Source organism: Anaerolineales bacterium, from assembly GCA_025808555.1.
Lineage (GTDB): Bacteria > Chloroflexota > Anaerolineae > Anaerolineales > UBA11579 > JAMCZK01.
This window is the reverse complement of record CP075526.1, coordinates 1983014-2040684: the sequence shown is the minus strand read 5'-3', so window position 1 is coordinate 2040684 and position 57671 is coordinate 1983014. Positions and strand designations below refer to the sequence as shown.

At 61.0% G+C, this 57671-nt stretch carries 55 protein-coding genes and 1 other RNA gene (2 of these 56 running past the window's edge); 26 read left to right on the top strand and 30 right to left on the bottom strand.

Annotated features, from left to right (window positions below; translation table 11 throughout):
- The 4 genes from KIT08_10185 to KIT08_10170 all read left to right on the top strand — a co-directional run.
- A protein-coding gene (locus KIT08_10185; protein UYN89453.1) for a carboxypeptidase M32 crosses the window boundary here: on the top strand, positions 1-1067 show its 3' portion. 439 nt of this gene lie to the left of the window's left edge; the window shows 1067 of its 1506 coding nt (coding positions 440-1506); its start codon lies beyond the left edge, outside the window; its stop codon occupies positions 1065-1067.
- Positions 1068-1228: 161 nt separating this feature from the next.
- Positions 1229-2482, top strand: coding sequence for an MFS transporter (locus KIT08_10180; GenBank protein UYN89452.1), 1254 nt, complete (start codon positions 1229-1231; stop codon positions 2480-2482).
- 51 nt (positions 2483-2533) lie between these two features.
- On the top strand, positions 2534-3145 hold the full coding sequence (locus KIT08_10175) for a hypothetical protein (GenBank protein UYN89451.1): 612 nt from the start codon (positions 2534-2536) through the stop codon (positions 3143-3145).
- Between the two features lie 87 nt (positions 3146-3232).
- Positions 3233-3823: a hypothetical protein gene (locus tag KIT08_10170; protein ID UYN89450.1), complete on the top strand. Its 591-nt coding sequence runs from the start codon at positions 3233-3235 to the stop codon at positions 3821-3823.
- A 32-nt stretch (positions 3824-3855) separates the two neighbouring features.
- Here KIT08_10170 and KIT08_10165 read toward each other — a convergent pair whose 3' ends face one another.
- Both KIT08_10165 and KIT08_10160 read right to left on the bottom strand, forming a co-directional pair.
- A complete protein-coding gene (locus KIT08_10165) occupies positions 3856-4248 on the bottom strand; it encodes a DUF1801 domain-containing protein (GenBank protein ID UYN89449.1) in 393 nt (130 codons plus the stop codon).
- Positions 4245-4808, bottom strand: a complete 564-nt coding sequence (locus tag KIT08_10160) for a DinB family protein (protein UYN89448.1) — start codon at positions 4806-4808, stop codon at positions 4245-4247. The genes KIT08_10165 and KIT08_10160 overlap by 4 nt, the downstream gene beginning before the upstream one ends.
- 95 nt (positions 4809-4903) lie before the next feature.
- Between KIT08_10160 and KIT08_10155 the strand changes: the two genes are divergently transcribed.
- A complete protein-coding gene (locus KIT08_10155; GenBank protein ID UYN89447.1) occupies positions 4904-5998 on the top strand; it encodes an inositol-3-phosphate synthase in 1095 nt (364 codons plus the stop codon).
- A 51-nt stretch (positions 5999-6049) separates the two neighbouring features.
- On the opposite strand, the gene crcB is transcribed toward KIT08_10155, so the two are convergent.
- The gene (gene crcB / locus KIT08_10150; protein UYN89446.1) at positions 6050-6427 is read right to left on the bottom strand and encodes a fluoride efflux transporter CrcB; all 378 of its coding nucleotides are present in this window, start codon (positions 6425-6427) and stop codon (positions 6050-6052) included.
- 146 nt (positions 6428-6573) lie between these two features.
- Here crcB and KIT08_10145 point away from each other — a divergent pair, with 146 nt between their 5' ends.
- From KIT08_10145 to KIT08_10125, 5 genes are all read left to right on the top strand, one after another.
- Positions 6574-7557, top strand: a complete 984-nt coding sequence (locus KIT08_10145) for an NAD-dependent epimerase/dehydratase family protein (GenBank protein UYN89445.1) — start codon at positions 6574-6576, stop codon at positions 7555-7557.
- A gap of 4 nt (positions 7558-7561) precedes the next feature.
- The gene (locus KIT08_10140; GenBank protein ID UYN89444.1) at positions 7562-8212 is read left to right on the top strand and encodes a glycerol-3-phosphate acyltransferase; all 651 of its coding nucleotides are present in this window, start codon (positions 7562-7564) and stop codon (positions 8210-8212) included.
- Between the two features lie 44 nt (positions 8213-8256).
- Positions 8257-10158: an endonuclease/exonuclease/phosphatase family protein gene (locus KIT08_10135; protein UYN89443.1), complete on the top strand. Its 1902-nt coding sequence runs from the start codon at positions 8257-8259 to the stop codon at positions 10156-10158.
- 84 nt (positions 10159-10242) lie between these two features.
- Complete coding sequence (locus KIT08_10130) at positions 10243-11181, top strand: aldo/keto reductase (protein UYN89442.1); 939 nt, start codon at positions 10243-10245, stop codon at positions 11179-11181.
- Positions 11172-11612: a hypothetical protein gene (locus tag KIT08_10125; GenBank protein UYN89441.1), complete on the top strand. Its 441-nt coding sequence runs from the start codon at positions 11172-11174 to the stop codon at positions 11610-11612. Before KIT08_10130 ends, KIT08_10125 begins: the two co-directional genes overlap by 10 nt.
- Here the strand turns inward: KIT08_10125 and KIT08_10120 are convergent.
- The gene (locus tag KIT08_10120; protein ID UYN89440.1) at positions 11609-13321 is read right to left on the bottom strand and encodes a universal stress protein; all 1713 of its coding nucleotides are present in this window, start codon (positions 13319-13321) and stop codon (positions 11609-11611) included. The two genes, KIT08_10125 and KIT08_10120, sit on opposite strands and share 4 nt — an antisense overlap.
- Entirely contained in the window at positions 13318-13944 is a 627-nt protein-coding gene (locus tag KIT08_10115) for a metallophosphoesterase (protein UYN89439.1), read from the bottom strand. Before KIT08_10115 ends, KIT08_10120 begins: the two co-directional genes overlap by 4 nt.
- A 479-nt stretch (positions 13945-14423) precedes the next feature.
- Here KIT08_10115 and KIT08_10110 point away from each other — a divergent pair, with 479 nt between their 5' ends.
- The 8 genes from KIT08_10110 (at position 14424) to KIT08_10075 (ending at position 21198) form a co-directional block, all read left to right on the top strand.
- Positions 14424-14729: a winged helix-turn-helix transcriptional regulator gene (locus KIT08_10110; protein UYN89438.1), complete on the top strand. Its 306-nt coding sequence runs from the start codon at positions 14424-14426 to the stop codon at positions 14727-14729.
- A gap of 214 nt (positions 14730-14943) precedes the next feature.
- On the top strand, positions 14944-15828 hold the full coding sequence (locus KIT08_10105) for a VOC family protein (protein UYN89437.1): 885 nt from the start codon (positions 14944-14946) through the stop codon (positions 15826-15828).
- Positions 15829-15874: 46 nt separating this feature from the next.
- Positions 15875-16258: a transfer-messenger RNA gene (gene ssrA / locus KIT08_10100) on the top strand.
- Positions 16259-16347: 89 nt separating this feature from the next.
- Complete coding sequence (locus KIT08_10095; protein ID UYN89436.1) at positions 16348-17232, top strand: hypothetical protein; 885 nt, start codon at positions 16348-16350, stop codon at positions 17230-17232.
- Positions 17233-17709: 477 nt separating this feature from the next.
- Positions 17710-18705 carry an ATP-binding cassette domain-containing protein gene (locus KIT08_10090; GenBank protein ID UYN89435.1) on the top strand — a complete coding sequence of 332 codons (996 nt, stop codon included), beginning with the start codon at positions 17710-17712 and terminating at the stop codon, positions 18703-18705.
- A gap of 40 nt (positions 18706-18745) precedes the next feature.
- The gene (locus KIT08_10085; GenBank protein ID UYN89434.1) at positions 18746-19549 is read left to right on the top strand and encodes an ABC-2 family transporter protein; all 804 of its coding nucleotides are present in this window, start codon (positions 18746-18748) and stop codon (positions 19547-19549) included.
- A 3-nt stretch (positions 19550-19552) separates the two neighbouring features.
- Positions 19553-20407, top strand: a complete 855-nt coding sequence (locus tag KIT08_10080; protein UYN89433.1) for an ABC-2 family transporter protein — start codon at positions 19553-19555, stop codon at positions 20405-20407.
- 2 nt (positions 20408-20409) lie between these two features.
- Positions 20410-21198 carry an ABC-2 family transporter protein gene (locus KIT08_10075; protein UYN89432.1) on the top strand — a complete coding sequence of 263 codons (789 nt, stop codon included), beginning with the start codon at positions 20410-20412 and terminating at the stop codon, positions 21196-21198.
- A gap of 34 nt (positions 21199-21232) precedes the next feature.
- Here the strand turns inward: KIT08_10075 and KIT08_10070 are convergent, their stop codons facing one another.
- From KIT08_10070 to KIT08_10025, 10 genes are all read right to left on the bottom strand, one after another.
- A complete protein-coding gene (locus tag KIT08_10070) occupies positions 21233-22426 on the bottom strand; it encodes a class I SAM-dependent methyltransferase (protein UYN89431.1) in 1194 nt (397 codons plus the stop codon).
- Positions 22427-22527: 101 nt separating this feature from the next.
- Positions 22528-23859, bottom strand: coding sequence for an MFS transporter (locus KIT08_10065; protein ID UYN89430.1), 1332 nt, complete (start codon positions 23857-23859; stop codon positions 22528-22530).
- Positions 23860-23925: 66 nt separating this feature from the next.
- Positions 23926-25137, bottom strand: coding sequence for an aminotransferase class I/II-fold pyridoxal phosphate-dependent enzyme (locus tag KIT08_10060; GenBank protein UYN89429.1), 1212 nt, complete (start codon positions 25135-25137; stop codon positions 23926-23928).
- An 83-nt stretch (positions 25138-25220) separates the two neighbouring features.
- Positions 25221-25808, bottom strand: a complete 588-nt coding sequence (locus tag KIT08_10055; protein UYN89428.1) for a hypothetical protein — start codon at positions 25806-25808, stop codon at positions 25221-25223.
- A 7-nt stretch (positions 25809-25815) separates the two neighbouring features.
- On the bottom strand, positions 25816-27834 hold the full coding sequence (ligA, locus tag KIT08_10050; GenBank protein UYN89427.1) for an NAD-dependent DNA ligase LigA: 2019 nt from the start codon (positions 27832-27834) through the stop codon (positions 25816-25818).
- 49 nt (positions 27835-27883) lie between these two features.
- Entirely contained in the window at positions 27884-28387 is a 504-nt protein-coding gene (locus tag KIT08_10045) for a transposase (protein ID UYN89426.1), read from the bottom strand.
- Between the two features lie 24 nt (positions 28388-28411).
- Positions 28412-29065: a dienelactone hydrolase family protein gene (locus tag KIT08_10040; protein UYN89425.1), complete on the bottom strand. Its 654-nt coding sequence runs from the start codon at positions 29063-29065 to the stop codon at positions 28412-28414.
- The gene (locus KIT08_10035) at positions 29066-29920 is read right to left on the bottom strand and encodes a patatin-like phospholipase family protein (protein ID UYN89424.1); all 855 of its coding nucleotides are present in this window, start codon (positions 29918-29920) and stop codon (positions 29066-29068) included.
- Entirely contained in the window at positions 29917-30801 is an 885-nt protein-coding gene (locus KIT08_10030) for a patatin-like phospholipase family protein (GenBank protein UYN89423.1), read from the bottom strand. Before KIT08_10030 ends, KIT08_10035 begins: the two co-directional genes overlap by 4 nt.
- The gene (locus KIT08_10025) at positions 30802-32559 is read right to left on the bottom strand and encodes a proline--tRNA ligase (protein UYN89422.1); all 1758 of its coding nucleotides are present in this window, start codon (positions 32557-32559) and stop codon (positions 30802-30804) included.
- A gap of 445 nt (positions 32560-33004) precedes the next feature.
- Here KIT08_10025 and KIT08_10020 point away from each other — a divergent pair, with 445 nt between their 5' ends.
- Positions 33005-33943, top strand: a complete 939-nt coding sequence (locus tag KIT08_10020; protein ID UYN89421.1) for a hypothetical protein — start codon at positions 33005-33007, stop codon at positions 33941-33943.
- A 31-nt stretch (positions 33944-33974) separates the two neighbouring features.
- Here the strand turns inward: KIT08_10020 and KIT08_10015 are convergent, their stop codons facing one another.
- Positions 33975-35960, bottom strand: a complete 1986-nt coding sequence (locus KIT08_10015; protein ID UYN89420.1) for an APC family permease — start codon at positions 35958-35960, stop codon at positions 33975-33977.
- A 166-nt stretch (positions 35961-36126) separates the two neighbouring features.
- Here KIT08_10015 and KIT08_10010 point away from each other — a divergent pair, with 166 nt between their 5' ends.
- On the top strand, positions 36127-38946 hold the full coding sequence (locus tag KIT08_10010; GenBank protein UYN89419.1) for a hypothetical protein: 2820 nt from the start codon (positions 36127-36129) through the stop codon (positions 38944-38946).
- Between the two features lie 190 nt (positions 38947-39136).
- On the opposite strand, the gene KIT08_10005 is transcribed toward KIT08_10010, so the two are convergent.
- The 11 genes from KIT08_10005 to KIT08_09955 form a co-directional block, all read right to left on the bottom strand.
- Entirely contained in the window at positions 39137-39814 is a 678-nt protein-coding gene (locus tag KIT08_10005) for an orotidine 5'-phosphate decarboxylase (GenBank protein ID UYN89418.1), read from the bottom strand.
- Positions 39815-39817: 3 nt separating this feature from the next.
- The gene (locus tag KIT08_10000) at positions 39818-40594 is read right to left on the bottom strand and encodes a slipin family protein (protein ID UYN89417.1); all 777 of its coding nucleotides are present in this window, start codon (positions 40592-40594) and stop codon (positions 39818-39820) included.
- Between the two features lie 78 nt (positions 40595-40672).
- On the bottom strand, positions 40673-41509 hold the full coding sequence (locus tag KIT08_09995; GenBank protein UYN89416.1) for a DUF2236 domain-containing protein: 837 nt from the start codon (positions 41507-41509) through the stop codon (positions 40673-40675).
- Between the two features lie 54 nt (positions 41510-41563).
- Positions 41564-41968 carry a RidA family protein gene (locus KIT08_09990; protein UYN89415.1) on the bottom strand — a complete coding sequence of 135 codons (405 nt, stop codon included), beginning with the start codon at positions 41966-41968 and terminating at the stop codon, positions 41564-41566.
- A gap of 3 nt (positions 41969-41971) precedes the next feature.
- Positions 41972-42268, bottom strand: coding sequence for an EthD family reductase (locus KIT08_09985; protein UYN89414.1), 297 nt, complete (start codon positions 42266-42268; stop codon positions 41972-41974).
- A gap of 26 nt (positions 42269-42294) precedes the next feature.
- The gene (gene paaJ, locus KIT08_09980) at positions 42295-42792 is read right to left on the bottom strand and encodes a phenylacetate-CoA oxygenase subunit PaaJ (protein UYN89413.1); all 498 of its coding nucleotides are present in this window, start codon (positions 42790-42792) and stop codon (positions 42295-42297) included.
- A complete protein-coding gene (paaC, locus tag KIT08_09975; GenBank protein UYN89412.1) occupies positions 42792-43556 on the bottom strand; it encodes a phenylacetate-CoA oxygenase subunit PaaC in 765 nt (254 codons plus the stop codon). The genes paaJ and paaC overlap by 1 nt, the downstream gene beginning before the upstream one ends.
- Positions 43556-44086: a hypothetical protein gene (locus tag KIT08_09970; protein ID UYN89411.1), complete on the bottom strand. Its 531-nt coding sequence runs from the start codon at positions 44084-44086 to the stop codon at positions 43556-43558. The genes paaC and KIT08_09970 overlap by 1 nt, the downstream gene beginning before the upstream one ends.
- 78 nt (positions 44087-44164) lie before the next feature.
- Complete coding sequence (paaA, locus tag KIT08_09965; protein ID UYN89410.1) at positions 44165-45133, bottom strand: 1,2-phenylacetyl-CoA epoxidase subunit A; 969 nt, start codon at positions 45131-45133, stop codon at positions 44165-44167.
- Positions 45134-45164: 31 nt separating this feature from the next.
- Positions 45165-46664, bottom strand: coding sequence for an aldehyde dehydrogenase family protein (locus tag KIT08_09960; GenBank protein ID UYN89409.1), 1500 nt, complete (start codon positions 46662-46664; stop codon positions 45165-45167).
- Between the two features lie 65 nt (positions 46665-46729).
- Positions 46730-47617, bottom strand: coding sequence for an enoyl-CoA hydratase/isomerase family protein (locus KIT08_09955; protein ID UYN89408.1), 888 nt, complete (start codon positions 47615-47617; stop codon positions 46730-46732).
- Positions 47618-47692: 75 nt separating this feature from the next.
- Here KIT08_09955 and KIT08_09950 point away from each other — a divergent pair, with 75 nt between their 5' ends.
- The 3 genes from KIT08_09950 to KIT08_09940 all read left to right on the top strand — a co-directional run bounded on the left by KIT08_09950 (position 47693) and on the right by KIT08_09940 (position 49960).
- Positions 47693-48145, top strand: coding sequence for a DUF3592 domain-containing protein (locus KIT08_09950; protein ID UYN89407.1), 453 nt, complete (start codon positions 47693-47695; stop codon positions 48143-48145).
- Between the two features lie 12 nt (positions 48146-48157).
- Positions 48158-48670 carry a ClbS/DfsB family four-helix bundle protein gene (locus KIT08_09945; protein ID UYN89406.1) on the top strand — a complete coding sequence of 171 codons (513 nt, stop codon included), beginning with the start codon at positions 48158-48160 and terminating at the stop codon, positions 48668-48670.
- Positions 48671-48772: 102 nt separating this feature from the next.
- Entirely contained in the window at positions 48773-49960 is a 1188-nt protein-coding gene (locus tag KIT08_09940; GenBank protein UYN89405.1) for an MFS transporter, read from the top strand.
- A 15-nt stretch (positions 49961-49975) separates the two neighbouring features.
- Here the strand turns inward: KIT08_09940 and KIT08_09935 are convergent, their stop codons facing one another.
- From KIT08_09935 to KIT08_09925, 3 genes are all read right to left on the bottom strand, one after another.
- Complete coding sequence (locus tag KIT08_09935) at positions 49976-50467, bottom strand: uracil-DNA glycosylase (GenBank protein UYN89404.1); 492 nt, start codon at positions 50465-50467, stop codon at positions 49976-49978.
- A gap of 122 nt (positions 50468-50589) precedes the next feature.
- Entirely contained in the window at positions 50590-52116 is a 1527-nt protein-coding gene (locus KIT08_09930; protein UYN89403.1) for a hypothetical protein, read from the bottom strand.
- A gap of 25 nt (positions 52117-52141) precedes the next feature.
- Complete coding sequence (locus KIT08_09925) at positions 52142-52915, bottom strand: enoyl-CoA hydratase/isomerase family protein (GenBank protein ID UYN89402.1); 774 nt, start codon at positions 52913-52915, stop codon at positions 52142-52144.
- Between the two features lie 73 nt (positions 52916-52988).
- Here KIT08_09925 and KIT08_09920 point away from each other — a divergent pair, with 73 nt between their 5' ends.
- From KIT08_09920 to KIT08_09910, 3 genes are all read left to right on the top strand, one after another.
- Positions 52989-54056, top strand: coding sequence for a pseudouridine synthase (locus tag KIT08_09920; protein ID UYN90808.1), 1068 nt, complete (start codon positions 52989-52991; stop codon positions 54054-54056).
- Between the two features lie 43 nt (positions 54057-54099).
- Complete coding sequence (locus KIT08_09915; GenBank protein ID UYN89401.1) at positions 54100-55341, top strand: MFS transporter; 1242 nt, start codon at positions 54100-54102, stop codon at positions 55339-55341.
- A gap of 98 nt (positions 55342-55439) precedes the next feature.
- On the top strand, positions 55440-57671 hold the 5' portion of the coding sequence (locus tag KIT08_09910) for a TIGR03663 family protein (GenBank protein ID UYN89400.1). Its footprint extends 1239 nt past the window's final position; the window shows 2232 of its 3471 coding nt (coding positions 1-2232); its start codon is at positions 55440-55442; its stop codon lies beyond the right edge, outside the window.

The window sequence follows — 57671 nt, the reverse complement described above, 5'->3', positions numbered from 1 at the left end:
TTCCCGGTTATGAGCACATCGCCGACCCGTTGATCGACGGGCCGGACCCGGGCATGAAGGCATCCAGCATTCGCAGCGTATTCAGCGAGCTGCGCAATGAGCTGGTGCCGCTGGTTCAAGCCATCACCTCGCAAAAAGAGGCCGACGACAGCCCACTGCGCAAGAGCTATCCCGAAAAGAAACAGCTGGACTTTGGCATTGAAGTGGCCAAGGATTTTGGTTATGACTTCAACCGCGGCCGCCAGGACATGACCCACCACCCCTTTTGCACCAGCTTCTCGATCACTGACGTGCGCATCACCACGCGCGTGCAGAAGAAGTATCTGGCCGACGCGCTATTCAGCACCCTGCACGAAGCCGGCCATGCCATGTATGAGCAGGGCGTCAACATGGCCTACGAGGCCACCCCGCTGGCGAGCGGCACGTCCTCCGGAGTGCATGAGAGCCAATCGCGCACGTGGGAGAATATCGTAGGCCGCAGCCGAGGCTTCTGGGAGCATTACTACCCCAAGCTCAAGGCGGCCTTCCCCACCCAGCTCAAAGGCGTGGGACTGGACAAGTTCTACCGCGCCATCAATAAGGTGGAGCGCTCGCTGATCCGCACCGATGCGGACGAGGTGACGTACAACCTGCACGTCATGCTGCGCTTCGACCTGGAGCTGCAGCTGCTGGAAGGCACGCTGGAGATCAAGGACCTGCCGGAAGCCTGGCATGCTCGCTACAAGAACGACCTGGGCATCCAAGCCCCCAGCGATGTGGACGGCGTGCTGCAGGATGTGCACTGGTACGGCGGCCTGATCGGCGGCGCGTTCCAGGGCTATACCCTGGGCAACATCATGAGTGCGCTGTTCTACGACGCGGCACTCAAAGCGCACCCCGGCATCCCGGGCGAGGTCAGCAAAGGCGAGTTCGCCACGCTGCACACCTGGCTGCGCGAGAACATCTACCAGTTTGGCTCCAAGTATGAGCCGGATGAGCTGATCCAGCGCGTCACTGGTAGGCCACTACGCATTGCTCCTTACATAAAGTACCTGCGCACCAAATACGGCGAGCTGTACAAGCTCTAAGTCTTTTGCGCTCTCTCCTCCGCAAAGGGCGGCCAGCAGAAACTGCTGGCCGCCCTTTCATGTGTGTAGCCTCCTTCGCGATGGGCTACACTTGCCTGAACAACGTAACCCCTTCGGCCTGTGCAAATGCACAGGCCGCCTTTTGTCTGTGAAAGTGACCTATGACCGATCAGAAAGTGCAAGCACAGGGCCTGGGCGCAAAGTTCATGCGCCTGTGGCAAGCCTCCTTCGCCTCAAATTTGGCGGATGGTGTGTGGCTGGCGGCCGGCCCGCTGCTGGCCGCCTCGATCACGCGTGACCCGCTGTTGATCGCTGGCCTGGCAACGGCGCAACGCCTGCCCTGGCTGCTGTTCTCGCTACCCAGTGGCGCGCTTGTTGACCGCCTGGACCGCAAGCGCATCATCTCGATCGGCAATGCCATCCGCGGCGCGCTGATCCTGGCGCTGGGCTTGTGCGCCTATTACGGCTTGCTAAATATCTATGGCATGTATGTGTTCTTCTTCCTGCTGGGGACGGTGGAGCCGTTCGTGGACAATGCATCGTTCGCCATCCTACCGCGCGTGGTGAGCCAGCCACAGCTGGAGAAGGCCAATGGCCGCCTGTTCGCCACCACAACCGTTGCCAATGATCTGGTTGGCCCGCCGGCGGGCAGCTTTATCTTCACGTTGTTTCCGCCGCTGGCTTTTTTGATCAGCGGCGTGGCGTACATGGGCTCGGCGACGTTGATGGGCGGATTGCCCGGTGAATATCATGCCCGCCGCCAGCCGGGTGCGGCAAGCCGCTTGCTGGCTGAGATCTGGGAAGGCTTTCGCTGGTTCTTGAACAACCGCGTCTTGCGCGCCCTGGCTTTCCTGGTCACACTGCAGAATTTAGTCTTCACTGCGGGTTATTCGTTGTTGGTGCTCTATGCGCAAGACCGCCTGGGGCTGAGCGCCACTGGTTATGGCTTGCTGCTCTCCGTTGGCGCCATCGGCGGGCTGGTAGGCGCCATCACAGCAGACCGGATAGGCGTGCGGCTGGGCACCGGCCGCGTCATCATCCTTGGCATTACCCTCACAGGCATTGCCTTCCTGGTGCTCGGGTTCACCTTCAGCACACCAGTCGCAGCCGCCATGCTGGCGATCAACTCCTTCTCAGTGACAATGAGCGTGACGCTGATCCTGGCGCTGCGCCAAACACTGATCCCCGATGATCTGCTGGGTCGTGTTACCAGCGTATATCGCTTCCTTGTCATTGGTGCAGCCCCCTTGGGCAGCCTGGCGGGCGGCGTGCTGGCGCGCCGCTATGAGCTTGGCACACCCTATTGGGTGGGCGGCGTGCTTATTCTGGTGGCAACTTTGTTGATGTATCGCCTAGTCAATAACAAAGCTGTGGAGCGCGCAAGAGCCGATCTAACCGCTTCGCAAGCTTCCTAAGGGCAAGATGAGTAGCGGTTTTGCCGGCAGCAGGCTGGATAAAATTTAACAATGATGAAACGACACATACTTCTCCCCCTGCTTGTGCTATCGCTGGCGCTGGCAGCCTGCGGCATCTCAGAAGCTGACATCCAGCTAACGGTAGTAGCAGCCGAGACCAATGCCGTTTCAACCGCCTACATACAACTGACTGAATATGCTCTGGCCAACCCCTCGGCCACTCCCACGCTGATGGCCACGGCTACATTGATGCCCACCGCAACCCTGCAGCTTACCCCCACAGTGGGCACTGGCACGGGTGGCACAGGAACTGGCGGCGGAGTCCCTTCAGGCTGTGAGGCGATGACCTTTGTCTCTGATGTGACGATCCCTGACGGCGAAGAAGTTGCCGCCGGCACGTCCTTCACCAAGACCTGGTCAGTGCGCAACTCCGGCACGTGTGAGTGGACAACCGGTTTCCAGCTTATCTTTAGCAGCGGCGAACAGATGGGCGGCCCCAGCAGCAATGCGCTGCTCGCTGCCGTGCCGGTGGGTGGCACCGCCAACATCTCGGTTGAGTTGGTAGCCCCGGCCACTGCCGGAGAGCATGTTGGCTACTGGGCTATCGCCAATGCGGCAGGTACGGCCTTTGGATATTTGTACGTTGAGATCAACGTCCCCTAAACTTTTGCGACTCTATACACCAGGAACAGGCACGAAATCCGTGCCTGTTCCTGGTGTTCTTGTTCCAGCCATGAATAGAATAAACTCATGAAGCGAACTTTGTTACTGACTCTCCTACCAATGCTGCTGGTGGCGTGCGGCCCCAGCCAGGCTGAGCTCGATGCCACGCTGGCAGCAGCTCAAGTGCACGCCGTCTCCACCTTCGCGGCCCAACTGACCGTGGCGGCGGAGCAGAACCCAAGCCCCACGCCAACCGAGACGCCTGAGCCAACCGCCACCACTGAGCCTACGGCTGAAGTACAGGTGACCATGACCCTGTCTGCAACCGGGGCGGCCACCATGGATCCTTGCAACATCATGGTCTTCAGAGAAGATGTGACTGTGCCTGACGGCGAGATCATTGCTGGCGGCGCAACTTTTACCAAGACCTGGAACGTGGAGAATGCCGGCACCTGCAACTGGAGCCCGGCATACCAACTGCTGTTCAGCCATGGCGACCGCATGGATGGCGCCCGCACATCCCAAATTCAAAGGACGATCCTGGCAGGCGACAGCGGGAACATCTCCATCCTCCTGCGTGCACCAACGGCGTCAGGCGAATACACCGGCTGGTGGACGCTGGCCACGCCGCTGGGCGAAGGATTTGGCCACCTCTCGGTGGTCATCATCGTGCCCTGAAACCAAAAAGGCTGCGCAGTGCGCAGCCTTTTTTACTCTTCGCTGTCTGGCCGGGGCGTGATCTCGATCGCCTCGCGCAACAAGGAGAGCACGCCAGGCAGGGTTACGTCTTCAACACTGTAGATCTTCACATGGCGGGCACGCTTGCCGGTGCCCTCCAGCAGGGCTTCCGGGTCTTCCAGATCCACGCCGCGCGGGAAACCGAAGTTGATGTAGTCTTTTTGCAAAATGATCACGCATACCAGGTGGGTGTAGGTCTCGGCGTAGCCGTAACCCAGCAAATGAGCCGATTCGTCGATCTGTTCGATCACATCCGGCGCCAGGTCCAGCACCTGGGCGCGCAGCTCCAAAGCAATTGTCTGCAAGGGCTCTGGAAATTTGGCGAGGAACTTCTCCAGGTTGGGAGGCAGCGCCTGGCCGTTCACAGCACCTCCACTTCGGGCTGGCCGAGCAAACGGCGCACATCGTTGACGTGGTGCAGATTGTGATAGAGGGTGAAGAACAGCAATTCACGCAGCGTGAGCTTGCCGAGGACGGGGTGCGGCACCTTGGCCTTATCCAGGTCTTCATCGTGCCAGTTGGCCAGGGCAGCTTCCAGCTTGCCGGCTGCCTGCTGCCAGCGCTGCAGCAGATCCTGCTTGGCCGCGGCCTCATCCTGCAGCACGCCGTCCAACTCCGCCACATAGGCAGCCGGCGACACGACGCCGCCATCCAGCACGGCCTTATAGCTTGTCACAAGTTCGGCGTAACTGCGGCTGCTCTCCGCCGAGCCCCAGATGAGCCCGGAGAGCCGAGCGGGCACACGGAAGGCCAGCGTGGCTGCCCGCACCGTCTTGCACAAGTGTGCCAGATTCTCGGCAGGCGACCACACCTGTGGCGGATGCGCGTAGAACTGCGCGCCGGCAATGGCGGCAAAATCCTCCGCCACAAAGCGGTGATTGTGCGCGAGAGCTTCCTGGATCTCAGCCAGTGAGTATGCTTGCATGCCCAGAATCATAACCGCACTTTTTACGCGGTTGGCCTATACATCAAAGCGGAGACGCAAGGTATATAATCATTTAACCGTTGCAAAGGAGAAACATGGCAAAAAATTCTTCGAAAGTACGCGTAGCGATCATTGGCGTTGGCAATTGTGCCAACTCCCTTGTGCAAGGCGTGCAGTACTACCAAAATGCGGCCGACACGGATGAAGTGCCCGGCTTGATGCACGTAAACCTCGGCGGCTATCACATTCGAGACATTGAGTTCTCGGCCGCCTTTGACGTAGTGGCCACCAAAGTTGGCAAAGACCTGAGCGAGGCCATCTGGGCTTACCCCAACAACACCATCAAGTTTGCCGATGTGCCCCACCTGGGTGTGGAAGTGCAGCGCGGCATGACCCATGATGGCCTGGGCAAATACCTGCGCGAGGTTGTGGAGAAGGCCCCCGGCGCCACCGCTGACATTGTGAAGGTGCTCAAGGATACAGGCACGGATGTGGTGGTGAGTTACCTGCCGGTGGGCTCTGAAATGGCCACCAAGTGGTACGTGGAACAGATCCTGGAAGCCGGGGTTGGCTTCGTGAACTGCATCCCCGTGTTCATCGCCAGCCAGGACTATTGGGGCCAGCGCTTTGCCGAGCGCAACATCCCCATCATTGGCGATGACATCAAGAGCCAGGTCGGCGCCACCATCACTCACCGTGCCCTGGCGCGCCTGTTCGTGGAACGCGGCGTACACCTGGACCGCACCTACCAGCTGAACTTTGGCGGCAATATGGACTTTTACAACATGCTGGAGCGCGAGCGCCTCGAGTCCAAGAAGATCTCAAAGACCGGCGCGGTCACCAGCATGCTGCCGTATGAACTGGACAGCGGTGACGTGCACGTTGGCCCCAGCGACTATGTGCCCTGGCTGACCGACCGCAAGTGGTGCCACATCCGCATGGAAGGCCGCGCCTTTGGCGATGTGCCGCTGCAAATGGAAGTCAAGCTGGAAGTGTGGGATTCGCCCAACTCGGCTGGCGTGGTCATCGACGCAGTGCGTTGCATTAAACTGGCGCAGGACCGCGGCATCGGCGGCCCGCTGATCGCACCCTCTTCCTATTTTATGAAGACCCCGCCGCAGCAGTTCACCGACGACTTGGCCCGTACCAACACCGAGACCTTCATTGCCGGTGAAGCCGTCAAGGCCTAGCCCTAAATCTCACAACCTTAAAAAAAGCGCAGCCCATAGGCTGCGCTTTTTTTAGTTAATCCGGCCGGCCACCAGGTGGCCGGCCCATACCGCCAGCAGGCCGGCCGCGTTGGTAAGCAGGAAGTAGATGGCCGCAAAAGTGAGCTGGCCATTGCCCAGCAGGCGGAACAGCTCCAGCCCGAAGCTGGACATCGTGGTGTAGCCGCCCAGCACGCCCGTAATGAGCAGCAGACTGTGCGCACCCGTCAGGCCGCGCTCGGTGAGCCACACATATGTCAAGCCGATCAGGAAACAGCCGCTTAGATTTATCAGTAACGTGCCCAGCGGGAAGTCGCCGGGCTTGAACCACTCGTGGACTTGCGTACCAATGATGTAGCGCAGGATTGCGCCAACCGCTCCGCCAAGCCCTACCAGCAAAAGATTGCTCATGACTAACACTCCTTTTGTAAAGATAGGAGTCATCAGCCTAACAGGCGGTTTATGCGCAGCAAACACTGCGCGGGCGAACTCCATCGCCCAGTACATAAGGCCGTACATCTTACTCCATGACTGAATGCGCCCTTATAATCCAGCCCATGAAGGTTCTGGTCACCGGCGCAACGGGCTTCATTGGCGGGCACATTGCCAAGGCAGCCTTGGCGCAAGGCTGGCAGGTGCGCGGCCTGCGGCGCAGGCCGCAGTCCAGCGGGCATCTGGAAGATGGCGAAGCCATCGAGTGGATGCAGGGTGACCTGAACGACGCGGCAAGCCTGCAGCAGGCCATGGCCGGCGTGGATGTACTCTTCCACGCTGCGGCCTACTACCCGCGCCGTGAGCGCCAACGCACCCGCCAGCAGCATCTGGATGCAGCCCAGGCAGAAATGGAAACGGTGTTGGCGACGGCCAAAGCGGCCGGCGTGCGGCGTATGGTCTATACCTCGGCACTATTTTGTATTGCCAATGTGCCCGCGGATGGCGGCCGCCTGGCCGACGAGCGGGATGTCTATCAGCTGGGCGACTTTCCTGAGAGCGCCTATTTTGAAACCAAGATATTGATGGAGCAGATAGCCCTGGCCGCCAACGGGCCTCAACTCGAAGTGGTGGTCACTAATCCCACAGCGGTCTTCGGCCCCGGTGACCTGAACAAGACCCTGGGCAGCCTGCTGATCCTGGCCGCCAAAGGCTACTTCGTAGCCTGGTTGCCCGCCGAGGCCAACGTGGTGGACGTGCGCGATGTGGCGGATGCGCACATCCAGGCAGCGCTCAAGGGCCGCCTGGGCGAGCGCTACATCCTCGGCGGGCATAACCTTTCGGTCAAGGATGCTTTTACCATCGTGGCCCAGGTGGCCGGGCGGCGGCCGCCGCGCTTCTCCATCCCGTTGTGGCTGGTGGACCCAGTGGTCTGGCTGGGCGACCGCATCCCCACCATCCCCCTGCCCGCCAACCACCTGCGCAGCATCCGCCGCTGGCAGCCTTATAATACGGCCAAGGCCGAGCAGGAGTTAGGCATGCAAGCCCGCCCCTTCGCTGACACGGTGAGAGACTCACTGGCCTGGTTCGTATCCCACGGCGAGCTATAACCCAATGCCCCAACTCCTTCTCGCATTATTGATCGGCTATTTGCTAGGCTCTATTCCCTTTGCGCATATCATTGCCCGCTCCGTTGGCGGTGTAAACCTTGCCCAGGTTGGCAGCCGCAACATCGGCACGCGCAACCTGACCCGCAACCTGGGCCTGGGTTGGGGCCTGCTAGGCGGCGCGCTGGATTTCGCCAAGGGGCTGGCTGCCATGGCCATCGGCCAGACGCTGGCGGGCGACGGCAGTTGGGCATGGATGCTGGCGGGCACGGCCGCCGTGGCCGGGCACAACTGGCCGGCCTGGCTGCGCTTCCGCGGCGGCAAAGGGCTGGCGACTGCCATGGGCGCAGCGGCCTGGGTGGCCGCTTGGCCCGAGCTGGCGATAATGTTCGCGCTGGGCTGGGTGGTGCAACGGCTCACCGGCAACATCACGGTGACCGCCGCGATCGGCTTCGTGGGCATGCTGGTGAGCCTGCAGATGTTCGGCCAGCCAATTGAGGTCACCTACTTTGTCATCACATTGGCGCTAGCCGTGTTCTTGGCTACCTGGCCAGATATTGCCGCCAAACTCAATAAACCCGGCGCGGTCAAGCAATACTTCCAAGAGCCGAACGCCGCCTACAAGCAAAAAGCCAAAAAGAGAAAGAACGCTAGCTAAGCTCGCCTTGAAAGGAATCTATGCTTACTACTATTCGTACTGACTTGAAATCTTATTGGGTGCGCTGGCTATTCGCCGCCATCACCGTCACCTTCGGCCTGCAAGAGCTGCGCGTGCTCTTCGTGGGCTTCGTGGGTTACCTGCGCGACTCAACCGGCATGAGCTCGCTCAGCCTGGCGCCGATCGCGGTGGGCGTGTTCGCCCTGGCCTTTCTGGCCGGCCCGCTCAACCGCCTGCTGGGCACGCGCCGCACGCTGTGGCTGACCGCCGGCGGCCTGGCCGCCCTGCGGGTGGCCGAGCAGCTTTCGCAAACCGCGCTGATGGACCTGTACCTTTCTGCGGCGGCCACGGCGCTGTTCCTGATGTGGATCCCGCTGGCGGTGGGCATTTCGCGGGCGCGCGGCGGCCATATCCCACAGCACCTCGGCTTCGGCTGGCTGTTTGGCCTGGTGCTGGATAGCAGCCTGCAGATCGCCTTCCGCACGCTGGACCTCTCCTGGCAGCCTGGCATCTTCGCGTTGGTGCTGGTGGCGGCGCTGGCCGCCCTGCAGCTGTGGACCCTGAGCAAGCTGGTGGAGGACGCCCCGCCCGCCACCGATGGCAGTTGGGGCAGCTCGGCTGCGCTGCTGGCTGTTGGGCCGTGGCTGTTCCTGCAGCTAATGGTGTTCCAGAACACAGCCATGTTCTCCTCGATGAGCGCATGGAGCACGCCCGCCGCCGGAGCGGCGTTGCTGCTGGGCAATGCCATCGGCTTCTGGCACATTGCCAAAGTTGCACCGAGGCGCACTTTGCTCAACGCACTGCTGTATGGCATCTTGGTTCTGGCGCAGCTGCTGCTGGCCTTCAACCAGCCGCTGGTTCCGCTGCTGTTCATTGTTCTGGGCCAGATCTTCAGCCTGGCGCTGGGCTTCTTCATTTTCACGGGTGCTGGCGCCGTAGCTGGCAAGCCTGGCTTGCTGCGCAGCACCTTGTTCAACGGGCTCGGGCACATTCTCTTCGTGCTGCTGACCTTTATCTATTACGCCTCGTACGATATTGACTTCGGCATCCGCTCCGGCACGTTGCTGCCTGTGGCCGCGGTGCTCATCACCCTGTTCCTTATGATTTCGCTGCGCTCCAAGGCCGCCGACAAAGCCAAGGAGTTCAAGCCGCTGTACTCCACCGCTGCGTTAGCGGCAGTGGCGCTGGTGGTGCCCCTGGCGCTGAGCCTGGCCTGGAAGAGCCCCAGCGCCCAACCGGCGGAGAGCAACACCATCCGCGTGATCAACTACAACCTTCACGATGCGGTGAACACCGACGGCGTCGTGGACCCTGAAGCGCTGGCCCGCGTGATCGAGGAAAGCGGCGCCGACCTTGTCGGCTTGCAGGAGATCTCGCGCGGTTGGCTGATCTGGGGCGGCATGGACATGCTGGAATGGCTGGCGCAGCGCCTGGATATGCAATACATCTGGGGGCCAACCGCCGACCACCAATGGGGCAATGCCATCCTGACGCGCCTGCCGATCACCAGCTACACCAACAACCCGTTGCCACCTGAGGATGTGCTGCTGCTGCGCGGCTATCTGTACGCCGAAGTTGAGGTGAACGGGCAAACCCTGACCGTAATTGACACGCACTTCAGCGAGAAAGCCGGCCAGGATGACATCCGTGCCCAGCAGGCTTCGGTGCTGGTGGACGTGGCCGCCGGCCGCCCGGCCACCATGGTGATGGGCGACCTCAACTCATTGCCTGATTCGCTGGCGCTGGACGTGATGCTGGGTGGCGGCTTCATCGACATCTCACGCGAGAGTGGGCTGACCAACACCTTCACCTATCCCTCGTTCGCCGCTGATCATCAGATCGACTACATTTTCATCTCGCCAGATCTGAGCTTCAGCAACTTTGCCATCCCGTTGACGACAGCGTCAGACCATCTGCCGCTATCGGTGACGATCACCCTGCCCTAACAAGAGTGAAAAGAGCCCCGCAATAAAGCGGGGCTCTTTTCTTCTGGCAGTGCGTGTACACTAAGCCACGAAGGGATACGTAGAATGCAGCTGATCCAGATCGGGCAGGACGGACCCAAAGTTGCGCCCATTGGCATGGGTACCTGGGCCTGGGGCGACACGCTGTTTTGGTCATACGGCAGGGATTATGGAGAAGAAGAGTTGCGCGCCGCATACGACGCCAGCCTGGAAGCCGGCGTCACCTTCTTCGACACGGCCGAGATCTACGGCACGGGCCGCTCTGAGGAGTTGCTGGGCAGCTTTGCGGCTGCCAACGCCGAAGAGCACTTCATCGCCTCCAAGTTCTTCCCGTACCCCTGGCGCGTGCTGCGCAACAGCTTGCCGCGCGCCTTGGCGGGCAGCTTGCGCCGCCTCGGCGTAAGCAAGCTGCCGCTGTATCAGATCCACTGGCCGTTCCCGCCGCGCCACTTTGCCACCTGGCTGCACGGCATGGCCGATGCGGTGGAGGCCGGCCTGATCGGGCAGATCGGCGTCTCCAACTTTGGGCCACGCCAGATGGAGAAGGCCATCAAGGTATTAGAGAGCCGCGGCCTGCGCCTGGCCAGCAACCAGATCTCCTACAGTCTGTTGGCCCGCAACGCTGAGCGCAATAGCCTGCTGCAACTGTGCAAGGACCACAAAGTCACCGTGATCGCCTACAGCCCGCTGGCGCAGGGGCTGCTGACCGGCAAGTACAGCCGTCAGCACCCGTTGCCCGATCTGGCGCGGCGCATCACCAGCCGCAGCAAGCTGGGCCGCCTGGTGCCGCTGCTGGCTGAGATGCAGCGCATAGCGACCCTGCATGGCGATAAGGCCATCTCGCAAGTGGCGCTCAATTGGTGCGTCGCCAAGGGCACGCTGGCGATCCCGGGCGCCAAGAACGCCAAACAGGCCGAGATGAACGCCGGCGCGCTGAGCTGGAGCCTGAGCGAAGAAGAAGTGGAGCGTCTGGATGCGCTGTCAGCGGAGGCCATATGGAGCTGACGCGTTGGGCTGACTTTGCCGCCAGCGCGCCTGACCTGGCTGCGTTTGGCGCCAGCCGCTTGAACGGCGTGGTGGCGTATATTGCCACAGTGTCAGCGGCAGGTGCGCCGCGCGTGCATCCCGTTACGCCGATATTGGCTGACGAACTGTATCTGTTCATGGAGCCAACCTCCCCCAAGGGCAAAGATCTGCAACGCGGCAGCGCATATAGCCTTCATTGCAGCGTGGAAAACTCCAACGGCGGCGAAGGCGAATTCTACGTTCGTGGGCATGGCCGTCTGGTGACCGACCCCGCCGAGCGCGCCCGTGCGGTGGCAGCGGCCAGTTATATGCCTGCGGAGCGCTACGTTCTGTTCGCGCTCTCGGTGGAGTTTGCCTTCATGAACGTCTACACGGAGGACGAGCCGATCCGCCAGCGTTGGCAGGCCTAATTGCACACCCAGATGGCGCCGCGGTATTCGCGCAGCACAACATCCAGGTTGCTGCCGCGCATCACTTCCATGAATTCGCTCTGGGCATAGCCCCCCATTAGCACTAAATCGCAGCCGCGCTCGGCGGCCACGTCCAGGATCGCCTGCGCGGCGCGGCCGCGGCGCTGCACATATTCGGCGATGACGCCGCGTGCCAGCAGGTAGTTCTTGGCGCCGGTCTGGGCCAGCGTGGGCCGCAGGCTGTTCTCCAGCGAAGTGAGCACGGTGAGCTGGATGCCCCAGCGACGCACCAGGTAGGCGGCCAGATAGAGCGCCTGGCGGGCCTTGCGGCTGCCGTCGTAGGCCAGCAGGGCGTGCTGCATGGCAGTCTTATCCGGCACAACCAGCACCGGGCGCGGGCTGCGTTGCAGGAAAGCGCGCAGGCCGGATACAAGACGCTCCAGCGGGCGCGTGCCGGGTGGATGCTTGAGATGCAGCACCACCAGATCGCTCCAGTGGCTGCGGGCTTCCACACGTCGATGGATATTGCCCTCCTCCACCACCAGGCTGCCGCGCAGCCCGGCGGCAGCCACGCGGCGCTCAAATTCGCCGCGCAGGCGCTGCAATTGGGCGTCATCTCCGCCGGTTTCGGGCTGCACATGCACACCGCGCAGTTCGCTGCGCTCATGCTTGGCGACTTGCAGGGCCACATCCAGCGCGGTCCAGCTGGCATCTTCGCCGCTGAGCGGCACCAACAGGCGCGGGAAGAGCGTCTCGCTCTCATCCAAGTCGTCGCGCTGCAATCGCCACTGGGTGGGCAGCGGCGGGGCTGGCGTGCGCATCCAGCTGCCCAGCCAACGGCGCACGCGCGAGCTAAAGCGGCGCGGGCTGCCCTCGAGGCGGTTCCAGGCGTGGGCGGCTGCCTCGCTGATGCCGAGGTTCCAGCCCAACTCTTTCTCCAATGTGGAGCGGTGCTTCATGAGCCACAAGTACATATCCGCTTCGGTACGCTGTGGGAAGTCTCGCAGCAGGCCGAGCTGGCGGATGGCGTGCACGGCCGGCACATAGACTTCATCGGCCCAATGGGCGGCCGCTTCGGCCGCACTAATCTCGCGGCCGAGTTCCTCACCCATGTAGTAGCGGTGCACAGCGATGTGCTCGCGCAGTTCGTTGATGCGGCCGGGCAGCGTGACGCGGAAATCGACATCCGGCCGCGTGTCACCCAGCCCTGTATCCTGCAGAAAATTGTGCAGCTCGGTCTTGATGATGAGGTCTTCAATATCATCATCCGGCGATATGCTGACGCGGGTGGGAATTTCGGTGACGAAGGCTTCAATGGTCCTGGCGCCCACCTCACGTGCCACCGAAACGCGATGGTGGCCATCCATCACGAAGTAGATCTCGCCGATCTTGTAGACTTCGATGGGCGGCAGGCCCTGCCCTTCCACCGCCATGCGCACCCGCGCCCAGCGGCTGCCCTGGCTGGCCTGGCGCGGTAAGAACTGGCGGTTGAAGTCCTCGTAGCGGCCCACGCTGCCCACAATGGCATCCAGCGGAATCTCATGCAGGCCGCGTGGCAGCTGGCTGGTCCCGCCCAGCATTCTGCGCACATCATCGAAGCGCAGCAGGTCATCGGCGCGGCTGCCACCCAGGCGCGCCAGCGCCTGACGCAGCGCGGCACGGCCGCGGGCGCGTTTGAAATCGCTCATGGCTGAGGAGTAGTTGTTCATGGGGCTAACTCCAGCTCCTGGTAGCCGTAGGCGTTGATGACGCGGGTTTCCTCGAACTCCACGATGGCCGGCTCGTTACGGTCATACAGGTGGATGTGCCCATGCAGATGGTATTTCGGCTTGAAGGTGCGCAGCAGCCAGCGGAAGGCCTTGAAGCCACGGTGGGCCGTATCCTGGCGGTCGCTGACATCCCAGGCGGGCGCATGGGTGACGAGCACGTCCAAGGCGCGGCCATAGCGCAAGCGGTTGTAGAGGAAGCGCGGCAGCATGCCCAAAACCATCATCCACATCTCTCCCTGCGTATACATGAAAGGGCCACGGCGGTAGCGCAGGCTGCCTTCAAAGCCGACGAGGATGAGCCCCTTGTGATGCTCCACCTTGCGGTGCAGGTCTATGGCGCCCCAGGGCGCCTCGCGCTCCTCGGTTTGGGAGTATTCGACATTGGGCGCATGGTTGCCGCGCACGAAGAAAACCGGCTTGTGCAGGGTATCCACCAGGAATTCAAGGTAGTAGTACGGCAGGTCGCCGCAGCCAATGACCATGTCGACGGCACTGAAGCGTTGGGCGGCGCTGGGAGTGTAGACGAAGTCGAGGACCTGGTCACTGAGGGCAAGGACACGCATAGGGCACATGTTAACAGCTTAGCTGCACTTAGCGCAAAGCTCCAAAGATGTTGTTGTTTTTGGTGTAGGGGTATGGGGTGCAACCAAAAAGATATCTGGAATCTATGAGGCCGAGCTTAGGAACACTTGACAGGTAGGTCAATTGATTGGCTGGCATCCGAGTGTGGTTGTACACGGATTTGGTGGTGGATGGTGGATTGGGGATATTGGAGTGTTTGTCAAGGAATGTGCATGAGGGTACTGAAGGCGCGAGTTTGGATAACTGGCGTTGCGAGGAAGATATGGTGAGAAGGATTCCTCCCTGATGCGGGTCCGGCGGTCTGGTGCAAGTATACAAACCCGGTCGGAATGACACGGTTATGTAGGGCGCAGCATGCTTGCTAAAGCCCATCATTGCGAGCCACAGGACGCAACAGTGACAATAGCTACGAATTGACATTCACCCTTAAGGCAAGTAGACTGCATAGAGAGCAGTCAATATGAAGACCAAGAGCATGGACCCCGTGGCGTTCGCCAAAGTGCTGGCCGACCCCACTCGCCAGCAGATCATGCAGACCTGTTGCTGCGAGTGGAAGAATGTGAACGAGATCGTGAGGACGGTGAAGGTGAGCCAGCCTACGGTGTCTCACCATCTGGCCTTACTGCGTGAGGCAGAGCTGGTGCAGGTGCGCGAGGAGGGTAAGAACACCTACTACACGCTGAACCAAGAGCGGGTGGCGATGTGCTGCGGCCAGCTGATCAGCACCTTTGCGCCTGAAAGCAAAGCAGCCGAACAGCTTAAATAAACAACGTGACCAGCTGCAATGCAACTGGCCACGCTGTTTCTTAAAAGCGATCCTACCAGTTAGCAGCAGCCAGTGCCGCCGCAGCAACAACCGCTTTCCACGACGTTCAACTGCTCATCAGGTGTAAACATAACCAGCTCCTTTCATACAAGGTATAAATAGACGGCCATCTATGTAATAAAGCATAATTGGCCGCCGTCTATATGTCAAGCCTATGAACGACTTCAAAATTCACCCGGATACCCAGATCGCCCATGTAGAGCTGCAGGTGGCCGACCTGGCGCGCATGAGCGCCTTCTACGGCGGCTTGATGGGCTTCCAGATCATTGACTCAGCCGATGGGCGCACGCGCCTGAGCGCCAACGGGCAGCTGCCCGCCCTGCTGACCCTGACCGAGCGCCAGGGCGCCCGGCTTGTACCGCAAGCGCGTACGGGTCTGTACCACACGGCCTTTCGCTTCACCGGCCGCACCCCGCTGGCCACTACCCTGCTGCGGATCGTCTCAGCGGGCTGGCCGCTGCAAGGCGCCTCTGACCACCTGGTCAGCGAGGCGATTTACCTGGCTGATCCAGAAAACAACGGGATCGAGATCTACCGAGACCGCCCGCGCGACCAGTGGCCGCGCCTGGGCGACGGTTCACTGGAAATGGCCAACGCCCCGCTGGACCTGCACAAGCTGATCGAAGAAGCCGACCAGGCGGCCGCCCAAGCGGGTGCAATCGACCCCAGCACCGACATTGGCCATATGCACCTGCAAGTGTCCGACACGGCCACCACGGCGGCGTTCTACAACAACCTGCTGGGCATGGACATCATTGTCAACTGGCCCAGCGCCATCTTCCTGAGCGCGGGCGGCTACCACCACCACCTGGGCGCGAACACCTGGCACAGCCAGAACGCCTCGCGCCGCGAAGAGGACATGACCGGCCTGCGCTCATACGCCTATCGCATCTCTGATGAGGCCGGCTGGCAGGCGGTGCTGCAGCGCGTGCAGGCCGCTCAGTACGCCTACGAGGACATGGAACGCGACGGGCAGCCGGGCATTGCGCTGGCTGACCAGGACGGCAACCGGGTGGAACTGCTAGGGCCGGCGGGCTAGTTCTAAGAAAGCTCAAACACTGCCCTGCTATAATCTGGGCCTGCATGGGGATGACTGGCTTCGACGATTGAGGCTGGGTCTGAACTGCGAGCCGAGAGGCGCCGACCTCGTTAACTCAGCGCAAACCTTAAGTGCCAACCGCACTGAATACGCAGCTCTCCCGCTCGCCGCGTAATACCGGCTAGCAAAGAACTGTCCAACTCCTCGTGAGTTGCGTCTGCCCCGCCCTCTCCTCGGCTGGGTGGGAACAGGCGAGACAATGCCGGGGTGCTGTGCACGCTTCCGTATCGTGCGCTTAAGACAAAGCGGATGGCTGCGTGGACCCCCTTGTCTGTTGTGGGCCATGCAGCGACAATACAACCGACTACGCTCGTAGACGTTCAGAACTCTAATCATTCGGACGCGGGTTCGATTCCCGCCATCTCCACTCTTAAGCGAGCGCACTGGCACAATTCCAGTGTGCTCGCTCATATATAATGCCCATAGTGCCTTTTTACCCATATCTGAGGAGCAAGAGCTATGAGCACCCGAATTGTTTCAGTTGTATTCATCCTTGCGCTGCTGTTGGCGGGTTGTGCGCCCAGCGGCGATGCAGATGACGCTGCCGTGGCCACCCTGGTGGCCGCTGCTCTGCAAACCAGCCAGGCGGCAAACCCGCCCGCACTAGAGACTGCCGGGCCACAGCTGGGTACTGTAGAAGGCTCAGTGTGCTACCCCTCGTCTTTCATCCCCGAGATGACGGTGTACTTGCAGCGCGACGGAGCGGCAGAGCCGGTAGAGGTACCGATCTCCCTGAACCAGATGGCATTCTCGGCCGAGCTCGAGGCGGGCAGCTACACAGCCTATGCCTGGCTGCCTGACTTCAGCTATGGCGGCAGCTATTCACAGGCTGTCGCCTGTGGACTGAGCGTGGATTGCACTGACCATTCACTGGTGAGCTTTGACGTGGTGGCCGGCGAGCAGACCGGTGGGATTGCCGTGTGTGACTGGTACGGCCAGCCGGGCGATATACCTTACCCGCCGGGCGTGCAACCGCCCGCGCAGGAATCGAACGACCCGGGCAGCATCTCAGGCAATCTGAGCTACCCCAGCAGCTTCATCCCCGCCCAAACCATCGTGGCGTGGAGCATGGCTCAGCCGGGCAACTACTATTATGTGACCACCAGCGAAGGCACCAGCTTTTATACGATCGCTAACTTGCCGCCGGGTGATTACGAAGTGGTGGCTTACACGCAAGGCCTGGCGGCAGGGTACAGCCAGGCAGTGCCTTGCGGGTTGAGCGTAAGCTGCACTGACCACAGCCTGATCGTGGTGACGGTGACCAGCGGGCAGGAGACCGGCGGCGTGAACCCGCAGGACTGGTACGCACCCGAAGGCTCTTTTCCGGCAAACCCGGTGCCGTAAGCACCGCCTTGCACTCAAGCATAAACAGCCTGCGCAAAATGCGCAGGCTGTTTTTTGCTGACTGTGCTCTTGCAGATTAGTACGAGCCTCTTGCCCGCATGGCGAGTTTCATACTGGCTGCGCCGACATCTGACGCAGACAAAACATTGACAAGTAATTCAGATGGGCTTATGCTTAGCCAATCTTAGTGAAAGGAGGTAGCGGCAAAATGATGTTGAGCAATGCAGGTTCGTTTGATTGTCTACCTCCTGAGGCTGGGCTTTAGGCCCTCACGCGCCCTTTTGCCGTCGCACGCAGCCGCAGGAGCACGACTCTTGCGGTTTTTTGTTGTCTCGGCTTAATCGAGCTTGCGTTTTTAGGAAAATTGATATAAGATTTGATAATCTGAAAGATAACATGCGTTATTATAATAGAACAGCACTAGAACATTTTGCCTTTTCTGCAGTAAATATTGCTTTTTCGGGCTTGGAGGCTTAGGTGAGTACAAATAGTATCACGGTCAAAGATCTACGCAAAACATACAAGGTGCCCGAGCGCGAGGCTGGCCTGAAGGCAGCCGTCAAGAGCCTGGTGGCGCGCAAAACCAAAGACGTGCACGCGGTGGATGGCATCAGCTTCCAAATCGAGCCGGGCGAGATCGTGGGCTTTCTTGGCCCCAACGGCGCCGGCAAGACCACAACGCTGAAGATGCTCTCCGGCCTGCTCTACCCCACCAGCGGTGAGCTGAGCGTGGCGGGGCATGTGCCGCAGAAACGCCAGCGCGAATTTCTGGAGCAGATCACTCTGGTGATGGGCCAACGCAGTCAGCTGAACTGGGACATCCCCGCAATCGACTCGTATGACCTGTACCGCGCCATCTACGGCATTCCCATGGAGCAGTTCAAGCAGGCGCGTGACGAGATGATCGAGGTCATGCAGCTTAAGGACCTGGTCAAGAAGCCGGTGCGCAACCTCTCGCTCGGCGAGCGCATGAAGGCCGAGATGGTCGGCGCTCTGCTGCACCGGCCCGGCGTGCTATTCCTGGACGAGCCGACCATCGGCCTGGACGTGACTATGCAGCGCCGCATCCGCGCCTTCATCCAGGAGTACAACCAGCGCTACAAGGCCACGGTGCTGCTGACCAGCCACTACATGGCGGATGTGCAGGCATTGTGCAAGCGCGTCATCGTCATCCATCACGGCAAGCTGCTCTTCGACGGCGATCTGACCCAGCTGGTGGAGCGTTTCTCAGCAATGAAGACGCTGGTGCTGACGATGAGCGACATGAACGGCAAGACGCCCGACATGGCGAAGTACGGCACTGTGGTGACGCAGGAGCCGAACCGCGTGGTGTTGCGCGTGGCCAAGACGGATGCACCCCAGGTGACGGCTCGCCTGCTGGCCGACCTGCCGGTGACGGATCTGACCGTGGATGACCCGCCGATCGAAGAAGTGATCGAGAGCGTGTTTGACGCTCCCGAGACCAGCGAGTAAAAAAAACAAGATGCACCGCGTGCAAGGATTTGCACAACGCGTGAAAGCGACCCTGCAGGTGTATGCTGTTGGGGCGCGCATTGCCATGCTGGAACGGCTGCAGTACCCGCTCGCCAGCCTGATGTTCATGGTGAATGTGCTCATCGAGCCGATCATCTATCTGGTGGTGTGGAGTTCTGCCACGGCGGCGCAAGGCGGCGCCGTGGGCGGCTATACCGCCGGGCAGTTCGCCGGCTACTACATCATCTGGACCTTTGTGCGCCAGTTCAACCTGGCCGTGGGGCCAGACAGCTTCAACTGGCGCATCAAGAACGGAAGCCTGGCCGGCGAGCTGCTGCGCCCGATCCACCCGATCGACATTGACCTGGGATGGAACCTGGGCTTCAAGGTCATGCAGGTGGTGTACTGGATCCCGATCGGGGTGATCCTGTGGCTGATGTTCAAGCCCGAGGTCAACCCGCAGGGCTGGCAGCTGCTAAGCTTCCCCATCGTGCTGATACTGGCGGCGTATGTGCGCTTCTTTGTGATGTGGCTGGTGGGCCTGATCTGCTTTTGGACCGAGCGCATCGACTCGCTGATCGAGCTGTACTTCGCCGCCGAGCTGCTTTTCTCCGGCCGGCTGGTGCCGCTGGAGATCATGCCGGTGTGGGCGCAAAAGGTGGCAGGCTACCTACCCTTTCAGTGGACTTTTTACTTCCCGATCGAGCTGCTGCTGGGCCGGGTGACGATGAGTGAATTTTGGATGGGCGTCCTGGCTCAAGTGGCCTGGATCCTGGCGGCCTATGTTGGGATCCGCCTGGTCTGGGTCAGAGCCGTAAGACGCTTTACTGCAGTAGGAGCATAAGGAATGAGTGAAATAGCAACTCCGATACAACCGCAGCGGGCGCAACGCTACGGCCTGCGCAACTATCTACAGATGTACGCGGTAGCAGCGCGGCAAGCCGTAATCGAGCAACTGCAATACCCCGCCGCCAACATGATGTTCATGGTGCACATCCTCATCGAGCCGGTGATCTACCTGGTGGTGTGGAGCTCGGTAGCCAATTCGCAGGGCGGCGCCATCGGCGGCTACACCGCGGCCCAGTTTGCCGGGTACTACATCATCTGGACCCTGGTGCGCCAGTTCAACCTGGCCATCGGCCCGCAGGGGTTCCACTGGCGCATCAAGGAAGGCCGCCTGGCGGCCGAGCTACTGCGCCCGGTGCACCCGCTGCTGCCCGACCTGGGCTATTACCTGGGATACAAGATCCCGCAGACCATCTACTGGCTGCCGATGGGCATCTTGCTGTGGCTGTTGTTCAAGCCCGAGATAAACCCGGAACTGTGGCAGATCGCCGCCTTCCCCGCGGTGCTGATGCTGGCGTTCTTTGTGCGCTTCTTTTTCATGTGGCTGCTTGGCCTGGTGTGTTTCTGGACCGAGCGCGTGGATGCGTTGTTCGAGCTGTACTTTGCGGCTGAGTTGCTGTTCTCGGGCCGCCTGGTGCCGCTGGAAGTAATGCCAGCCTGGGCGCAGAATGTGGCCAACTTTCTGCCCTTCCAGTGGACCTTTTACTTTCCCATTGAGGTGTTGCTGGGGCGGGTTGACCTGCCCGAATTCTGGCCGGGCGTGCTTGCCCAGCTGGCCTGGATCGCAGGCGGCTATACACTGGTGCGCCTGATATGGAAACTGGCCGTGAAGCGCTTCACGGCGGTTGGGAGCTAAAAATGCTTAGACCTCTAAAACTCTTCGGGTTGTTTGCCCGCATCAGCATACTGAATGAGGTGCAATACCGCGCCAACTTCTTTATGCAGGTGCTGCAGTCCAGCCTGTCTTTGGGTACAGGCCTGATCGTGCTCAATGTAGTCTACAGCTACACAGATAACCTGGGCGGCTGGTCGCAACCCGAGCTGCTGGCGGTGTATGGCGTGTTCGTGCTGATGAGCGGGTTGATCGGCAGCCTGGTGCTGCCCAACATGTGGGCCTTCATGGAAGATGTGCGCGAAGGCCGCCTTGACTTCACGCTCACCAAGCCCGAGGACTCGCAGGTGCTGATCAGCGTACGCGTCGTCGCCATCTGGCGGCTGGTGGATGTGCTGCTGGGCATCATTGTGTTGGGCGTGGCCATCGGACGCATGGGCCTGGAAGCCAGCTGGTGGCTGGCGTTCGCCTTCGCCGCCACCTTGCTGATGGGCATGATCCTGCTCTACTGCGTACTGCTGTTGGCTTCGATCCTCTCGTTCTGGTTCGTGCGCGTATGGGAGCTGATGGAGATGATGCAAAGCATCTTCCAGGCCGGGCGCTGGCCGGTGGGGATCTATCCGGACTGGCTGCGCCTGGGGTTGACCTACCTCATCCCGGTGGCGTTCGCCGTCACGGTGCCAGCCGAAGCATTGACCGGTCGCCTGACGCCTGAACTGCTGGCCGGAACATTCGTATTCACGCTGGTGGCGCTGTTCATCACCCGCCGCCTATGGCTGTGGGGTTTGAAGAACTACAGCGGCGCATCAGCCTAAATTTGAAAAGACGTACAAAAAAAAAGCGCTGGGATCACCCAGCGCTTTTTTCTATTACAAGACCCTTGAGATACTCACCCTCGGGGAAGTTGAGCGCCACCGGATGATCCGCGCCTTGGCTCAGGCGGCCAATGATGCGCGCCTCAATGCCGGCATCCAGCGCCGCGCCCGCAACGATCTTCTGGAACAGGGCTGCATCCACCCCACCCGAGCACGAGAAAGTGAGCAAATGGCCGCCGGGCCGCAGCAGCTTGAGCGCCAGCAGGTTGATGTCTTTGTAGCCGCGCGCCGCCCGTTCGGCGGTGGCCCGCGTGGGGGCGAACTTGGGCGGGTCGAGCACCACCAGGTCGAACTGGCGGGCCGAATCGCGGAAGCGGCGTAGCACCTGGAAAGCATCCCCATCAATGAACTCCGCCCGGTCAGCGGGCAGCTGGTTGCGTTCCAGGTTGCGGGCCGCCAACTCGAGGGCAGCGGCGGAGTCGTCTACCAGCGTGACGTGGGCGGCCCCGCCGTGCAGCATGTGGGTGGCGAAGCCGCCAGTGTAGGAAAAACAATCCAGCACCTGGCGGCCGGCTGCCAGGCTACCGGCCAGGATACGGTTGCTGCGCTGGTCAAGATAAAAGCCGGTCTTGTGCCCGCCGCCCAGATCGACTTCAAAATCGAGATTGGCTTCGCGCACCAGCAGCGGCGCGGCGGGCAGCGTGCCGCGCAGAACGCCCACGCGGGGCGGCAGACCTTCCAGCTCGCGGACATCCGCGTCCGAGCGCTCGAAGATGACGACGGGCTGGCACAGCTCCATCAGTGCGTCAGCGATCTGCTCGCGCCAGCGCTCGGCGCCCCAGTTGAGGCACTGCAGCACGAGAGCGCCGCCATATTGGTCAACCACGATGCCGGGCAGGCCGTCCGACTCAGCGTGGACTAAACGCATGCCGTTGCTGGGCAGGTTCAGGGCACGCCGCGAACCAATGGCGGCTGCCAGCCGGCGGCGCAGGAAGGCGGCGTCAATCTCTTCATCCTGGCTCCAGGACCAAACCCGGGCGCGAATTTGCGAGAGGTGGCTATACGCAGCACGGGCCAGAAACTGGCCGTGCGCGGATACAACGTCAACTGTATCGCCAGGTTGGGGCGCGCCATCAACGCGAATGATGGCGCTGGCAAAGACCCAGGGGTGCCTGCGCTCCAGCGAGCGCTCGCGGCCAAGAGCAAGGATGAGTTTAGGGATCGGCATCAGAGCAAGTTAACCATAAGGCATAAGGAAAGCAAACTGCAAGGGATGCTCGAAGTTTCCTATAGACAACTTCGAGCATCCCTCGCAATGACGGGCGGGATCTAGGCGGCTTGTGCCTTCTCGCCTTTGGTGTAACGCTTGGCCAGCTGCTGGTAGGGCCTGGTGCGCATGGCAATCAAAGTGACAAAGAAGCCAATGATGCCGGTGATCGTGAATACCAGGGCCATACCGCGGGCCGGGCCGGTGCCGAACCAGCTGCCGATCAGCTCCACCCCCGCTCCATCGGTCATGAACGGGATGAAGTAGAACTGGGCGATGGGGCCGATGAGGAAGGAGGTCAGCGGCGCGGCGGCCAGCTCCACACTTTGGGCGAAGCCGAACACGCGGCCCTGGCGGGTTGGCGGCACGACGCGCTGGATAATGGTGTGCTCAGCCGCCTCAATAAAGGGCACCACCGTCAGGTAGATGAGCAAGCCCACCGTCATCAGCACGATGGAAGGCTGGATGGTGAAGATAGAGGAGATGAACCATATCACCAGGTTAGCGCCGAACAAGGCACGCAGCGGCTTGCCGCCCAGGCCAAAGCGGGCGATGAGTAAACCGCCGATGATGAAACCAGTGCTGACGATGCCCCACAGGAAGCCCCAGGCCTCGACCGACATCATCGAGAGGCCGTAAGCATCCATCAGTGACATGAACACGCCGCCCAGCAGGTTGTTGAAGGTGGTGAAAAGAATGAGCGCAGTCAGGCCCGGGATGGCGGCGACGAGTTTGTAGGTGCCGCGCAGGTCAACCGACTTGGGCGCGCCGCCCTCCACATGGGCGATCTTGGTCTCGGGCACCGGAATGGTCCACAGGTGCGCAATGGCCAGCAGGGTCATCACCATGGCCAGGCCAAACACCCAGGCCATGCCGGCCTGCCCCACCAGCAAGCCACTAATGACCGAGGTGGTGAGGAACGACACGCCGAACACCGTACCCACCAGCCCGTTGGCGCGCTCGCGCTCTTTGGCGGCGAACAGCAGCGTCACCAGGGTAGGCATGGCGATGGAGCGCAGGTTGCCGGCGATCATGCCGAACAGCACCAGGACAGCCAGCGTCCACAGGCGCACGCTGTCCGGCTGGGTAAATTCGCCCGGCGCGGCAGTCTGGTAGACCACAAAGCAGATGAGGAACATGACGAACGAAACGGCGCTGGAAACCTGCATCATGGTCTTCTTTTTGTTGTGATCGACCAGCGAACCAAGCCAGAAGCCAGACACAGCCACCAGCACCAGGTACAAGCCGCCCATGATGGATGTGACCAACACGGATTGCGTTTCCAGGTAGGCGTAGAAAATTATGGCGAACCATACGGTGCTGTTGGTGATCGAGGCGATCAGGTTATTGCCCAACAGTGAATAAAAGGTTTTCTGTTTTTGTGCTTTCTTCATTCTCGTTTCCCACGAATAAAAAAGCCGTTGCTTCGCAACGGCTTATGGATTAGGCGAACACTTATTCTACTTCAAAATGCCGAGCTTTTTGCCTTCTTCGGCAATGATGTCCATAGCGCGCTCGATATCCTCAGTCTTGTGGGCAGTGGTGACGGTGGCGCGCAGGCGGGCCTTGCCCTGCTCCACCGCCGGGGAAACCACCGGCAGCACGAAGATATCGCGCTCCTGTACATCGCGTGTCAGCGCATAGGCCAGGTCATCGTCCTTGCACAGCACCGGCACGATGGCGGTTTCGGTGTCCATCGTGTCAAATCCGCGGCTCTGCAAGCCTTTGATGAACTGGGTACCGTTGGCGGTCAGCTTCTCAATACGCCAGGGCTCATCCAGGATCACCTTGAAAGCCTCGTTGGCGGCGGCCGCCTGGGCCGGCGGCAAGGCCGCCGAGAAGATGTAGGCGCGGCTGGTGTGGCGCAGGAAGTTGATCATATCGGCGCGGCCGGCCACATACCCGCCCACCGAGGGGATGGTCTTGCTGAGGGTGCCCATCTTGATGTCGATGACGTCTTCCATGCCAAAGTGCTCTTCAATGCCGCGGCCGGTCTTGCCCAGCACACCGATGGAGTGGGCCTCGTCGATCATCAGCCAGGCATGGTGCTTGCGAGCCGCCTCAACCAAGCGCGGCAGGTCAATGATGTCACCATCCATGCTGAAGACGGAGTCGGCAATGATCAGCTTGGCGGCAGAGGCCGGCGCCTCTTCCAGCGCTTTCTCAAGGTCATTGATATCACGATGCTTGAAGCGAACGAACTTGGCGCCGGACATCATGCAGCCGTCTACGATGCTGGCATGGTTCAGGCGGTCGGAGAACACATAGTCGTGGCGGCCCAGCAGCGTGGACACCACGGTTAGGTTGGTGGCATAGCCGGAGGTGTAGGTGATGGCGGCTTCGGCGTTCTTGAAGCTGGAGATCGTCTCTTCGAGCTCGTTGTGGATATCCAGCGTGCCGGCCAGGGTGCGCACACCGTGCGTGCCGGTGCCGTAGCGGTCAATGGCGGCCTTGGCGGCCTCGTTGATGCGCGGGTGGCCGATGAGGCCCAGGTAACTGTACGAGGCGAACATTTGCATGACGCGGCCGCGCACCAGCACCTTGGATTCATCCATCATTTCAGTGATAGGCTGGTTGTAGTAATACAGACCCGCCTCCTGGAGGAGACGGATGCGCTCCGACATGGCGTCAATGCGCTTGCTTATTGCGTCTTCGATGCGTGGAGATGTCATTCGTGTTCCTTTGCGAAGGGTCAGTGTAGCTCACCCCTTGGGTGCTGTCAACGCAGGCAAAAACGCCCGCTCGCGGCAGGTTTTTAGCCGCGTGAGCGCTCCAACAGCGTCATGGTGAGGAGGCTCAGCAGCACCAGAGTCTCATCCTGAGGACGCAGCGCATCGCGCGGAGTGAGCTCAAACTTGCCTTCAAAGAAGGCCGGCTGCTTCACCAGGCGGGCCACCTGCTGGCCCTGGGCATTGGTCACCAGATACGCCGGATGAAAGATATAGCCGCTCAGCATGCCGATCACAGGGATCTCACCAAAGAGCGAATCCCAGATCTTGACCCAGCCGTTCTCCTCGTTAATGGTCATGACCTGGCTACCGGAGGCATCCGCCACCTCGTAATTGGCCTTCCACAGTGAGCGCATCCCCTTGCGCTTGATCGAGCCGATGGTCTTGCCGCTGGCATCGGTGAAGTTATAGCGGGCGGAGAAGTCAATTACGCGGTCAGCCTTGATATTGTAGAGCAGCTGCGACTGGCTTTGGTCGGCAAATACGTCAATATCCTCGCGCAGTTTCAGAAGTTTCTGCTTCATGTAGGCCAGCGTACTGCCGCCGGCGTCCTGCACATGGATCTGGGTAGCAATTGCCAAAATCTTGAATGACAGGGTCAATGGAAAGTTCATAGTTCTCCTATTTCTCGGCCAACTGCTTGAGTGCATCTTCATCCAGGGTGGGCACGCCTAGCTCGCGCGCTTTATCCAGCTTAGAGCCGGCATCTTCACCCACGACCAGGTAACTGGTCTTCTTGCTAACGGAGCCGGCCACCTTACCGCCACGCTCTTCAATAAAATTCTGGGCGTCCTTGCGACTGAAGGTGGGCAGCGTGCCGGTGACCACGAAAGTGAGCCCGGCAAAGGGTTGCGGCCCACTGGGCGCCTTGCGCGGCTCGCTGCGCGGCCACACGCCGGCCTTCTTGAGCTTCTTGAGCACAGCCTGATTGCTGGACTGGGCAAACCAGTCCGTAATGGCTTCGGCAATGCTGGGGCCGATGCCCTCGATATCGTCAATGTCCTGCGTGCTGGCTTTTGCCAGCTCGTCCAGGTCGCGGTACTTGGCGGCCAGCGCGCCGGCCATCACCCAGCCCACCCCGCGGATGCCAAGGGCGAGGATGAGCAAATGCAGCGAGCGGGTACGGGCGGCCTCGATGGAGGCGATGAGATTATCGGCCTTCTTGTCGGCAAAGCCTTCCAGGCTGAGCAGGTCTTCACGGCTCAGCGAGAACAGGTCGGCCACGTCTTTGACCAGGCCGGCTGCGTTGAGCTGGGCGACGATCTTCTCACCCATACCCACCACATCCAGCACCGCTACAAAGTGCTCCACATTGCGTATGATCTGCTCCGGGCAGGCCGCATTGACGCAATACCAGGCCACTTCGTCTTCAACCGTTTCGACCGGCTCACCGCACACAGGGCAGACCTTGGGTGGTTTATATTTCCTGGCGCTTTTCTTGCGCTCGGAGAGCACCGGGCCGATGACATAAGGAATCACATCGCCGGCGCGCTTGACCAGCACGCGGTCGCCGACGCGAATGTCCTTCTCAGCAATGAAGTCAAAGTTGTGCAAGGTTGCCTGTTTGACGATGACGCCGCCGATCTCGACCGGCTCCAGCATGGCGTACGGGGTGAGGACACCGGTACGTCCCACATTGACGCCGATATCGAGCAGCTGGGTGGTGACTTCGAGCGCGGGAAACTTATAAGCGATCGAGCCGCGCGGGTCTTTGCCCACCACGCCGAGGTCGTTGTATAGGGCGAGGTCATTGAGCTTGACCACCATGCCGTCGACTTCATAGGGCAGCGCATCGCGGCCGGCTTCCCACTGCTTGTAGGCGGCCACCACGTCTTCGAGGTCTTTGCACAGCACCGATTCGGGCGCAGTGGGGAAGCCGAGGTCCTGCAGATATTGCAAAGTTTCCCACTGGGTCGTAGGCAGCTTGCCTTCGGCGGCGATGATGTTGTAGACGTAGAACGTAAGGGCGCGCGAGGCGGTGATGCTCGGGTCGAGCTGGCGCAGGGTGCCGGCGGCCGTGTTGCGGGCGGTCTGGTAGATGCGCTCGCCGCTCTCGGATTGGCGCTTGTTGAGTGCCTCAAAGTCTTTTTTGAAGAAAAAGACTTCGCCGCGCACGAACAGGTCAGCGGGCGGCTTGGGGCCGCCGGCCGCAGCCGGGATGCGCAGCGGCAGCTTGCGCAGGGTGCGCAAGTTGGCGGTCACATCCTCGCCTACATCGCCATTGCCACGCGTGGCGCCTTGGACGAAGAGGCCATCTTTATAGTGCAGGACCACGCTGAGGCCATCAAGCTTGGGTTCGGCCACAAAGCTGGCTTTGCGCACGCGCTCATCCAGGCGGCTGATGCGCTCGACCCAGGCGCGCAGGTCGGCCTCGTCAAAGGCGTTACCGAGGCTGAGGATGGGCGCCGGGTGGGCTACTTTGGCAAATTTGGGGGACGGCTCCGCGCCGGCGCGCTGGGTGGGCGAATCAGGCGTGATCCACTCGGGATGCTCGGTCTCGATGGTGCGCAGCTGATTGAGCAGCTTATCGTATTCAGCGTCTGAGATGGAGGGCTGGTCGAGCACGTGATAGCGATAGTTGTGCTCGTTGAGGCTTGTGCGCAGCTCTTCAAGTTGGGCTTTGAGCGCGGCGTCTGTCATGGGGATGATTATACAGCCGCGTTAATTGTCCACGGGTAAACACATACTGTTAGCCATAGTACTCATCGTTTTGCCACTTTACCGGATTCTCTTGAATATAGAGGCGGTGATCATAGAGGTCTTTTTCGTCGCGGATCACATGTTCATAGAAACCGCGCTGCCAGGCAAATTTTGAATCCTGGGTGGGAAGCTCATTAATCTTTCGGGAAGAGAAGGTTTTGAACCCTCGAGCAATTTCGCTTAAGCCGTGGCGCGTAGGGGCGGGTTTGAAACCCGCCCCTACATCAACACGGTTAACTTGCATGTCTCGAATCCACACTAACCCATGAATATGATTTGGCATAACTACAAATTCATCAACTTCTACATATGGATAATGCACAGGTAGCGACATCCAAGTTTGTAAAACAACATTCCCAGGTGGCTTGAGACTAATTTCAGCATCAAGTATCTGACTTAGTAAGTTGCGCCGATCCTGTACACAAACGGTGATGAAATATGCACCTGGAGAGCTGTAATCAAAATCTGGAATTCGTATTTGCTTTCGTCTCATCCCCTACCCCAGCCAACTTTCTGGCTATGTAAAGAAATCAGCCAGTTCCGCCACACAATTCGCCCCCAGTTTGTGCCCCACCTCAGACTCGCAGTAGCGCACCTGCGCCCCGGCGGCCGCCAACTGCTGGCGGGCGGCGTGGGCGCGTTCTACCGGCACAGTCTGATCTTGCGTGCCGTGGGCGATGAAGACCGGCAGGCCGCTGAACGCGGGCAGGGTTGCCTCGCTGGCTTCCGGCAGGAAGCCGGCTAACATGGCCAGCCGCTCTACGCGTGCAGCATTCTGTGTGGCGTACGCCACGCTGAATGCAGAGCCTTGGCTGAAGCCAGCCATACCAAAGCGGGCAAAGTCACCCTGGGGAAAGTGGGCTGGCAGCGCCGCAAGCAGGCCTTCGAAGGCAGTCACGGCCGGAGCAAATAACTCCAGCGAGCTGAAGCCATCGGCGCGTTCCTGCACCCAGCTGTAGCCGGCGATCTCAGGATGGTTTGAAGGATACGGCGCGCGTGGCGCGATGAGCAGGGCGTTCTTGGGCAGGCGCGGGGCGAACACCCACATGGAGTGCTCGTCACCGGTCCAGCCGTGGATGAGCAGGATGACGGGGTGCGGCCCCTCTCCTGTGGGCTGGCGCACCTTGAGAGTCCAGCCGTCAATGTTCACGTCTTGCAAGTCTGCGAGCATTTAGTCCTCGAACAAAGCGTGGAGTTGGGTCAGCGCTTCGGCCACGGCGGCTTCGCCGCGGCGCGCCAGTTCGTGCACATCGGCGCGGTCGAGTAGCGAGATGCCGCGCACGGCCGGGTACAGCACCAGATCAGGCTGCTCTAATTGGATGCGGGCGTCTTCCAGGTTCTTACGCGTAATGCCAAAGGCGCGGCTGAAGTTTGCCAGAGCACGCACCCAGCGCAAGCGGCGCAGGGTGCGCAGGCCACCGAGACCGGTCAGGTCGCTGTTGCCGGAGATGGGCTGGCCGGCGTTCAGCGGCCGGCCGGACAGCGAGACGGCCACCACTGGCAGGCTACCCGCAGGGGTGGCCAAGCTGCGCGCCAGCGCGATCGGAAGCGGCGTGCTGATGGCGCCATCTATCAGCGCCCATTCGCCCAACTTGCGGGAAGGGAACACGCCTGGGAAGGCAATGGCGGCCAGCACGGCATCCACCACGCGGCCAGTGCGCAGCACCACTGCCGCGCCGGTATTGAGGTCAACCGCGGTGGCAGCATACGGGGCGCGCAACTCTTCAATGGTGCGCTCACCCAGCATGCCCTCGAGGAAGGTTTGCATGCCCGCCAGGCCACGGAAGCCATCCGCCTGCTCGCCGCGGCCGCGGCGGAACAGGCGCCCGTGCTCCATGGCGGCTGAGGCTACGGCGATCTCATCCGGGCTTTGGCCGGCCAGGTACAGTGCGCCCACCAGGGCGCCTATACTGGTGCCGGCCAGCGCGGCAACGTGTACGCCCTCGCGCTCCAGGGCGCGTAGCACGCCAATGTGCGCACCGCCGCGCGCCCCACCCCCACCCAATGCCAAGGCGATCTGCTTCATGCGCGGTCTCCAGCCAGCCAGGCGCGCACCCGTGAACGGGCGCGCAGACCCCAGCCTAGCTTCAGATCAGCGGCAGCCTGCTCGCCGCGGGCAAGGAAGTCTTCTAGGTCGATCGGGTCCAGCAGGCCAATATGGTCAACATCCGGGCGCAGCACAACATCCGGCTTCTCGATATCCAAGCGCATCTCGGTCAGCACACGTCCATTGATGCTCATGGCCTGGGTGAACACGGTCAGCGCCCGCGCCAGGCGGAACTGCGAGAGGCGTTCGAGCACCGGCATGGGCGGCAGCAGGTTGGTGACCGGCAGCGGCTTCTCCGCCATAGGCGGAGCGGACAGCACCGAAGCGACCACAGGCAAGCCGGGGCGCAGGCGGCGGGCCACGCTGACCGGCACGGGGTTGCTGACACCGCCATCGATGAGCGTGTGCTCGCCGATGACGCGCGGCGGGAAGATGCCGGGCAGCGCGATCGTGGCCAGCACTGCATCCAGTACGCGGCCGCTGTTCAGCACGATCTCCTGCCCAGTATTGAGGTCTACGGCCGTGACTGCCAGCGGGATGGGCAGCTCTTCAAAGTATTTCTCGCCAACCAAGTCCAGCAGGACTTCGGCCACGCCCTCCAGGCCGAGCAAGGCATTGTCGATCTCCTTACCGCGGCGAAACAGGCCACTCTGCGTCATGCTGGCCACGCGGGCGATCACTTGCTCCAGTGGGCGGCCGGTGGCGTACACTGCGCCGACCAGGCCGCCAATGCTGGTGCCGGCAATGGCCTCCACGCGCAGGCCCAGCCGCTCCATGGCGCGCAAGACGCCCAGGTGGGCAATGCCCTTGGTGCCTCCACCCCCAAGCGCCAGGGCTACTGGCGCAGTATGCCTGGCCACTTAGTCCTCGAAGGGCACGTCGGTGATGCTCGCGTCAATCTCGGCGAGCAGTGTGCCGACTGCATCCACCGTGGCGCGCACGGCCTCGGCCTGCGGCACGATGCTGCGGTCAGCCTCACGGCGCAGCTTGAACTCCACGCCGCCCGCCTGCAGCGAGCGCTCGCTGACAGTGAGGCGAATGGGCAAACCGATGAGGTCGGCATCATTGAACTTAACGCCGGGCGATTCGTCACGATCGTCGAACAGCACATCCAGGCCAGCGGCGCGCAGATCCTCATAGAGCTGGGCAGCAATCGCTTCGCCGCCGCGCAGGCTCACCAAATGCACCTCGTAAGGCGTGGTGGTGATGGGCCAGATCAGACCCTTGTCATCATTGTGCTCCTCGGCGATGCAGGCCAGCATGCGGCCGGAGCCGATGCCATACGAGCCCATCACCACCGGGCGCTCGGCGCCTTCGGCGTCCAGGAAGTTGGCGCCAAGCGAGGCCGAATAGCGCGTGCCGAGCTTGAAGATGTTACCGACCTCTACGCCGCGGGAGGTACGCACGGGCTGTCCGCAGTTGGCGCAAGCAAAGCCCTCTTCCACGGCCACAATGTCGGCCACAGTATCAGCCTTGTAGTCACGGCCGTAATTGGTGTTGAGGTAGTGGAACCCCTCATCGTTGGCGCCTGCCACCAGGTTGGGTGAACTCTCGACCAGGTCATCGACGACGATGAGCGCGCCCTGCAGGCCGATCGGCGAAGCGTAGCCTGGCGCGGCTCCGATGGCGCGGATCTCGTCCTCGTGCGCCGGGCGCAGCTCGGCGGCTTTGATGGCATTGGTCAGCTTGGTCTCATTGACCTCCATGTCACCGCGCACCACGGCGAAGACCAGCTTCTGGCTGTCGCCTTCGTCGCCCTTGAAGGTGGCGGTCATGAAGACCGCTTTGGCGGTCTTGCTCTTGGGCAGGTTGAGGAAATTCGCCAGTGACTCGATGGTGCTAACGCCCGGCGTGGCCACCTTCTCCAGTGCGGCGGCTTCTTCGGCGGCAGGCTGCTCTTTGCGGAAGCGAGCGATCTGGCGGTTGGCGCGGTAGCCGCACGCGTCACACAGCACCAGCGTATCCTCGCCCACCGGGGTCAGGTACATGTATTCGTGCGCCAGGCTGCCCCCCATCATGCCCACATCCGCGCCCACGCTGATGACCGGCAGGCCGGCGCGGCGGAAGATGTTGAAGTAGGCCTGATAGTGAGCACGGTATTGCACATCCAGCCCGGCCTCGTCAGCATCCAGGCTGTAACTGTCCTTCATGGTGAACTCGCGCACACGGATCAAACCGGCGCGCGGGCGGGGATCATCACGCCACTTGGTCTGGATGTGATACACCAGCATGGGCAACTGTTTGTAGGATTGCACCTCGCGGCGCGCCAGGTCAGCCACGACTTCTTCGTGGGTCATGGCCAGCACCATGTCATGATCCTTGCGGTCCTTGAAGCGGCTCATCTCATCGCCGATCTGGTACCAGCGCCCGGTCTCCTGCCACAGGTCGGCCGGATGCACCACAGGCATGAACAGCTCCTGCCCGCCGATGGCGTTCATCTCGGCGCGCATGATGTTCTCGATCTTGTCGATGGAGCGCTTGCCCATCGGCATGAGCGAGTAGATGCCGGCGCCCAACTGGCGGATGAAGCCAGCCCGCACCAGCAGCTGGTGGCTCTTGGTTTCGGCTTCAGCGGGCGCCTGGCGCATGGTGGTGCCGAACATGTGGCTCATTTTCATAACAATCTCTCCTATGCAATAACACAAACGCCCCGAAAAACTCGGGGCGTAGGTTGATCAATTCTTACTTACTTGCGTTGCGCAGCAACGCACGCGCTGCGTAGCAGCGCACGCTGCTTACAGCGTACTATCCCAGAGCAGGGTGAGGAAGGCACAAGGCCGTGCTAGGGACCGGGAAGAAGACCACACAGGCTTCTTGTTTCTGCATGCCTAGAGGATAGTGGCTGCGGGCAGGATTGTCAAGGCGCGCGGCTGTGAGCCTCCGACAAGGCAATACTCCAATTGGGCCATAACGGATCCCTCCTCGGCCTACGGCCTCGTTCGGGATGACAAAAGGCGGGCAGATTGCTTCGAGGCTGAAAGTTGCATATTCATGCAACTTTCAGCACTCCTCAAATGACAAGCTGGCTTTGACATTCGCCCTGCCCCACACTATCATCCTGAAATGACGATACACCCGCAACTGACCGACACCGTGGTCATGGTCAGCCCTGACCAGTTCGGCTACAACCCAGAGACGGCCGAGACCAACGTCTTTCAGAACAAGCCGCAGCAGGCCGCCGAGGCCTTGCGGGATGTGGCCCTGGCCGAATTCAACGGCATGGTGGCCGCCCTGCGCGCCCGCGGCGTGAATGTGCTGGTGCTGCCCTCACCCGCCGATGCTGTCACGCCGGATGCGGTGTTCCCCAACAACTGGTTCTCGCATCACGCCGATGGCACCCTGGCGCTGTATCCGATGCTGACCCCCAACCGCCGCGCCGAGCGCCAGCCGCAGGCGCTGGCCAACCTGCTGGCCGCCGCCCACATCCCTGCCGGCGAAACGCTGGATCTTTCCGCCCAGGAGGCCCGCGGGCAGATCCTGGAGGGTACCGGCAGCCTGGTGCTCGACCGGGCGCACAAGGTGGCCTTCGCCATGGCCTCACCGCGCACCACCAAGGAAGCCTTTGACGCCTGGTGTAACCAAATGGGCTACGAAGGCGTGTTCTTCCATGCTTATGACAAGGACAGCCTGCCCATCTATCACACCAATGTCATGCTGAGCATCGGCGAGGGCTTTGCCGTGTGCTGCATGGAAGCTGTGAAAGACGATGCTGAGCGCACTCTGCTGGAAAGCAAGCTGACCTCCTACGGCCGCGAGCTGATCGCCGTTACGCTGCCGCAGGTTTACGCGTTCACCGCCAACATTCTGCACGTCAAGAACACGGCCGGTGAACGGCTGATCGTGATGTCACAGAGCGCCTACGATGCCTTCACGGCCGAGCAAAAACAAGAGCTCGCCAAGTATGGCGAGCTGTTGCCCGTGCAGATCAACGTGATCGAGCAGACCGGCGGCGGCAGCGCCCGCTGCATGCTGGCCGAAGTATTTGCGTCCAGCGCTCAATAAGAAAAAAGCGGAGCAAAGCTCCGCTTTTTTATCAGTCAACTACGTAGGGGACTTCAACCACCACTACGCCGTCGGTGAATAGCAGGCGCATGCGTAGCAGCTGGGCTGCCCGCGTGTGCAGCCAGCTATGCCACCACACGCGCGGCAGAAACTCCGGCACCACCACTGTCACGATCTCATTAGGCTTGCGGTTATCGGCGGCATTCTTGACATAGCGCAGGATAGGCTCCAGCAGCAAACGATACGGCGAACCCAGCACCACCAGATTGTCATCCGGCGCCCATTTTTGCCACTTCAGCAGCACCTTCTCGCCCGCCTCGGCATCCACCGCCACATGCAGCACGGTCACATCCTTGCTGAGCGATTTGGCATAGCGCAACGCATTCAGCGTGCCGCGGTGCACGCCGGAGATGGGCATGATCACCTTCTGGCGCTTGATCGGGCCAGGCACCTTGAAGCCTTCCAGAGTCAGGCGGTTAGCCAGATCTTTGTAGTGGCTGTGCACGGCCATAAAAGCCGCCATAAGAATGGGCAGCAAGACCAGCACAAGCCAGGCGCCATCCTGAAACTTCGTAACCGCAAACACAATCATCACGATGCCGGTGCACAATGCGCCGAAGCCGTTCACGATCATTTTCGGCAACCAGTTGGCATCAAAGGTCAGCGGCTGCGCATGAGCCTGCAACGGCTTCTGCTTGGCACGGCCCGGTTTCTTGCCTTTCATCTTGCTGGCGCGCCACCAGTGCAACGCCATGCCCGACTGCGAAAGAGTGAACGAAAGAAACACGCCGATCGCGTACAGCGGGATCAACAAAGATACACGTGCCTGGAAGACTACGATCAAAGCCGAAGCTACCAGAGCCAGCAGCACAATGCCGCGTGAGTACACCAGGCGGCTGCCACGGAAGCTGAGCTGACGCGGCAGAAAGCCGTCACCGGCAATCAGGGCGCCCAGCCGCGGGAAGTCTGCAAAGGCCGTGTTGGCCGCCATAATCAAGATCGTAGTCGTTGCGCCCAAAACCAGCAGATACGCGGCGTTGCGCCCTTCGAAAACCGTGCGTGCCATCTGTGAGATGACTGTCTCCACTTCAGAAGGTACTGCGCCAATGTTGTGGCTAATGAAAGTGATGCCTAGAAAAAAAGTACTCAGAATACCCGCCATCCACATCAGGGTGATACCCGCATTATGGCTGCGCGGTTCTTTGAAGGCGGTGATGCCGTTGGAAATGGCCTCAATGCCGGTGAGCGCGGCCGTGCCGTTTGCAAAGGCGCGCAGCACCAGGAACACCGTCAGGCCTGAAGCCGGGCCGATCAGTTCCATCTCCGGCGGGTTGGTGACTGTGTGTAAACTACCCGTAAGATACTTGCTGATGCCAAAGCCGAGTGTAATAAAGATCATGCCGACAAAGAAATACGTGGGAATCGAGAAAATGACGCCCGACTCACGCACGCCGCGCAGGTTGATGAGCATGATGAACATCACCATACCGACCGCAATTGGCACCTGATAAGGCAACAAGTCTGGAACCGCAGAAACCAACTGAGCCACTCCAGATGACATACTCACTGCAACCGTGAGGATGTAGTCCATCAGCAACGCGGCACCGGCGGCGAGGGCCGGGTATTCGCCCAGGTTCTCGCGGGCCACGATGTACGCGCCACCGCCATTGGGGTAGGCGTGAATGGTCTGCTCGTACGAGATCGTGACGATGATGAGCAGGATCACGATTGCAATGGAAAGCGGCACAGACAAGCTGAGCGCGCCCATGCCCGCCAGGGCAAGGATTACCAGGATCTCCTGCGTGGCGTACGCAGTGGACGACAGCGCATCAGACGCGAAGACCGCCAGACCCACCGCCTTGCCGATGGTTTGATGTGGCGCATCCGCCGAAGCTAACGGCCGTCCAAAGAACCAATGCCAAATTCCTCGTTTAGGGATATGACCGACTTTCTTGTAGGAGATGCGATCGTCCTGGCGGGCGATCTCGGCCAACTTCTTATCCGTGTTGTCTTTCATACCAATAAACTCCACGCCTGCATCCTGGGAACCACCATGGCCCCGTCTTGGCTACAGGCACGAAGGCCGATTATATTACCAACCCGCCGGGTGGCAAGAGGAATCGCACTCGGTTAGACCAGATTACAGCCTGAAGCCATATTAGAACAGATGTTATACTGCCTAAATGCCTAGCATCGTAGCCTTGGACATTGAGAGCACAGGCATAGACCCGCAAAGCGACGCCATCATCGAGATTGGGGCGGTGCGCTTCGACGGCAGCCGCATCGAGGGTGAATGGCATAGCCTGATCAACCCCGGGCGGCGGATCCCACCCTTTATCACCCAACTGACCGGGATCAACGACAACATGGTGCGCCAGGCGCCCAGCATGCGGGATGTGGCCGGGTCGTTGGCCGGCTTCGTAGGCGAAGCCCCTATTCTGGGGCAACGGATCGCCTTTGACCTTAGCTTTTTGCGCCGCCACAACCTGTTTAGATACAACGACTCCATCGATACCTATGATATTGCCGCGGTCATGATGCCGGGCGCCGGGCGCTATAACCTGGGCGCCCTGGGCCAGCAGCTCAACGTGGCCCACCCGGCCACCCACCGCGCCCTGGATGACGCCAAGGTGACCCAGGCGGTGTATGCACGCTTATACGAGCGCATGCTGGAAATGCCGCTGGAGCTACTGGCCGAGATCGCTCGCCTGGCAGAAAGCCAGGCCTGGGGTGGCGAGCTGGCCTTCCGCTACGCGCTGCGTGAGCGCAGTGATGAAAGCTTGCCGGCAGGCAGCAACTTCGCGGCCCGCGGCCCCATCTTCACCCGGCCGGAGCGTACGCCCGGCGGGCGCGGCGAAGGCGGCCGCGGGCGCAGCGGCGAGCCGGAGGAGCCCAAGCCGCTGGATCTAGAAGAAGCCACCGCCCTACTGCAACCGGGCGGCGCGCTGGCACGCGACTTCGAGAACTTTGAGCATCGCAGCCAGCAAGTCGAGATGCTGCGCGCTGTTGGTGAAGCGCTGGGCGAAGGCCACCACCTGTTGGTGGAAGCTGGCACCGGCACCGGCAAGTCGATGGCTTATCTATTGCCGGCGGCATTGTTTGCCAGACAGAACGATACGCGCGTCGTAATCTCCACCAACACCATCAACCTGCAAGATCAGCTGATCTATAAAGACATCCCTGACCTGCAAAAAGCGCTGGGCGAGCCAGTGCAGGCAGTGGTGCTGAAAGGCCGCAACAATTATTTGTGCCCGCGCCGCTTGATGGCGATGCGACGCCGCGGGCCGGAGACCGCCGAGGAATTGCGCGTGCTGGCCAAGGTGCTGGTGTGGCTGGAGAGTACGCAAAGTGGCGACCGCGGCGAGCTAAATCTGAATGGCGCGGGCGAGCGTTCGGTATGGACGCGCATCTCGGCCGCGGATGAGAATTGCGGCGGCGAGACCTGCGTGGTGCGCATGGGCGGTATCTGTCCGTTCCACCGCGCCTACCAGGCCGCCGAGAACGCCGACCTGGTGGTAGTGAATCACGCCCTGCTACTGGCAGATGTGGCCACTGGCAGCCGCGTGCTGCCGGAGTATCAGTACCTTGTCGTGGATGAGGCGCACCACATTGAAGCGGCCACCACCAGCGCGCTCAGCTTCCGGCTGACCCAGCCGGAAGTGGAGCGCGCCCTAAAGGAGCTGGGTGGCAGCCGCTCAGGCCAGCTGGGGCGCCTGTTGGTGGTCAGCCAGCAGGCGCTGCAGCCCGGCCAGCGCGCCGCGTTGGAGACGCTGGTGGAAGACGCCACTGACCGCGCTTTCCAGTTCCAGAACTTGCTTACGCGCGTCTTCGGCGCCATCCTGCGCTTCGTCATGGAGCAGCGCGAGGGCCTGCCGGAAGGCAGCGACTATGTGCACCAGGAACGCATCGTCGAAGGCACACGCACTTTGCCGGCCTGGCTGCAGGTCGAAACCGCATGGGAGGACGCACAACTGGCGCTGCAACCGTTGCTGGGCACAGTCGAGCAGATCCAGCGCGGCATGAAGGACCTGGGCGCACAAGGTGTGGAGGAATTGGAAGACCTGGCCGGCAACATTGGCAACAGCTACCGCAGCCTGAGCGAGCTCAACAAGCAGTTGCAGGGACTGGTGTTCGAACCCAAGCCCGATATTGTGTACTGGGTGGAGATGAACCCACAGCGCCAGAGCGTGGTGCTCAACGCGGCCCCGCTGCATGTGGGCGAATTGATGGAAGAGCACATCTGGCACAAGAAGACCAGCGTGGTGATGACCTCGGCCACACTGACCGCGGCGGGCGAGTTCGGCTATATCAAGAGCCGCCTGCGTGCCCAGGAAGCCGAAGAGCTGGCGCTAGGTTCGCCTTTCGATTACGAGAGCGCCGCCATGCTGTACCTAGTGGACGATATGCCCGAACCCGCCGAGCGGCATGCCTACCAGGCCCACGTGGAGCGCGGCCTGATCGATCTGGCCAAAGCGGCCAACGGGCGCACCCTGGCGCTATTCACCTCATACGAGCAGTTGCGGCGCACCTCACGCGCCATCAGTGGGCCGCTGCGCCAGGCCGGCATCGAGGTATATGAGCAAGGCGAAGGGGCTTCGCCCCACGCCTTGCTCGAGAACTTCCGCACCAGCAAGGCCGGCGTGCTGCTGGGCACGCGTGCCTTCTGGGAGGGCGTGGACATTGCCGGCGAAGCGCTGAGCGTGCTGGCGATCGTGCGCCTGCCCTTTGATGTGCCCAGCGACCCACTGGTGGCAGCCCGCTCGGAGACCTTTGAAAGTCCCTTTTATGAGTACCAGGTGCCCGAAGCCATTCTACGCTTCCGCCAAGGCTTTGGTCGCCTGATCCGCACCCAGTTCGACCGCGGCGTGGTGGCCATCTTTGACCGTCGCATCCTTACCAAGCAATACGGCACACTTTTTATTGATTCGCTGCCGCAATGCACGTTGCGCAAGGGCAGCCTGGCCGCCCTGCCGCGGGCCGCGGCGCAATGGTTGGGAAACTGACGCCAGCAGAGCTGGCGTAGTTTCCCACTGGAGAAGCTACTCGGCTTTGCCGAGTAACGCTTCTCCGCGCGGCAGCTGTCATTGCTTCAGGACATAAGAAGGTAGATTGCCACGCTCACAGGCCGCTTTGCGGCCTGTGGCTCGCAATGACTGGTAACAAAAAGAGCCTCCGTGCGGAGGCTCTTTTTCGCTATTCGATAGTTTCGAGGAATTTACGCGCCATGGCGCCAATATCCTCGCTGGTGGAGATGCCTTGCCAGGGGTCGCCTGGATTCACCAGGTTGACCACGACAATGTTGGCGCCATTGAAGATGGCGCTGCGTGCCTGGTCCAGATCCACGCCGCCGGCGGCGGCAATACTGACATCGTACTTGCTGCGGATGCGGGTCACGTGGCGATACTCGATCACTTTGCCGCGCGTCTTCTCTTCGTCACGGCCCTTGTGAAGCACCACCACATCCGGCACATGGTGCAGCGGGCGCAGCACTACCAGCGGGTCATCAACGCCCAGCAAGTCCACCATGGAGATCAGGCCGCGCTCGTCACACTGTTTGGCGAACAGGTCCAGCGTCTCAGTGGGCGCGTTGCCCAAGACGGTGATGGCGTCGGCGCCGGCGTCGCGCACCATATCCACCTCGGCGGCGGCGCCGTCGCTGGTCTTGATATCGGCCACCAGGTGGCCCGGCCAGATGGAGCGGATGGAACGCACGCCGCGCATGCCCTCACGCTTGATGAAAGGCGTGCCGGCCTCGATGAGGATGCGCTCGCTGCGGGGCAGGCGCGGTATCACGCTGTAGGCCATCGCCAGATCATAGTTGAAGGCGATCTGCAGATAGCGCTGGCGGTGATCCAGCTTACGCTGAGCCAAGGCTTACTTCTTGCTGGCCAGCTTGCTGGCCACCTCGCCCAGGTCTGAGGGCATGAACAACACGATCTTCTCAGACGGGTCTGAGGCAATATCACGGATGGTCTGCAGCGTGCGCAGATGCAATGCGCCCGGGCTTTGTGCCAGCACTTCGGCGGCCTTGCTCAGGTTCTCAGAGGCGGTCAGCTCACCTTGCGAAGCGATGATCATGGCGCGGCGTTCACGCTCGGCTTCAGCCTGCTTGGCCATGGCGCGTTTCATCTCGGCGGGTAGTTCCACTTCCTGGATCTTGATGGATTCCACATCCACACCCCAACCACTCGTTTCTGTATCCACGATGGTCTTGATGGAGTCTGCGATCTGCTCGCGCTCAGTCAGCACCGCGTCCATTTCACTGTTACCGATGACATCACGCAGGGCGGCCTGAGTGTACTGGCGCACGGCGAAGACGTGATCTTCGATCTTGATGATGACCGCTTCGGGATCCACGACCTTGAAATACACCACCGCATTGACCAGCATGGGAATGTTGTCTTTGGTCATCACTTCCTGGCGGGGGATATCAGCCGTCTTGATGCGCATGTCCACTTTGCGCAGACCCTGGATGATGGGCAGGATCAGGGTGAGACCGGGCTCACGCACACCGCCGTACTTACCGAGGGTGAAAACAACGCCACGCTCATATTGGTAGATGAGGCGGATGCCACGTGTGATGATGTAGAAAGCAAACAGCAGCACGATGCCCAGCACGCAGGCACCCGAGCTAAAAAGGAATTCGAGCATATCCACAGTTCCTCCGGAAAAAGTGCGTTATTGGGGTAATTATAGCTGCGCCACCATTAGACGACGCTAGCCAATTGGTCACTGTGCCTGATTGGCACGGCGCAGCGCGAGCCAATAGGCCGGGGCCACATGCAAGACGTCTGGGGTATAGGGAAGCAGGCGGCGCAGCCCGCCTGCCAACAGATTGAAGACACGCTGGCGGCCGGCGCCCCACCCCAGCCCAAACTCGGCGCGCAACCGCGGCGGCAGCGTGCCGGCGGCGACAAAGGCAGTGAGCGGCTTGAACAGGGCCACCGGCATGCGCAGCAGCGACTGCCCGATCGCATAGCCGTCCAAAGACACCTGAATTTCACCACCATCTTGCAGAGCAGTGGCCATCCAGGCGTCAAAATCAGCTTTGGTGAGCGGCACCTGCTCGCTTGGGATGCCGATCAGACGACCGAAGAGCTTGCCTTCTTCGTAGAAAGCGGCCCATTGGCGCGGCGTGAGATCTGGCAGGAAGGTGCGATAGGCGAAGAACATGGAATCGATCAGGGTGGCGTATACCCAGAACAATAGCGAGGGATCGTTGGCCTCATAGCCTGTGCCGCGCACGGCGGTGTGGCGGGCGTAGATGCGCAGCAGTGCCTCGCTGGCCTGCTCGGCCGTACCAAAGACGATGGTTTGCTGGGCACGCAGGGTGGCAAGAGCGCGGGCAAACGGGCGGCGGCGGAAGTCACTGTGCTCGGCGACACCCTTAGCCACCTTGGGGCGCGCTACCTGCAGGAACAGGGCGCGCAAGACCACCAGGCCCAGTAGCGCCTCGCGGTTGAGCTGCCAGGCCATACTGCCGGGGCCGAAGAAGCCGGCGGCCGGATTGGGCAGCTGGGCGGCCTGTTGGCGCAGATATTCGCGATGCTTTGCTATGGAGCGCATACGCAGATTCTATCCACGATTAACCGATTAATCTGGTATCAAAAAAAATAACGGCTAATCCAAGACCGCTATCGCTTCTATCTCAACGAGAAAGTCGGGGTGCGCCAGACCCGCCACACCGATCCAGGTGCTAGCGGGTGAGTGCTCGCCGGGGAAGTATTTGAGCAGCGCATCACGCACGGCGGCGTTCTGGGTCATATGAGACTGCATGACATAGATCCGCAACGAGACCACATCGGCCAGCGTGCCGCCTGCCGTCTGCATGGCACGTGCCACATTCTTGAAGGCTTCGTCTACCTGGGCGGGGAAATCGCCCACACCGACGATGGTGCGCTCCGGCCCCCAAGCCACCTGGCCGGAGAGATAGACGGTGCGCCTGCCTTCGGCCACCACGACCTGGGCAAAGCCAGAGCGGCGTGCATCGAACAGCTCGGGCGGGTGGATGCTCTCGTGTGGCATGAGCTAGGCAGCTTCGGCAAAAGCCAAGCTGTAGAGGCCCTTGGCGAATGAGTCGAGGTTCTCGCCGGCGGCGGCCATCTCAGGGCTCTTCATGGCGGCCTTGAGCGCATCCACATCGGCAAAGTGCATCTCGACCATCAGGTAGTAGCCGTCACCCACCAACGTGCGCGTGAAGCGTGTGATCTGCTTGCTTTGCAAGCCGGGCACTTTGTCGATCAGCGGCAGGTGAGTTTCAAAATAGGCTTTGTCGAATGCGGCAGGGTCTTCGGGTTGTTTGTAGAGGGCGATGAGTTTGGACATAAGACTCCTAGGATGAAAGAATGGCTTTACAGGGGCTTGAACATCTCAAACGGCTCCTTGCAATCCACGCAGGTGTAGATCATGCGGCAAGGCGTGGTGCCAAAGTTGTTCTGCAAAGTGGTGTTGTGTGAGCCGCAACGCGGGCAGGCCACCGGCTCCATGAGCACTTGGATCAGGTTGCCCTCGTGGCGCGGCGGCGGGGCCAGGCCAGCGGCCTGCAACTTGCTGCGGGCCGCGGCGGTCATCCACTCGGTGGTCCAGGCCGGGCTGTGCTGCACGCGCACTTCGACCTGCGCTACCCCGGCGGCCTGCAACCGCTGGCGGATGCTGCTGCCGATGACCTCGTAGGCTGGGCAGGCGGCGAAGGTGGGCGTGATGGTGACGGCCAGCGTCTCGCCATGCCAGGCGGCGGCGCGCACAATGCCTAGCTCGACCAGATTCACGACCGGCATTTCCGGGTCGGGCAGCTCAGCCAGTGCGGCCCAGATTTCGTCTTCAGAGGTGCGCACGGAAACCTGCATCATCACCACGTCGCCTCAGGGTCGAGGCGAGCAACCGATTGCAGGTCAGCCAATAGCGCGGGCAAGTGCTCAGTATGCTCGCGACGTGACGGAGCCAAAAATTGTTGAAAATTGACCTGCAAACCAGCCTTTGTGAGGAACTCGACAGCGTCAATGTGCCAGCGGTCAAACAAGGCTGCGCTGCTGGGCACAATGCCGGCCGCATGTAGATCGCGTTCGCCAGGCAGTCGCTCGGCGAGCTGCTGCGCATAAGGCCACAGCGCGTCGAGGGCGGCCTGCATACGGCTGTGGCTCTCTTCTGTGCCCAGGCCCAGACGCAGCACCCAGGCCCGCGAATGGCGCAGGTGGTAGAGCTCCTCAGTGCGGATGCGCGCCGCGATCTCTGCCAATGGGGTATAGCGGCTGTGCTTCAACACTTCCAGTCGAAGGGCTTCCAAGCTGTCAAACAAGTATTGGCGCAAGGTGCTAAGTGCCCAATCGCCTTTGGGCAGCTCGACCATCTGCAGATTGCGGAATTGGGTCGCGTCTCGGAAATACACGAGCCGGTCAGGATAAATGGTTTGGTCTTCACCCAGCAGGTCAGCTGCCAACTCATACCAGAGCTTGGCGTGGCCAATCTCATCGAGGGCGAGGTTGGCGAAGGCGATGTCCTCTTCGAGGATGGGCGCGTGCCCCGTCCACTCCGAATCTCGGTGGCCAAGGATGAGCTCATCGTCAGCCATCGCGATAAGGTATCCGCTGAGAGCATACTGGTGAGCTCGTTGCATCAGCCCAGTTTCCCTTTATCACGCAATTGGCGCATCATGGACACTACAGGGTATTCAGCCTGATCTTTAAAAGTCTTGTAGCGAGCAGCCAAAAACATAGACTCAGCCTGAGTGCTCTCGCTCTTGCGCACCGCGCTGATGGGGAGCACCCACCACCACAGGGGCTGCTGATCTGGGAAGGCGGCAATGGCGGCCTGCACGGCGGTCTGCGGAGAGCTGGCTGCCACCTGCCCTATCTGGCGGCACTGGGCTTGTTGAGCAAACTTGCCAAAGACATAATACTCCACCCTGTACCCGCTGGCTTCGCCGGCCAGCTCGTTCTTAGCCAGTTCTTCTTGCGTCTGCGTGAAGATGGCGTCGGCCGGCACGACCCACAGCGCTACCGCTTCAGGCCGGCGCACGAAGACATCACGGGCGTTGAGCATAGCCAGCTCAGCATCCGGCGCGTGCACAGTGCCGTTGTGCACAACCGGCTGGTCAGGGCCTTCCTGCTGGAAGACCATATAGCGGGGCCATTGGGTGTCGGTCATAAGATCAAAGTCAAGTGAGAATGCAAAAGTATGAATTAAAAAGTGAGCAGCATTTCAGTATTCTCACTTCTGCATTCATCATTGAATTTGGCTCTTGGCGGCATAGGCCGCGGCCGCCTCGCGCACCCACTGGCCGTCGGCGTGCGCCTGGCGGCGGGCTGCCATGCGTTCGGCGTTGGCCGGACCGTTGCCCTTGAGCACCGCCCAGAACTCGTCCCAGTCGATCGGTCCGGTGCGCCAATTCTTGCTCGCCTCGTCGTAGTGCAGGTCAGGGTCAGGGAGAACGATGCCACAGGCCTGCAGGTCAGGCACGAGTTGATTGATGAATTCCTGGCGCAGCTCGTCGTTGGTGCGGGTCTTGATGCCCCAGCGAATGAGGACGCCGCTGTTGGGGCTATCGGCATCATGCGGGCCAAACATCATTAGCGTGGGCCACCACCAGCGCGTGATGGCGTCCTGCACCATGGCGCGCTGGGCCGGCGTGCCCTGCGAATACAGGATGATCATTTCCTGGCCCTGCTTGCGATGGAAGTTCTCTTCCATACAAATCCGCACCATGGCGCGCGAGTACGGGCCGTAGGAGCAGCGCGCCAGCATGGTCTGGTTGAGGATGGCGGCGCCATCCACCAGCCATCCGATGGCGCCGTTGTCGGCCCAGGTGGTGGTGTGATAGTTGAAGATGCTGGAATATTTAGCCTTGCCATCCAGCAGCGCGTCGAGCATTTCCTCGCGCGTCGCACCCAGGGTCTCGGCGGCGTGGTACAGGTACTGGCCGTGGCCGGCCTCATCTTGCACCTTGGCCAGCAGGATCAGTTTGCGGCGCAGCGAGGGCGCCTTGGTGATCCACGCGCCTTCGGGCAGCATGCCCACCACTTCGCTGTGGGCATGCTGGCTGATCATGCGGATGAGCTGGCGACGATATTCGGCCGGCATCCAATCGCCCGGTTCGATCTTCTCGCCGCGGGCAATGCGCGCTTCAAAATCCGCCAACTTCTGCGGATCTTCGTTGAGTTGGATGGCAATTTGCTCTACATCTGCACCGTACATCTCACCTCACACAACGATTGTATCTGCTCGCTTACTGGGTATTGACCCACACGGTCTTAACCTGCGTGTACAGGTCAATGGCTTCCTTACCCATCTCGCGGCCGAAGCCAGACATCTTGTAGCCGCCGAAGGGCGCGGCCGGGTCGATCATGCCGTAGCCATTGATCCACACGGTGCCAGCCTGCACGGCGTGCGCATAGCGGTGGGCTTTGCCAATGTCGCGTGTCCACACACCAGCTGCCAGACCGAACTGGGTGGCATTCGAGCGGGCGATCAGTTCATCCTCATCGTCAAATGCAGTCACAGCGGCCACCGGGCCGAAGATCTCTTCTTGCACCAGGCGCAGCGAGTCATCTGAGTAGCTGAACACAGTCGGTTTCAGGAAATAACCATCCTTCAGGCCATCACCCAAGCGTTCGCCACCGGCGAGAATTTCTGCGCCGGCTTGCTTGCCTTCTTCTATGTAGCCAGACACGCGCTCCAGCTGCTCGGCGCTGATGAGTGGGCCGACATGCACTTTCTCGGCGAAGCCGTGATCCACCACCATCTTGCCGACGTTGGCGGTCAGCCCCTCCAGCACCTGTTCATATACCGGGCGCTGGACAAATAGGCGTGTGCCGGCCACACACTCTTGCCCGGCGGTGCTGAACACAGCCCACTGGGCGCCGCGGATGGCAGCGTTCATGTCGGCATCCGCAAAGATCACGTTGGGAGACTTGCCGCCCAGTTCCAGGCTAACGCGCTTGAGGTTGCTCTTGGCAGCGGCTTCCATGATGCGCGCCCCTACCGAAGTGGAGCCAGTGAAGGCCAGCTTGGCGATGTGGGCGTGCTCCGCCATGGCGGCGCCAGTGGGCAGACCCGGGCCGGTGAGCACGTTCACTACGCCCGGCGGGAAGCCCGCTTCGCGCACAAGCTCGGCCAGGTAGAGGGCGGTCAGCGGGGTCTGCTCGGCGGGCTTGAGGATCAGCGTGTTGCCGGCCGCCAGCGCCGGGCCGAGCTTCCAAATGGCCATGAGCAGCGGAAAGTTCCACGGGATGATGGCGCCAACGACGCCCAGCGGCTCGCGGCGGGTATATACGAATTGGTCTGCGAAGGTGACCGGGACGGTGCTGCCTTCGATCTTGTCGGCCCAGCCCGCCTGGTAGCGCAGGTGCTTGGTGACATACGGCAGGTCGCCGCGGCGGGCGACGCGGATGGGTTTGCCATTGTCCAGCGTTTCCAGTTCAGCCAACACATCGGCATGCTGGTCGATCAAATCGGCCAGCTTGAACAGCAGCGCGCCGCGCTCGCCGGCGATCATGCCGGCCCAGGCCGGGAAGGCGGCTTGGGCGGCGGCCACCGCCGCGTCCACATCGGCGGCGTTGGCCAGCGCCACCTCGGCCAGCACGGCGGCATTGGCCGGGTTGCGCGTGGCAAAGGTCTCGCCAGACTGCGGGGCGACCCATTCATTGTTGATGAAGAGCTTCTTGGGCGAATCTTTGAGGAATTTGAGGGTAGCAGGCTGGAAGTTGTAGTCAGGGAGGTTGGTCATAGACAAATTTTAGTGCATTTGAGGGACGATAACAAACAGACCAGCTTCGCTGGTCTGTTGATTTTCTATTCGCTTTTTGGTTTCTCCCCACCCAGCCATTCCGGCGCATCATCCTCCGCCCAACGGCGGCGGATCTCGTCGTAGTCCGGCTTGCGCTTCTGCTCGAAGGCCTGCACACCCTCCCAGGTCTCCGGGCTGGTGTTGTGCACCGCTAGCCAGTCACGCCCGTGACCAATGGTGGTGTGCCAGCTCAGGTCTCGCCAGAAGTTGAGCTGCTGCTTGGTGTAGCGGGTCTTCTCGGGGAACTTGGCCTTGAGCTTGTCCACGATCTCGTCCACCTTGGCGTCCAGCTCGGCGCGCGGCACAGCCCAATTCACCAAGCCCCACTCAGCCGCCTTGGCAGCCGGGATCTCTTCATTCAGGAATAGGATCTCGCGCGCCCTCCGCTCGCCCACGATGATGGGGAGAAACTGCGTGGCACCTGCCAGCGGCACGCTGCCGTGGCTGGTGCCCACATGGCGAATGTATATGTCATCGGCAGCCACGGCCAGGTCGCAGCTCATGTTGAATTCGTTGCCACCGCCCACCACGATGCCGTTCAGGCGCGCCAGGGCCGGTTTGCCCAGGTTGCGCAGCCGCTCATGCACCTCAATAAAATCGCCCATCCATTTCCAATAGTCACGCGGGCGCTCCAGGAACTGCTTCTGCTCGTCCAGGTCGGCGCCGGTGCAAAAGGCACGCTCCCCCGCCCCGGTGAGCACCAGCACCGCCACCGAGTCGTCCCAACTGGCATCCTTGAAGGCCGTATTGAGCTCGGTCAGCACCTGATGATTGACCGCGTTGAGCACCTGCGGGCGGTTGAAGGTGACCGTGGCACGGCCATCTTTCTTTTCGTATTGAATAGCTTTGAAATCAAAGTCTTTTGAGGGGATACCAGTGAATTTCCGGGTCACAGCGGGCTCCAATCAGTAATGATTGTACACGCCAACCCGTTTCACTATACAATCAACGTTTACAAGGAAGGCTTCATGAACACTCTTCGCAATCTTGGGGTCTTGCTGCTGGTCAATGTATTCATTGCCCTCATGGTGGCGCTCACCCTATGGTTTGGCTGGCGCGGCGTGCGGCTTACCACTCAAGGCGAGAGCACCATCGGGCATGTTGTTGAAATGGAGGAGTCAAGCGACGGCGACGGCGGTTGCTGTGTCTATTCGCCCATCGTCGAGTTCAGCGCCAACGGACGCCCCGTACGCTTCGAGAGCGGCAACGCCAGCAGCCCACCAGCTTACCGCATCGGCCAGCAAGTAGAAGTGCTTTACAATCCGCAAGACCCTGACGACGCTTCGATCAATTCGTTCTACGAGTTGTGGCTGGTACCTGCCATCCTGGCTCCGGTGGATGTATTGCTCTTTGTGATCCTGAATTGGGTTGCCATCGCCAAGATGCGTAGCGGCCGGCCGATCTTTGAAGATTCAGACTAACGAGGAGATGTAGTGACCGCAGACGAGACAATGACCAAGCAACAATTGCTGCAAGGAATGCAGGAAGGCTGGGATCGCCTGCAAACATTTATCAGCGAGCACAGCGAGGAACAACTGACCAGCCCCACGGATGCCGCCGGCTGGACCGCTAAGGATCACCTGATGCACCTCTCTGTGTGGGCGGGCAGCATGGTGGCGGTGCTCAACGGCAAACCGCGCCGCGATTACATGGAGATCAGCCGCGAGGACTGGGTGACCCTATCCGAGACCTACGATGTGGTCAACGGTATCCTGCAGCAACGCTACAAGGATCTCCCGCTGGCTGAAGTGCGCAAAGCCGTTGAGGAGAAGCATAACGAGCTTGTGGCCCGCACCGAAGCCATGACCGAGGAAGAGCTGCAGCTACCTTACAGCCACTATCAGCCCACGAGCAAATCCACTACGCCGATCTTTGAATACATTGTGGGCAATACGTTCGAACATTACGACGAGCATATGGGCTGGATGAAAACGCTGATAGGTTAGTACACGATCTATCTGGCTTCCCAACAAAAGCCGCCATTCTGGCGGCTTTTTGCTGCTAACGGATTGCAAGCCTATAATTGGCCTTCCAAGTAAAGGATACCTATGCGTTCAAGAAATGTGTATGTGCTCGCGTTGCTGCAGGCCATTGGCATGTGCGGCGGTTCCATTGTTGTGCTGCTGAGCGGCATCATCGGTGAAGGCATTGCGCCTTCGCCGCAGCTGGCCACGCTGCCCAGCTCGCTGGGAGTGGTCAGCACCGCTCTGTTCAGCATCCCGGCTGCGCTGCTGATGCGCCGCATTGGCCGCAAGGCAGGCTTCCTGCTCTCACTGGTCGTTGCCATGCTGGGCGCCGCCCTGGCCGCGCTGGCGGTGAGCCGGGCAGACTTTGTGCTGCTGTGTGCGGCCACCTTCTTGATGGGCCAGCACAGCGCCTTTGTGCTGCAATACCGCTTCGCTGCCACTGAGAGCGTCCCCGCTGAGCTGTCCGGCCGGGCCGTCTCGCTGGTGCTGCTGGGCGGCATCCTGGCGGGCTTCCTTGGCCCCGAGATCGCCAAGCGTGCGCAGGATGCGCTGCCGGTGCTGTACGCAGGCTCGTTCGCGGCGCTGGCCGCCCTGTATGTGCTCGGCCTGCTGATTGTGCTGCTGTATCGCAACACAATCCCGCAAACCTACGAGGGCACTGCGGCCAAGCAGCCAGAGCGCCCGTTGGGCGAAATTGTGCGCCAGCCAGCCTACCAGGTAGCGGTATTGGCGGGCGTGGCGAGCTATGGGCTGATGGTCTTCATCATGACCGCCACGCCGCTGCACATGCACGGGCACGGCTTCAGCCTGGATGACACAGCCTTCGTGATCCAAAGCCATATCATCGCCATGTACTTGCCTTCGCTTTTCAGTGGTTTTCTTATTGAGAAGTTTGGCACGCTGCGCATCATGCTGGCTGGCGTGCTGCTGATGCTGTTCTGCAATGTGGCCGGCCTGCTCAGCGTGGAACTGCCCGGATACTGGACCGCGCTGGTGCTGCTGGGCCTGGGCTGGAACCTGCTGTTCGTCGGCGGCACGGTGCTGCTCACCTCCACCTACCGCGCCTCGGAGCGTTTCAAGACGCAGGCCAGCAATGACTTCACCATCTTCGCCGTGCAGGCGTTGTCTTCGTTCTCAGCCGGTTCTCTGCTGCACGGCGCGGGCTGGGACCTGATGAACTGGCTGGGGTTGGGGATTATGCTGCTGACCGCGGTGGTGATCCTGGCGCGGCGGAAGGCGTTGGTACCCTCACCCCCTGCCTTTACTTAATAATGGCGTCTTTTGCTATCCAGTAGTGGCAAGTTTTGCGGCCTCAGCAAAAATCTCTCTGACCTTGTTGCGTTTATCTGGCCACACATTAAACACGCGTTGACTTGGGTGCGGACAACTCAAGGTTGGCACACTAAACAGATCGCTGACAACTTGCTTTGCCTTTTGGGCCTTGGCTCCAACGAGAAGAACTACTTTGAGCTCTGGAAGCAACGAAGGCAATCGGCCCAAGGCTTGAATTGCAGAATCTATATCCATTTGATTCACTGGCCTGATACGAGACCCTGAACCTACATACCAAGGGACAATGTTCCATGCAACCGTCTGCATGCGAAGAAGACCTGCCTCGTCTGAAATTAGACTAACATTCCGAGCCGATGGGTCTGGATTATCACGAGAGATAAAGCCTGAGGCGACTGCTTTGCCACCAGGTGCTTCAAGTAGAAAAAGAACCCTTGCATCAACTCCACCATCTCGAGGATCAAAGAAAGGGATCTCGTCCCCCAAGCCATACGTTGACCGAAGGGTCAAGACATAGTCAGTAAGTGGCGCTATATGTGCCTGATCCAGTTCGAGTCGTCTCTTTGATCTTTCCTCCAAGCTGGCGAGTGAGTAAATTGACATACTTGCTACGCCCTCGCCCAGCGCCGCAGCAATACTGAAGCGCGGTAGCGCTCCTCATGGTGCTCGGCATAGAGATGGTCCAGCACGGCCAGCACACGCCCCCAGCCCAACTGCGCGCCCCACTCCACTAACCCGCGCGGATAGTTCACGCCCAGCTTCATCGCCAGATCGATCGTGTCTGCATCGCCCACGCCTTCCAGCACGGCGAAGCTGGCTTCGTTGATCAGCTGGCACACGATGCGCGGCAGCACCAGCGCTGGGCTCTCGCCCACCCAGGCTACCTCGCGGCCCAGGCTGGCGAACAGCGCATCCACCTGCGACCGCAGCGCCTCCGGGCCGCTTACTGTGACCAGCATGCTGTCAGCCAGGAACAAGCCATCGAACACAGCGACTCTTTCAGGATTCTGCACCCAGCTGCGCACTTCGCTCAGCGCGAGGTCGGCACCCTGTACCAACAGCGGCACGCCTGGCTCCAGCGCCACGTCCCAGGCCGCCACGATGGCGGCGGCGTTCTCACTGCGGCCCGCGGCCACAAAAGCGGCGGCGGGCTGGCCGCTTAGCTCGTGACTCATGGTGAAGCCAGCCGTCACGGCTAACTCAGCCAGGCCAGGCGCAAAGCTGCCGGATGAAATCAGCAGGCCGCCCTCGCCAGGCCCAGCCTGCGGTTGGTGCGGCGGGGCGGCAACGTCTTCATTTTTGTACTCGTAAAAGCCTTTGCCGGTCTTGCGGCCCAGCTCACCGGCGGCCAGCTTCTGCATCTGGATCCAGTGCGGGCGGTAGCGCGGCTCACCGTACGTCTGCTCATACATCGAGCGCATGGCCCCGGCGTTGATGTCTATCCCGATCAGGTCCATCAACTTGAATGGCCCCATCTTGAAGCCCCCGCCTGCTTCCACAATATGGTCAATCACCTCGAACGACGTTACGCCCTCGCCCAGCAGGCGCAGCGCTTCTCCGTAAAACGGCCGCGCCACCCGATTGACGATGAAGCCTGGCGTGTCGCCGGTGACCACCGGCGTCTTGCCCAGCGCTTCAGCCAGCGCCACGAGTGCATCCACGGTGGCCGAGCTACTTTGCGCCGCCCGCACCACCTCCACCAGCGGCAACACCGGCGCGGGGTTGAAGAAGTGCATACCCGCCACGCGGGCCGGATTTTGGGTGGTTGCCGCCACGGCGGTCACCGACAGCGTACTGGTGTTGCTCGCCAAGATGGTACTCGGCGAGCACACCTCGTCTAGCTTGGCAAAGATCTGCTGTTTGAGCTCCAGGCGTTCCGGCGCGGCTTCGATCACCACTTCGGCGCGGCGAAACGCGTCAAGGCTTTCGGTCAGGGTGAGGTTGGCGTAGAGCGCGATCTGGTCCTTCTTATCAAGGAACTTCTTGATGTACGCATCCGCCTTATCCAGCATGGGCGCATAGGTATCTTGCAAGATCACCTGTGCGCCAGCCGACAACGCCACCAGGGCGATGCCCGATCCCATGGTGCCGGCGCCAATCACGCCAATGACAGGTAGCTTGGAACTGGAAGTCAAGTCAATCTCCATCTATAAATATTGCTTACTTACCTTTGAACTCCGGCTTGCGTTTCTCTAAAAACGCAGCCATGCCCTCTTTTTGATCCTGCGTGTCGTAGGCCATCAGATAGTTGCGCCGCTCCAGCTCCATGCCCTCCTGCAGCGTACGCTCCAGGCCGTAGCGCAGCGCCTGGCGGGCCAGGCGCACGGCTACCGCCGGGCGCTCGGCTACCACCGCTGCCAGCTCGATTGCCGCATCCAGCACCTGCTCGTCCGGCACCACGCGGTTCACCAGCCCAGCCTGTAAGGCTGCCTCGGCTCCTAGTGGCTCGCCAGTCAGCACCATCTCCATCGCCCGCGCCGGGCCGATGGCGCGCGTCAAACGCTGCGTGCCGCCCGCGCCAGGCATGATGCCCAGCTTGATCTCGGGCTGCGCAAAGCGCGCCGTCTGGCCAGCGACGATGAGGTCACAGCCCAGGGCCAGTTCGCAGCCACCACCAAAGGCGACGCCACTCACGGCGGCCACCACGGGCTTATCAATACCCCAGATGCGCTGCCATAAGGCGCGGGTATTGCGCACAAAAATATCCACCGGGCCGGCTTTGGCCATGGCCTCGATATCTGCGCCGGCGGCAAAAGCGCGTTCACCGCCATACAGCACGATGACGCGCACCTGCTCATCAGCGTTCATGCTTTCCATGGCCTCGGCCAGGGCGCGCAGCATCTCTGGGCTCAACGCATTCAACTTATCTGGCCGGTTCAGGCGCACGATGGCCAGGGGAGCCTTGTGCTCGATCAATACCAGGGGTTCGCTCATGCGCTTAAGTATACGGGCATTATGCTCACCACATTCTTCACCAAATTTGCACAATACCCATTACTATTCACGCATGGCTGAAGAGCGTCTACAAAAGATCCTAGCCCGCGCCGGCTACGGCTCACGCCGCGCCGCCGAGGAGTTAATCGAAACTGGCCGCGTGACCGTGAACGGCAGTGTGGCAGCCATCGGCGCCAAGGCCGATGCCCTCCATGACGCCATCAAGGTAGACGGCCGCCGCATTGCGGCCGCCGCGGCGCCGGTCTACTACGCCGTCTACAAACCGCGCGGCGTGCTTTCCACCACGGGCGGGCCGGAGCCGCGCCAAAAGGTGACCGATCTCATTCCGGGCGGCGGCCAGCTGCACCTGGTGGGCCGGCTCGACAAGGACAGCGAAGGCCTGATGCTGCTGACCAACGATGGTGATCTGACCCAACGCGTCAGTCACCCGCGCTACGAGCAGGAGAAGGAATACCGCGTGCTGGTGGCGCGCAAGCCAGATGAAGAGCAGCTGGCTACCTGGCGGCGCGGCGTAGTGCTGGAGGATGGCACTCGCACCCGCCCGGCCGATGTGCGTATTGAACACATGTATGGCAAAGGCGCCTGGCTACGCGTGATCATGCACGAGGGGCACAAGCGCCAGATCCGGGAGATCGCCAGCCAGCTGGCGCTGCCGGTGGTAAAGCTCATCCGTGTGCGCATTGCTAATTTATACGTTGGCAACCTCAAGCCCGGTGAATGGCGCCTGCTGAACGAGAATGAAGTGCGTGACCTGATGGCCGGCGAGAAGCCAGCGAACCGCAAACCGCGCCCGCAAAAAGCTGCCAGCAGCAAGACCGCCAAGCCGAAAGCCCATCGCAGCGGCAAGCCCGGCAAAGGCCCGGGCAGCCGCAAGCCCGCGACGCGCAAACCTGGAATTGCGCTGGGCCGCCCGCGCCGCGGTGACGCCGAACAAAGCTCGCGGCCGAAATCAGGCGGGCGCTCCGGCTCCAGCCGACCGAGCTCAAGGCCGAGCGCAGGACGCAAACCGAGCGGCCGCCCGAGTACCAGCCGCGGACCCAGCACTGGGCGCCGACCAAATTCTGGAAACCGGTCGAACTCTGGCCGCCGACCGGCTTCTGGTCGCCGACGCTCCACCTAAAAAGAACATTCGTGCTATACTGCGGCCAGCTACGTGAGGCTGCATGTTTTCCAACGCCATTCAACGCATGCGCAATATCTACAACGAGTTTCCGCGCGCCTTCTGGCCCGTGGTGGCCGTTTCCTTTGTGGATGGCATTGGCCGCACGCTGCTCTTCCCCTTCTTCGCGCTCTACGTGACCCAGCGCTTCAACATCGGCGCCACTCAGGCCGGTCTGGTACTGGGCACGTTCTCAGTCTTCTCGCTGCTCGGCTCCATGGTGGGCGGCGCGCTGACCGACCGCATTGGCCGCAAGAAGCTGATCATCGCCGGATTGGTGCTCAGCGCGCTCACGACGATTTCGCTGGGTCTGGTGGCCGAGCTGCGCTGGATGTATGTGCTGGCCGCCATCAGCGGCATCTTTGGCGAGCTGGCCGGCCCGGCCCACCAGGCCATGATCGCCGACATCCTGCCTGAGCGCCAACGCCAGGAAGGGTTTGGCATCCTGCGCGTGGTCGCCAACATGACCTGGATCGTAGGCCCCAGCATCGGTGGCTTGCTGGCCGGCTTCTCCTTCTTCTATCTGTTCGTTGCGGATGCCATCATCAGCTGCATCGTTGCGCTGCTGTTCTTCATTTATATTGCAGAAACCAAGCCCAAGACCAATGAGGCCGAGGCAGGCGAGAAGTTCAGCAAGACTTTTGCCGGCTACTTCACCGTTCTGCGCGACCTACCCTACTTGGCCTTCATCCTGGCTTCCATTCTCATGGGCATGGTCTACATCCAGATGTACGGCACGCTCTCGATCTACCTAAGAGACCACCACAGCATTGACCCGCAAGGTTTCGGCCTGCTGATGACCACCAGCGGCGTCACCGTGATTCTGTTCCAGTTCTGGGTGACGCGCGTCATCAAGCTGCGCCCGCCCTTCCTGATGATGGCATTGGGCACCCTCTTCTACGTCATCGGCTTCAGCCTGTTCGGCATTGTGGCCGCTTACTGGCTGTTCATGGCCGCCATCATCGTCATCACGATCGGCGAAATGCTGGTGGTGCCCACCGCTTCGGCTTTGGCGGCCAACTTCGCCCCCGAAGCCATGCGCGGTCGCTATATGGCCGTGTTTAGCCTGGTGTGGGCGCTGCCCGCCGCCCTCGGCCCGGCCGCGGCGGGCTACATTCTGGATAATTACGATCCGAACCTGCTGTGGTACGGCAGCGGCGCGGTGTGCATGGCTGCGGTGCTGTTCTTCTATTACCTGCATGTGCGCCTGGGCAAGCGAGAACGTTTCGCCCCCGCCCAGCCCTAACACTGCCAGCGACACTTACGCGCGGCTTAGTTGCCGAATGTTGCGCCTGCCCGTACAATTGGGCAACCTTCCTCGATTCCTCAAAAATGAAGAAACCTATGGCCAAAGAACGAAATTCCTCCCAAGAAAGCTGGCTGGACCGACCCCTGTTTGGCAACCGGCGCTTTACCTGGGAATACGCCGTTGTGGCGCTGCTGTTACTCGCAGCGGTCGTCACCCGCTTCCACATGTTGGGCGAGCGCGTGATGAGCCACGACGAGACCACCCATGTGTATTTCTCGTGGCAACTATTCAAGGGCCAGGGCTACCAGCATCACCCCCTCAGCCACGGGCCAATCCAGTTTCACATGCTGGCTCTGAGCTATTTCCTGTTTGGCGATAATGACTTCACCGCCCGCGCTCCGCAAGCCTTGTTCGGCGTGGCCGTGGTTTTCTTTGTATGGTGGGCCTTCCGCCGCTATCTTGGGCGCACCGCTGCGTTATTGGCTTCGTTCTTCTTCCTTATTTCGCCGTATGTGATGTACTACAGCCGCTACGCGCGCAATGAGATCTTTGTGACCCTGTTCGGCCTGGTTATGCTGTGGGCCATCCTGCGCTACTTGGATACTGGCCTGCACAAGTACATCTATATAGCCGTTGCCGCCATATCGCTACACTTCACTTCTAAAGAGACCTCCTTCATATATCTTGCCCAAGCGCTGATCTTCTTAGGGCTGGTCTTCCTGTGGCGAATTGCGCCGCGCCGATGGAACGGCGACAGAACCCGCTTGATATTCTTCGTTACGCTTGTGCTCAGTGTGCTACTCTTCCTGCTCGCCATCGGCGCACAGATCGAGGCCAGCCAAAGCGGCGCAAGCGTCATCAGCGCCACCGAGGTGGAAGCCCCGGTGGTGGCCACCGATACCGCGCCGGTCGAGTTCAACTCGCCGCTTTCGGCTACCACCATCATCCTGGGTGGGGTCGGTGCGCTGTCGCTTGTCACCGCGCTGGTGGCGCTATTCCTCGGCTACGGGCTACCGCGCCTACGCCAGGAGCGTGCCTTCAGCCTGATGGCACTGCTGTTCTCACTGACGTTGCCCCACCTGGCCGCCTTCCCTATCCGCTGGCTGCACCATGACCCCATGGCCTATCAGGATACGAGCAATCTCATTTTCATCACCGGCGTGGTGGTTGTGCTGGTGCTGCTCTCCGCCGGGCTGGGTTTCATCATCAACGGCCGCGTGTGGCTCATCAGCAATGCGGTGTTCTACGCCATCTTTGTGCCCTTCTACACCACCATTTTCAGCAACGGCGTGGGCTTTTTCTCCGGACTAGTAGGATCGTTGGGCTACTGGCTTGAGCAGCAGGCCGTGGAGCGTGGCAATCAGCCAGGCTACTACTACTGGGGCGTGCAGATCCCTGTTTACGAGTTCCTGGCCGCGGCTGGCAGCCTTCTGGCCGCGGTGATGGGCCTGCGCAGCCTGCCGCGCCTGCGCGCCACCGAGCCAGGGCAAGACACGGAGAACCGCGACCTGCTGCCGCACGAGAGCCACCGCATGGCCCTGGTGCTCTTCGCTTTCTGGGCCGTCTCGGCCCTGGCAGCCTACACCATCGCCGGCGAACGCATGCCTTGGCTCACCCTGCACATCGCTATCCCGATGCTGCTGCTGGCCGCCTGGGCGGTGGCTCGTCTGATTGCAGGTGTGCAATGGGCACGCTTTACCGCTCACAACGGCTGGCTGCTGCTCGGCTCACTGGCGCTCACCTTGGTCGCGCTCTTCAATGTGCTGGGGTCTCTGTGGGGCACGCAACCACCCTTCCAAGGCAATGAGCTTGCCCAGCTTCAAGCCACCTATCATTTTCTGTTCTTCTTCATCACGCTGGCGCTGGGCGCCTACGGCATCTTTCACTATGGGCTGATGAACGAATGGAGCGGCAAGCAGATCAGCAAGGTGGCTGCTTTGGTGGTGTTCGCGGCCCTGGCCGCGCTGACCCTGCGCATTTCGCTGCGTGCCAACTTCCGCAATTACGATCTGGCCACCGAGTATCTGGTCTACGCCCACATGGCGCCTGGCCCCAAGGTGGCCATGAACCAGATCGAAGAGATTTCGCGCCGCACCACCGACACGCTGGATATCCAAGTCGCCTACGATAACGAGACCTCATACCCCTTCTGGTGGTACCTGCGCAACTATCCCAACCAGCGCTACTACGCAGACCAGCCCAGCCGTGATCTGCGCCAGTTCCCGGTCATCATCGTGGGCGATACCAATTACGGCAAGATCGAACCCATCGTGGGCCAGAGCTACTACATGTTTGAGTACATGCGTATCTGGTGGCCCAATCAGGAC

What these genes read in the sequence shown, in the direction of transcription:
- KIT08_10180 (UYN89452.1), top strand. Translation starts at nt 1,229, where the DNA reads ATGACCGATCAGAAAGTGCAAGCACAGGGCCTGGGCGCAAAGTTCATG.
- KIT08_10175 (UYN89451.1), top strand. Translation starts at nt 2,534, where the DNA reads ATGATGAAACGACACATACTTCTCCCCCTGCTTGTGCTATCGCTGGCG.
- KIT08_10170 (UYN89450.1), top strand. Translation starts at nt 3,233, where the DNA reads ATGAAGCGAACTTTGTTACTGACTCTCCTACCAATGCTGCTGGTGGCG.
- KIT08_10160 (UYN89448.1), bottom strand. Translation starts at nt 4,808, where the DNA reads ATGCAAGCATACTCACTGGCTGAGATCCAGGAAGCTCTCGCGCACAAT.
- KIT08_10155 (UYN89447.1), top strand. Translation starts at nt 4,904, where the DNA reads ATGGCAAAAAATTCTTCGAAAGTACGCGTAGCGATCATTGGCGTTGGC.
- crcB (UYN89446.1), bottom strand. Translation starts at nt 6,427, where the DNA reads ATGAGCAATCTTTTGCTGGTAGGGCTTGGCGGAGCGGTTGGCGCAATC.
- KIT08_10145 (UYN89445.1), top strand. Translation starts at nt 6,574, where the DNA reads ATGAAGGTTCTGGTCACCGGCGCAACGGGCTTCATTGGCGGGCACATT.
- KIT08_10140 (UYN89444.1), top strand. Translation starts at nt 7,562, where the DNA reads ATGCCCCAACTCCTTCTCGCATTATTGATCGGCTATTTGCTAGGCTCT.
- KIT08_10130 (UYN89442.1), top strand. Translation starts at nt 10,243, where the DNA reads ATGCAGCTGATCCAGATCGGGCAGGACGGACCCAAAGTTGCGCCCATT.
- KIT08_10125 (UYN89441.1), top strand. Translation starts at nt 11,172, where the DNA reads ATGGAGCTGACGCGTTGGGCTGACTTTGCCGCCAGCGCGCCTGACCTG.
- KIT08_10120 (UYN89440.1), bottom strand. Translation starts at nt 13,321, where the DNA reads ATGAACAACTACTCCTCAGCCATGAGCGATTTCAAACGCGCCCGCGGC.
- KIT08_10115 (UYN89439.1), bottom strand. Translation starts at nt 13,944, where the DNA reads ATGCGTGTCCTTGCCCTCAGTGACCAGGTCCTCGACTTCGTCTACACT.
- KIT08_10110 (UYN89438.1), top strand. Translation starts at nt 14,424, where the DNA reads ATGAAGACCAAGAGCATGGACCCCGTGGCGTTCGCCAAAGTGCTGGCC.
- KIT08_10105 (UYN89437.1), top strand. Translation starts at nt 14,944, where the DNA reads ATGAACGACTTCAAAATTCACCCGGATACCCAGATCGCCCATGTAGAG.
- KIT08_10095 (UYN89436.1), top strand. Translation starts at nt 16,348, where the DNA reads ATGAGCACCCGAATTGTTTCAGTTGTATTCATCCTTGCGCTGCTGTTG.
- KIT08_10080 (UYN89433.1), top strand. Translation starts at nt 19,553, where the DNA reads ATGAGTGAAATAGCAACTCCGATACAACCGCAGCGGGCGCAACGCTAC.
- KIT08_10075 (UYN89432.1), top strand. Translation starts at nt 20,410, where the DNA reads ATGCTTAGACCTCTAAAACTCTTCGGGTTGTTTGCCCGCATCAGCATA.
- KIT08_10070 (UYN89431.1), bottom strand. Translation starts at nt 22,426, where the DNA reads ATGCCGATCCCTAAACTCATCCTTGCTCTTGGCCGCGAGCGCTCGCTG.
- KIT08_10065 (UYN89430.1), bottom strand. Translation starts at nt 23,859, where the DNA reads ATGAAGAAAGCACAAAAACAGAAAACCTTTTATTCACTGTTGGGCAAT.
- KIT08_10060 (UYN89429.1), bottom strand. Translation starts at nt 25,137, where the DNA reads ATGACATCTCCACGCATCGAAGACGCAATAAGCAAGCGCATTGACGCC.
- KIT08_10055 (UYN89428.1), bottom strand. Translation starts at nt 25,808, where the DNA reads ATGAACTTTCCATTGACCCTGTCATTCAAGATTTTGGCAATTGCTACC.
- ligA (UYN89427.1), bottom strand. Translation starts at nt 27,834, where the DNA reads ATGACAGACGCCGCGCTCAAAGCCCAACTTGAAGAGCTGCGCACAAGC.
- KIT08_10045 (UYN89426.1), bottom strand. Translation starts at nt 28,387, where the DNA reads ATGAGACGAAAGCAAATACGAATTCCAGATTTTGATTACAGCTCTCCA.
- KIT08_10040 (UYN89425.1), bottom strand. Translation starts at nt 29,065, where the DNA reads ATGCTCGCAGACTTGCAAGACGTGAACATTGACGGCTGGACTCTCAAG.
- KIT08_10035 (UYN89424.1), bottom strand. Translation starts at nt 29,920, where the DNA reads ATGAAGCAGATCGCCTTGGCATTGGGTGGGGGTGGGGCGCGCGGCGGT.
- KIT08_10025 (UYN89422.1), bottom strand. Translation starts at nt 32,559, where the DNA reads ATGAAAATGAGCCACATGTTCGGCACCACCATGCGCCAGGCGCCCGCT.
- KIT08_10020 (UYN89421.1), top strand. Translation starts at nt 33,005, where the DNA reads ATGACGATACACCCGCAACTGACCGACACCGTGGTCATGGTCAGCCCT.
- KIT08_10015 (UYN89420.1), bottom strand. Translation starts at nt 35,960, where the DNA reads ATGAAAGACAACACGGATAAGAAGTTGGCCGAGATCGCCCGCCAGGAC.
- KIT08_10010 (UYN89419.1), top strand. Translation starts at nt 36,127, where the DNA reads ATGCCTAGCATCGTAGCCTTGGACATTGAGAGCACAGGCATAGACCCG.
- KIT08_10000 (UYN89417.1), bottom strand. Translation starts at nt 40,594, where the DNA reads ATGCTCGAATTCCTTTTTAGCTCGGGTGCCTGCGTGCTGGGCATCGTG.
- KIT08_09995 (UYN89416.1), bottom strand. Translation starts at nt 41,509, where the DNA reads ATGCGCTCCATAGCAAAGCATCGCGAATATCTGCGCCAACAGGCCGCC.
- KIT08_09990 (UYN89415.1), bottom strand. Translation starts at nt 41,968, where the DNA reads ATGCCACACGAGAGCATCCACCCGCCCGAGCTGTTCGATGCACGCCGC.
- KIT08_09985 (UYN89414.1), bottom strand. Translation starts at nt 42,268, where the DNA reads ATGTCCAAACTCATCGCCCTCTACAAACAACCCGAAGACCCTGCCGCA.
- paaJ (UYN89413.1), bottom strand. Translation starts at nt 42,792, where the DNA reads ATGATGCAGGTTTCCGTGCGCACCTCTGAAGACGAAATCTGGGCCGCA.
- paaC (UYN89412.1), bottom strand. Translation starts at nt 43,556, where the DNA reads ATGCAACGAGCTCACCAGTATGCTCTCAGCGGATACCTTATCGCGATG.
- KIT08_09970 (UYN89411.1), bottom strand. Translation starts at nt 44,086, where the DNA reads ATGACCGACACCCAATGGCCCCGCTATATGGTCTTCCAGCAGGAAGGC.
- paaA (UYN89410.1), bottom strand. Translation starts at nt 45,133, where the DNA reads ATGTACGGTGCAGATGTAGAGCAAATTGCCATCCAACTCAACGAAGAT.
- KIT08_09960 (UYN89409.1), bottom strand. Translation starts at nt 46,664, where the DNA reads ATGACCAACCTCCCTGACTACAACTTCCAGCCTGCTACCCTCAAATTC.
- KIT08_09950 (UYN89407.1), top strand. Translation starts at nt 47,693, where the DNA reads ATGAACACTCTTCGCAATCTTGGGGTCTTGCTGCTGGTCAATGTATTC.
- KIT08_09940 (UYN89405.1), top strand. Translation starts at nt 48,773, where the DNA reads ATGCGTTCAAGAAATGTGTATGTGCTCGCGTTGCTGCAGGCCATTGGC.
- KIT08_09925 (UYN89402.1), bottom strand. Translation starts at nt 52,915, where the DNA reads ATGAGCGAACCCCTGGTATTGATCGAGCACAAGGCTCCCCTGGCCATC.
- KIT08_09920 (UYN90808.1), top strand. Translation starts at nt 52,989, where the DNA reads ATGGCTGAAGAGCGTCTACAAAAGATCCTAGCCCGCGCCGGCTACGGC.
- KIT08_09915 (UYN89401.1), top strand. Translation starts at nt 54,100, where the DNA reads ATGTTTTCCAACGCCATTCAACGCATGCGCAATATCTACAACGAGTTT.